At 73.9% G+C, this 45,135-nt stretch carries 39 protein-coding genes and 2 pseudogenes; 17 read left to right on the top strand and 24 right to left on the bottom strand.

Annotation, left to right across the window (positions count from 1 at the left end; genetic code table 11):
* Positions 1–153 precede the first annotated feature (153 nt).
* Both BAW75_RS22740 and BAW75_RS22735 read right to left on the bottom strand, forming a co-directional pair.
* Complete coding sequence (locus BAW75_RS22740) at positions 154–702, bottom strand: PIN domain-containing protein (RefSeq protein WP_043329330.1); 549 nt, start codon at positions 700–702, stop codon at positions 154–156.
* 11 nt (positions 703–713) lie between these two features.
* Positions 714–1,184, bottom strand: a complete 471-nt coding sequence (locus BAW75_RS22735) for a helix-turn-helix domain-containing protein (RefSeq protein ID WP_043331068.1) — start codon at positions 1,182–1,184, stop codon at positions 714–716.
* A 124-nt stretch (positions 1,185–1,308) separates the two neighbouring features.
* Between BAW75_RS22735 and BAW75_RS22730 the strand changes: the two genes are divergently transcribed.
* Positions 1,309–2,208, top strand: coding sequence for a TIGR01777 family oxidoreductase (locus tag BAW75_RS22730; protein ID WP_104114843.1), 900 nt, complete (start codon positions 1,309–1,311; stop codon positions 2,206–2,208).
* A gap of 28 nt (positions 2,209–2,236) precedes the next feature.
* Here the strand turns inward: BAW75_RS22730 and BAW75_RS22725 are convergent, their stop codons facing one another.
* Positions 2,237–3,472: an extracellular catalytic domain type 1 short-chain-length polyhydroxyalkanoate depolymerase gene (locus BAW75_RS22725; protein ID WP_104114842.1), complete on the bottom strand. Its 1,236-nt coding sequence runs from the start codon at positions 3,470–3,472 to the stop codon at positions 2,237–2,239.
* 174 nt (positions 3,473–3,646) lie between these two features.
* Between BAW75_RS22725 and BAW75_RS22720 the strand changes: the two genes are divergently transcribed.
* The 3 genes from BAW75_RS22720 to BAW75_RS22710 all read left to right on the top strand — a co-directional run bounded on the left by BAW75_RS22720 (position 3,647) and on the right by BAW75_RS22710 (position 6,567).
* Positions 3,647–5,458, top strand: coding sequence for a DUF6311 domain-containing protein (locus tag BAW75_RS22720; RefSeq protein ID WP_104114841.1), 1,812 nt, complete (start codon positions 3,647–3,649; stop codon positions 5,456–5,458).
* Between the two features lie 70 nt (positions 5,459–5,528).
* Positions 5,529–6,170, top strand: coding sequence for a lipoyl(octanoyl) transferase LipB (gene lipB / locus BAW75_RS22715; RefSeq protein ID WP_043329324.1), 642 nt, complete (start codon positions 5,529–5,531; stop codon positions 6,168–6,170).
* Positions 6,171–6,174: 4 nt separating this feature from the next.
* A complete protein-coding gene (locus BAW75_RS22710) occupies positions 6,175–6,567 on the top strand; it encodes a VOC family protein (RefSeq protein ID WP_104114840.1) in 393 nt (130 codons plus the stop codon).
* 501 nt (positions 6,568–7,068) lie between these two features.
* Here BAW75_RS22710 and aspS read toward each other — a convergent pair.
* The gene (gene aspS, locus BAW75_RS22705; RefSeq protein WP_104114849.1) at positions 7,069–8,355 is read right to left on the bottom strand and encodes an aspartate--tRNA(Asn) ligase; all 1,287 of its coding nucleotides are present in this window, start codon (positions 8,353–8,355) and stop codon (positions 7,069–7,071) included.
* Between the two features lie 357 nt (positions 8,356–8,712).
* Here aspS and lipA point away from each other — a divergent pair, with 357 nt between their 5' ends.
* Together lipA and BAW75_RS22695 are read left to right on the top strand one after the other, a co-directional pair.
* A complete protein-coding gene (gene lipA / locus BAW75_RS22700) occupies positions 8,713–9,759 on the top strand; it encodes a lipoyl synthase (protein ID WP_167435604.1) in 1,047 nt (348 codons plus the stop codon).
* Between the two features lie 60 nt (positions 9,760–9,819).
* Entirely contained in the window at positions 9,820–11,460 is a 1,641-nt protein-coding gene (locus BAW75_RS22695; RefSeq protein ID WP_244206223.1) for a DUF423 domain-containing protein, read from the top strand.
* Here BAW75_RS22695 and BAW75_RS22690 read toward each other — a convergent pair.
* Together BAW75_RS22690 and BAW75_RS32400 are read right to left on the bottom strand one after the other, a co-directional pair.
* Entirely contained in the window at positions 11,442–14,363 is a 2,922-nt protein-coding gene (locus BAW75_RS22690) for an ATP-binding protein (RefSeq protein WP_244206222.1), read from the bottom strand. The genes BAW75_RS22695 and BAW75_RS22690 overlap by 19 nt on opposite strands.
* A gap of 71 nt (positions 14,364–14,434) precedes the next feature.
* Positions 14,435–14,605, bottom strand: a complete 171-nt coding sequence (locus BAW75_RS32400) for a hypothetical protein (protein WP_166456627.1) — start codon at positions 14,603–14,605, stop codon at positions 14,435–14,437.
* 215 nt (positions 14,606–14,820) lie between these two features.
* Here BAW75_RS32400 and BAW75_RS22685 point away from each other — a divergent pair, with 215 nt between their 5' ends.
* Positions 14,821–15,510 (top strand): DUF4191 domain-containing protein, encoded by a 690-nt coding sequence (locus BAW75_RS22685; RefSeq protein WP_030500092.1) that lies wholly within the window; start codon positions 14,821–14,823, stop codon positions 15,508–15,510.
* Positions 15,511–15,570: 60 nt separating this feature from the next.
* Here BAW75_RS22685 and BAW75_RS22680 read toward each other — a convergent pair whose 3' ends face one another.
* Positions 15,571–15,972, bottom strand: a complete 402-nt coding sequence (locus BAW75_RS22680; protein ID WP_043329315.1) for an RDD family protein — start codon at positions 15,970–15,972, stop codon at positions 15,571–15,573.
* 183 nt (positions 15,973–16,155) lie between these two features.
* Between BAW75_RS22680 and glnA (BAW75_RS22675) the strand changes: the two genes are divergently transcribed.
* Complete coding sequence (gene glnA, locus BAW75_RS22675) at positions 16,156–17,580, top strand: type I glutamate--ammonia ligase (protein WP_043329312.1); 1,425 nt, start codon at positions 16,156–16,158, stop codon at positions 17,578–17,580.
* 58 nt (positions 17,581–17,638) lie between these two features.
* On the opposite strand, the gene mptB (BAW75_RS22670) is transcribed toward glnA (BAW75_RS22675), so the two are convergent.
* Both mptB (BAW75_RS22670) and mptB (BAW75_RS22665) read right to left on the bottom strand, forming a co-directional pair.
* On the bottom strand, positions 17,639–19,126 hold the full coding sequence (mptB, locus tag BAW75_RS22670; RefSeq protein WP_104114838.1) for a polyprenol phosphomannose-dependent alpha 1,6 mannosyltransferase MptB: 1,488 nt from the start codon (positions 19,124–19,126) through the stop codon (positions 17,639–17,641).
* An 11-nt stretch (positions 19,127–19,137) separates the two neighbouring features.
* Entirely contained in the window at positions 19,138–20,550 is a 1,413-nt protein-coding gene (gene mptB / locus BAW75_RS22665; RefSeq protein WP_104114847.1) for a polyprenol phosphomannose-dependent alpha 1,6 mannosyltransferase MptB, read from the bottom strand.
* 36 nt (positions 20,551–20,586) lie between these two features.
* Here mptB (BAW75_RS22665) and BAW75_RS33515 point away from each other — a divergent pair.
* Together BAW75_RS33515 and BAW75_RS33510 are read left to right on the top strand one after the other, a co-directional pair.
* Positions 20,587–21,532, top strand: a pseudogene (locus BAW75_RS33515) (hypothetical protein); the annotation flags it as partial.
* Positions 21,533–21,594: 62 nt separating this feature from the next.
* A pseudogene (locus BAW75_RS33510) lies at positions 21,595–22,299 on the top strand (hypothetical protein); the annotation flags it as partial.
* 366 nt (positions 22,300–22,665) lie between these two features.
* On the opposite strand, the gene BAW75_RS22655 reads toward BAW75_RS33510, so the two are convergent.
* Positions 22,666–25,689 (bottom strand): bifunctional [glutamine synthetase] adenylyltransferase/[glutamine synthetase]-adenylyl-L-tyrosine phosphorylase, encoded by a 3,024-nt coding sequence (locus BAW75_RS22655; RefSeq protein ID WP_104114836.1) that lies wholly within the window; start codon positions 25,687–25,689, stop codon positions 22,666–22,668.
* A gap of 2 nt (positions 25,690–25,691) precedes the next feature.
* On the bottom strand, positions 25,692–26,459 hold the full coding sequence (locus BAW75_RS22650) for a type 1 glutamine amidotransferase (RefSeq protein ID WP_030504183.1): 768 nt from the start codon (positions 26,457–26,459) through the stop codon (positions 25,692–25,694).
* Between the two features lie 113 nt (positions 26,460–26,572).
* On the opposite strand from BAW75_RS22650, the gene BAW75_RS22645 reads away from it, so the two are divergent.
* The gene (locus BAW75_RS22645; protein WP_420915043.1) at positions 26,573–27,448 is read left to right on the top strand and encodes a S66 peptidase family protein; all 876 of its coding nucleotides are present in this window, start codon (positions 26,573–26,575) and stop codon (positions 27,446–27,448) included.
* A gap of 109 nt (positions 27,449–27,557) precedes the next feature.
* Here BAW75_RS22645 and BAW75_RS22640 read toward each other — a convergent pair whose 3' ends face one another.
* Entirely contained in the window at positions 27,558–28,454 is an 897-nt protein-coding gene (locus BAW75_RS22640; protein WP_104114835.1) for a Vgb family protein, read from the bottom strand.
* A gap of 181 nt (positions 28,455–28,635) precedes the next feature.
* Here BAW75_RS22640 and BAW75_RS22635 point away from each other — a divergent pair, with 181 nt between their 5' ends.
* Entirely contained in the window at positions 28,636–29,127 is a 492-nt protein-coding gene (locus BAW75_RS22635; protein WP_104114834.1) for a hypothetical protein, read from the top strand.
* A 171-nt stretch (positions 29,128–29,298) separates the two neighbouring features.
* Here the strand turns inward: BAW75_RS22635 and BAW75_RS22630 are convergent, their stop codons facing one another.
* The 5 genes from BAW75_RS22630 to glnA (BAW75_RS22610) all read right to left on the bottom strand — a co-directional run bounded on the left by BAW75_RS22630 (position 29,299) and on the right by glnA (BAW75_RS22610) (position 33,951).
* Positions 29,299–30,657 (bottom strand): M28 family peptidase, encoded by a 1,359-nt coding sequence (locus BAW75_RS22630; protein WP_043329296.1) that lies wholly within the window; start codon positions 30,655–30,657, stop codon positions 29,299–29,301.
* 251 nt (positions 30,658–30,908) lie between these two features.
* A complete protein-coding gene (locus BAW75_RS22625) occupies positions 30,909–31,274 on the bottom strand; it encodes a VOC family protein (protein WP_104114833.1) in 366 nt (121 codons plus the stop codon).
* A 97-nt stretch (positions 31,275–31,371) separates the two neighbouring features.
* Positions 31,372–32,064, bottom strand: a complete 693-nt coding sequence (locus BAW75_RS22620; RefSeq protein WP_104114832.1) for a helix-turn-helix transcriptional regulator — start codon at positions 32,062–32,064, stop codon at positions 31,372–31,374.
* Between the two features lie 32 nt (positions 32,065–32,096).
* Entirely contained in the window at positions 32,097–32,522 is a 426-nt protein-coding gene (locus BAW75_RS22615; protein WP_043329290.1) for a DUF350 domain-containing protein, read from the bottom strand.
* A gap of 79 nt (positions 32,523–32,601) precedes the next feature.
* Positions 32,602–33,951, bottom strand: coding sequence for a type I glutamate--ammonia ligase (gene glnA / locus BAW75_RS22610; protein ID WP_036344036.1), 1,350 nt, complete (start codon positions 33,949–33,951; stop codon positions 32,602–32,604).
* A gap of 206 nt (positions 33,952–34,157) precedes the next feature.
* On the opposite strand from glnA (BAW75_RS22610), the gene BAW75_RS22605 reads away from it, so the two are divergent.
* Positions 34,158–35,918, top strand: a complete 1,761-nt coding sequence (locus tag BAW75_RS22605; protein WP_104114831.1) for an NAD+ synthase — start codon at positions 34,158–34,160, stop codon at positions 35,916–35,918.
* A 119-nt stretch (positions 35,919–36,037) separates the two neighbouring features.
* On the top strand, positions 36,038–36,883 hold the full coding sequence (panB, locus tag BAW75_RS22600; RefSeq protein WP_043329285.1) for a 3-methyl-2-oxobutanoate hydroxymethyltransferase: 846 nt from the start codon (positions 36,038–36,040) through the stop codon (positions 36,881–36,883).
* Between the two features lie 96 nt (positions 36,884–36,979).
* Here the strand turns inward: panB and npdG are convergent, their stop codons facing one another.
* From npdG to BAW75_RS22580, 4 genes are all read right to left on the bottom strand, one after another.
* Positions 36,980–37,678 carry an NADPH-dependent F420 reductase gene (gene npdG / locus BAW75_RS22595; protein ID WP_104114830.1) on the bottom strand — a complete coding sequence of 233 codons (699 nt, stop codon included), beginning with the start codon at positions 37,676–37,678 and terminating at the stop codon, positions 36,980–36,982.
* Between the two features lie 64 nt (positions 37,679–37,742).
* Positions 37,743–39,179 carry an RNB domain-containing ribonuclease gene (locus tag BAW75_RS22590; RefSeq protein ID WP_064448277.1) on the bottom strand — a complete coding sequence of 479 codons (1,437 nt, stop codon included), beginning with the start codon at positions 39,177–39,179 and terminating at the stop codon, positions 37,743–37,745.
* Positions 39,180–39,266: 87 nt separating this feature from the next.
* Positions 39,267–40,037 carry a histone gene (locus BAW75_RS22585; RefSeq protein ID WP_104114829.1) on the bottom strand — a complete coding sequence of 257 codons (771 nt, stop codon included), beginning with the start codon at positions 40,035–40,037 and terminating at the stop codon, positions 39,267–39,269.
* 78 nt (positions 40,038–40,115) lie between these two features.
* Complete coding sequence (locus tag BAW75_RS22580) at positions 40,116–40,319, bottom strand: hypothetical protein (RefSeq protein ID WP_018787041.1); 204 nt, start codon at positions 40,317–40,319, stop codon at positions 40,116–40,118.
* A 178-nt stretch (positions 40,320–40,497) separates the two neighbouring features.
* On the opposite strand from BAW75_RS22580, the gene BAW75_RS22575 reads away from it, so the two are divergent.
* Positions 40,498–41,763 carry a M48 family metallopeptidase gene (locus tag BAW75_RS22575; RefSeq protein ID WP_104114845.1) on the top strand — a complete coding sequence of 422 codons (1,266 nt, stop codon included), beginning with the start codon at positions 40,498–40,500 and terminating at the stop codon, positions 41,761–41,763.
* A 4-nt stretch (positions 41,764–41,767) separates the two neighbouring features.
* Here BAW75_RS22575 and BAW75_RS22570 read toward each other — a convergent pair whose 3' ends face one another.
* Entirely contained in the window at positions 41,768–42,514 is a 747-nt protein-coding gene (locus tag BAW75_RS22570; protein ID WP_244206221.1) for a hypothetical protein, read from the bottom strand.
* Entirely contained in the window at positions 42,508–42,819 is a 312-nt protein-coding gene (locus tag BAW75_RS22565; protein ID WP_104114828.1) for a PadR family transcriptional regulator, read from the bottom strand. Before BAW75_RS22565 ends, BAW75_RS22570 begins: the two co-directional genes overlap by 7 nt.
* A gap of 234 nt (positions 42,820–43,053) precedes the next feature.
* Here BAW75_RS22565 and BAW75_RS22560 point away from each other — a divergent pair, with 234 nt between their 5' ends.
* Both BAW75_RS22560 and BAW75_RS22555 read left to right on the top strand, forming a co-directional pair.
* Positions 43,054–43,425, top strand: a complete 372-nt coding sequence (locus BAW75_RS22560; protein WP_013287772.1) for a hypothetical protein — start codon at positions 43,054–43,056, stop codon at positions 43,423–43,425.
* Positions 43,422–43,907 (top strand): roadblock/LC7 domain-containing protein, encoded by a 486-nt coding sequence (locus BAW75_RS22555; protein WP_043329275.1) that lies wholly within the window; start codon positions 43,422–43,424, stop codon positions 43,905–43,907. Before BAW75_RS22560 ends, BAW75_RS22555 begins: the two co-directional genes overlap by 4 nt.
* A gap of 116 nt (positions 43,908–44,023) precedes the next feature.
* On the opposite strand, the gene BAW75_RS22550 is transcribed toward BAW75_RS22555, so the two are convergent.
* A complete protein-coding gene (locus tag BAW75_RS22550; RefSeq protein ID WP_104114844.1) occupies positions 44,024–44,980 on the bottom strand; it encodes a threonine/serine dehydratase family protein in 957 nt (318 codons plus the stop codon).
* Between the last annotated feature and the right edge of the window lie 155 nt (positions 44,981–45,135).

Raw genomic sequence — 45,135 nt, 5'->3', positions numbered from 1 at the left:
CAAACAAGGCCTCACCAAGAAAGAGATCATCCGCTGCCTCAAGCGCTACATCATCCGCGAGGTCCACACCGCCCTCCTCGCCGACTACACCGCCCTCAACACCCCTTGACATCCATAGGAGCATCCGCTCTGTCCCGCCGCGGGGGGGCCGCCTCAGAGGTGCCGGCGGACCTCCGCGGCGAACCGGGGCAGGCCGGTGCGTCCCAGCAGTACGAGCAGACCCGGTACGGTCGTCGGCTCCCTGCGGTAGGCGGCCGCCTGGCGGTGCAGGACGTCCAGTGTCTGCCCCGGGTAGAGGTCCAGCTGGTCGAGCAGGAAGTCGTCCGGGTGCATCGCCACGATGTCGAAGGACTTGAGCGACGCCTCGGGAAAATCACCGACGTTGAACGTGACCAGCACTTCCGCGTTCGCCCGGACGGCGGCAGCCAGCACGTGCCGGTCCTTGGGATCGTTGGACATGCCGTCGATGAGCGACTCGTACCCGCTGACCATGGCGTCCGGGAACGCCTCGGACATCTGGCCGATCCGGCGGTCGACCCGCTCCTCCGCGATGCCTCGTGCGATCAGGTTGCGTCGCAGCTCGTCAAGGACGTCCCTGGACCAGAGGGGCCGGTAGGCGGCGACCTCGGCCAGCCGCAGCAGGGTGTCGCAGAGATGCGCCGGGTAGAGGACGCAGGTGTCGAGAAAAGCCGGGAACGCCACTCAGGTCACGCTCATCTCGTCCTGCGCGGTGTGGCCGTCGCGTCGTACAGGCCGTCTTCCTCGGCTTCGGCGGTCATTCGGTCGAGCGTCCGGCGGCGTGCCTGCCGGGTCCGCTCCTGGTAGTCGAGAACGTCCCGGAGCATGACTCGCCGGTGACGGCCGCGCATCGTGTGCGGCATCTCGCCCTCGGACAGCAACCGGACCAGCGTGGGCCGGGAGATGTTGAGCAGGTCTGCCGCCTCCTGGGTCGTCAGCATCGTGTTGTGCGGTGCGATGGAGATCGCAAGCCCTTCGGACAGTGCCGTCACCACGTCCCGCAGCACTCCGTACAACTCGTCGGGGATCTCGATCTCGGACCCGTCCGGCCCGACCAGCCTGGCCCGCGCACGACCGCTGGCGCTCCGCAGTTCGTGCACGAACCGGGCCAGCTCAGCCGGGTCGTCCGGAGGAAGGACGGTACGTTCACGCAGCGCGCTGCTCATGACCACAAGGGTATCGCTATTCGAAAAAAACGCAACGCGTTCAGCGCGCGTGACGGGTGGGCGTGACGAGTGAGTGATTTCGCTCCACGCATCCGAATCGCGCCGCGTACTCGAAGATGTGAGCATGCGGATCCTCATGGCCGGCGTGTCCGGCTTCCTCGGCACCCGACTGGTCGACTGCCTCACCGCGGACGGCCACCAGGTCACCCGCCTGGTCCGCCGCCCACCACGCACACCCGCCGAGCGCCAGTGGAACCCGTCCGCCGCGCAACTGGACCCGCAGTGCGTCGCCGACGCGGACGCGGTGGTGAACCTGGCCGGGGCCGGGGTGGGCGACAAGCGCTGGAACGACGAGTACCGGAAGCTGATCCGGACCAGCCGCGTGGACAGCACCACCACGCTCGCCATCACGATCGCCGGTCTGCCCGCCGCGGACCGGCCCGCGGTGCTGCTGAACTCCTCGGCGGTCGGCTGGTACGGCAACACCGGTGACCGCGCGGTCACCGAGGAGGCGCCGGCCGGTGAGGGGTTCCTCGCCGACGTCTGCCGGGTGTGGGAGGCCGCGACCCGGCCGGCCGAGGACGCGGGCGTACGGGTGGTGCGCCTGCGTACCGGACTGCCGCTGCACCGCGACGGCGGCCTGCTCAAGCCGCAGCTGCTGCCGTTCCGGCTCGGCGTCGGCGGCAAGCTGGGCAACGGGCGGCAGTGGCTGCCGTGGATCTCGATGCGGGACTGGCTGAACGCGGCGAAGTTCCTGCTCGACCGCGACGACCTGGCGGGCCCGGTCAACGTGGTCGGCCCGGCGCCGGTCACCAACGCCGAGTTCACCCGGGAACTTGCCCGTCAGCTGCACCGCCCCGCGATCATGCCGATCCCGGCGGTGGCGCTGAAGGTGGTGCTCGGCGGCTTCTCGCAGGAGGCGCTCACCAGCACCCGGGTGCTGCCGGGCGTACTCGACAAGTCCGGCTTTCCCTGGACGCATCCGGACCTGCCGGGCGCGCTGCGCGCCGCCCTCACGGAGTGAGCCCGCGAGGGCGGCGCGGCGTGGCCGTTCAGCAGCCGATCACCCAGTACGCGGGCCCGGTCTGCTTGAGCGTGCTCGTGTAGAAGGTGTTGTAGAGGCCCATCCGCTGCCCGCTGCCCAGCGCGTAGGCGTACCCGCCGGACTGGTAGGCCCGCCCGGCCACCACGTGCGCGTAGTTGCTGGCGGTGACGCAGACCGGCGCGCCGGTCGGCGATGGCGTGGGCGAGGGTGACGCGGTGGGCGTGGGTGACGCGGTCGCCGTCGGGGTCGGGCTCGGCGAGGCGCCGCCACCGCCGAGCCCGAAGAAGAGCGCGTCCCGGTACGTCGAACAGATGGTGTCCAGGAAGTACGCCCCGGCGGTGCCGCACTGGTCCGCGCCGGTACCCGGGTCGACGGGGGTGCCGTGGCCCATGCCGGAGACCCGGTAGAGGCGGACCTGGTCGTTGCCGTAGACCTCCAGGCTCGTGCCGGACGGCAGCGTGGACGTGCTGGTCGGGGTGGTCGACAGGCCCAGCACGTTCGTCCACTGGTCCCGCGACTCGGCGGCGTTCGCGGTCGCCACAGTGGTGTCGCTGGTGCCGTGCCAGATCGCCACCCGGGGCCGCTTGCCGGTGTAGCCGGCGTACGCGCCGCGGACCAGGTCGCCCCACTGGGCCGGGGTCTTGTCCACACCCGGGTTCATGCAGCTGAACGCGGTGACGGTGCTGGTCGCGCAGCGGTACGGGATGCCGGCGATGATCGAGCCGCCGGCGAAGACGTCCGGGTAGGCGGCGAGCATGGCCGCGCTCATCGCGCCGCCGGCGGAGAGGCCGCTGACGTACACGCGGGCGCCGTCGGTGCCGTAGGTGGTCCTGGCGTAGTCGACCATCTGTTTGATCGACAGCGCCTCGCCCTGACCGCGGGCGGTGTCACCGGTCTCGAACCAGTTGAAGCAGGAGTTGGCGTTGTTGCCGCTGGGCTGCTGCGGCGCGATGAGCGTGAACTTCCACTGGTCGGCGTACTTCTGCCAGCCGGAGTTGGCGACGTAGGTCGAGGCGTTCTGCACGCACCCGTGCAGCAGCACCACGGCGGGCGCGCCGGCCGGCAGGCCGTCCGGGCGGTACGCGTACATGGTCAGGTTTCCGGGGTTGGAGCCGAAGCCGGTGACCTGGGTGAGCGAGGCGGCCTGGGCGGGAAGGGCGGCGACCAGCGCGGTGGCCGCGGCGAGCACGACCCCGGCCGCCGCCCCGGCGACGCGGACGTTGAGGGATGAGGAGCGGGGCACGGGAACCTCCCGATCGTGGAATGTGAACTGAGTCACCTCCGGGTTGCCGCGACGTTACGGCCGCGTTTCGTCACACCGGAATGGCCGCCGCTCACACATTCACGACCGCCGAAGTGTGCGGGCGAGTTTCGTGTCCGGGCGGTCTGCCCAGGTCCGGTTGGTAACGTCCGCTGCGTGCCGTCCTCCCCGTTCCTGGCCACCGGGCCGTCGACGACCCGCGTCCGTGACCGGCGGGCCGACCTGCTGGTGACGCTCGCCGCCCTGGCCCTGGCCTTCTGGGTCACCAGCGGCATGTGGCGTGATCCCAACAGCCGCGCCATCACCGTCAACTCCAGCGACCAGGCGCTGTTCGAGTGGCTGCTGGCGTTCGGCGGGCACGCGCTCACCCACGGGGAGAACCCGCTCTACACCACGCTGATCAACGTCCCGGACGGGGTGAACCTCGCGGTGAACACCTCGATCACCGTGTACGCGGCGGTCTTCGCGCCACTGACGTACCTGATCGGGCCGCCCGCGACGTTCCTGGTGATCCTCACGCTCAACCTCGCCGCCACCGCGGTGGCCTGGTACTGGCTGCTGAGCCGGTACCTGGTGCGCAGCCGGCTGGCCGCCGGTGTGGGGGCGCTGTTCATCGCCTTCTGCCCGGCGATGGTGTCGCACGCCAACGCGCACCTGAACTGGACCGCCGGCTGGCTGGTGCCGCTGCTGATCTGGGGCGTGTTCCGGCTGCGCCGCCCCGGCCGCGCGGTCACCGGCGGGATCGTGCTCGGGCTGCTGGTGGCGGCCGCGTTCTCGATCGCCGCCGAAGGGTTGTTCTTCACCGCGCTGGCGCTCGGCGTGTTCCTCGCCGTCTGGGCGCTGCACCCGGCCCGGTGGCCGGAGGTACGCGCCGCGCTGCCCCGGATGGCGGCCGGACTCGGAGTCACCGCGCTCGTCGCCGGAGTGCTGCTGGCGTACCCGCTCTGGCTGCACTTCCTCGGGCCGCAGCGGTTCCACGGCACCGGCTTCGACCCGCTGATCCACTCCGAGGACATCGCCGCGTACGGGTCGTACCCGCGCCGGTCGCTGGCCGGCTGGGCCGGGTGGGGCACCTCGCTGGCGCCCAACCCGACGGAGGAGAACTCGTTCTTCGGCGTACCGCTGCTCGTGCTCGGCCTGGCCTGCTTCGCGCTGCTGTGGTGGCGCGCGGACCGGGCGTTCCGGGCCACCCTCGCGGCGCTCGGGGTGACCGCGGTGGTCTTCGCGGTGCTGTCGTGGGGGCCGACGGTGAAGTGGAACGGCCGCCGTTTCGACCAGACGCTGCCGTTCGGGGTGCTGGACAACCTGCCGGTGATCAACGCGGCGCTGCCGTCCCGGCTGGCCCTTGTCGTCGCGCCGGTGATCGGCCTGCTGCTGGCGTACGCGATCGACTCGCTGCGGGCCCGGCCGCCCCGGCGCCGCGCCATCGGCGTGGCCTGGGCGCTCGGGTTCGTCGCCGCGCTGCTGCCGCTGGCGCCGACGCCGCTGTTGACCAGCGTCCGCGAACCGATCCCGGCGTTCATCACCAGTGGCGCCTGGCAGCGCTACGTCCCGCCCGACGGGGTGCTGACCCCGCTGCCGCTGACCGTCGACGTGTATCCGGACGGGCAGCGCTGGCAGGCGTACGCGCTGGCCCACCGGCAGGGTGAGTTCCGCATCCCGGCCGGGTTCTTCCTCGGGCCGGGCGGGCCGGAGGGCCGGGGCCGGATCGGGCCGGTGCCGCGCACCTTCGACTCACTGATGGACCAGGCCGGCCGGACCGGGCTGGTGCCGATCATCACCGACGGCAGCATCCGCGAGTCCCGGGCGGACCTGCGCCACTGGGGCGTGCGGGCGGTGGTGCTGCCGGACCGGGTGCACGGCGCGAAGTACGACGTCGACGAGGACGCGCTGCGGCGTACCGCCACCGCGCTGCTCGGCGAGCCGGAGCGGGTGGAGGACGTCTGGCTGTGGCGGGTGCCGGACTGACCGCCACCTCGGCCCGATGGCGACGAGGCTCACGGGTCCGGTTCCCGGGGGGCGGGACTAGGCTGGACGGGTGAGCGTGACGACTTCCGGGCTGACCGCCGTCCGCGCCGGCCTGCTCGACTACCAGGCCGCCTGGGACGAGCAGCGCCGGCTGCACGAGGCGGTGGTGGCCGGCGAGCAGGGCGACACGGTGCTGCTGCTGGAGCACCCCAGCGTCTACACCGCCGGCAAGCGCACCGAGCCGTGGGACCGCCCGATGGACGGCACCCCGGTGGTGGACGTGGACCGCGGCGGGAAGATCACCTGGCACGGTCCGGGGCAGCTCGTCGGCTACCCGATCGTCCGGCTGCCCGACCCGGTCGACGTGGTCGCGTACGTCCGCCGCACCGAGCAGCTGCTGATCGACGTGTGCGCCGAGTTCGGGCTGGCCGCCGGCCGGGTCGAGGGGCGCTCCGGCGTGTGGGTGCCGGAGGACGACAGGGGCCCGGCCCGCAAGGTGGCCGCCATCGGCATCCGGGTGGCCCGCGGCGTCACGCTGCACGGCTTCTCCGTCAACTGCGACTGCGACCTGGGCTTCTTCGACCGGATCGTGCCCTGCGGCATCCGCGACGCCGGGGTCACCTCGCTGACCGCCGAGCTGGGCCGGCCGATCACCGTCGCCGACGTGCTGCCGGTGGTCGAGCGGCACCTGCCGACGCTGACGCAGGTCTGAACCCGTGCGGCTCGACCTGGTCACGCTCGTCGTCGCCGAGTACGACCCGGCGATCGCGTTCTTCACCGAGGTGCTCGGGTTCGAGCTGGCCGAGGACAAGCCCTCGCTGACGAACGACGGCCGGCCCAAGCGCTGGGTGGTCGTACGCCCGCCGGGCGGTGGGACCGGCCTGCTGCTGGCCCGCGCCGACGGTGAGCACCAGGCCGGTGCGGTGGGCGACCAGACCCACGGCCGGGTGGGTTTCTTCCTCCAGGTCGACGACTTCGAGGCGGCGTACCGCCGGATGGCCGACGCGGGGGTCGAGTTCGTCCGGCCGCCCCGCACCGAGCCGTACGGCCGGGTCGCGGTCTTCCGCGACATCGCCGGCAACCCCTGGGACCTGCTCGGCCCGGCCTGACCGCCCGGTCCGGCCGACCGGTCCGGATCGCCGTGCGCCCAGAACCGCCGCTCGCCCAGCCCCCACCCCGCCATCGGTCACGGTGAGTGACAACGCCGCGTCCCGCGGCATGTGACCTCCCGCCTACTTTGCTCTGCAGCCAGATCCGCAACGATCACGCCCGGTCGACCGTTGCGCTCGTGGCTGCAGAGCAAAGGGCGCAGACACCCTTCCCTCCCTCCGGACGGCAGTCCGCCATAACCCCAGCTCAGCGCAATCCGCCGACGGCGAGGGCCTCTCGACCGCCCCGAAACAACCCTCACCGAGAGTGACCACTAGGCCGAGCGACCTCTCGTCACGCTCAGTGGCAGATCCGAACCGATTCCGGAGGTCGGCGGCGAGACCGCCGGCCCGATGCTGAGCCCGCGCCCGCCATCGGGGTCGGAACCGGGACCGGGACCGGCTAGGAGCGAGCCCGCCGCCGCGGACCGGCACGGAGCAAGCCGCGCGAGGGCGCAGCCGTCAGGGCGCGAGGCGGTGCAGGTCGCGCGGGAAGGCGGTCACCTCCCGGACGTTCGCCGCGCCCGTCAGCCGCGCGACGACCCGCTCCAGCCCGATCGCGAACCCGCCGTGCGGCGGCATGCCGTGCCGGAACGCGTCCACGTAACCGGCGTACGGCTCGACCGGCTCGCCGCGCGCCGCCAGCGCGGCCAGGTAGTCGGCGTGCCGGTGCAGCCGCTGCCCGCCGGTGACCAGCTCCACGCCGCGGAACAGCAGGTCGAAACCGTTCGAGTACGCGGGCCGCGCCGGGTCCGGATGGGTGTAGAAGGGGCGCTTCGCCATCGGATAGCCGGTGACGAAGAGAAAGTCGCTGCCGTGCTCCCGGAGCGCCCACTCCCCCAGCGCCCGCTCGTGCGCCGGGGCCAGATCGGGTTCGGAAGGCGGCGCGCCGGCGATCGTCAACGCCTCGGTGAAGTGCACCGCCGGGATCTCGGCCGGCACCTGCGGCGCCGTCACGCCGAGCGTGGCCAGCGCACCGTCCGCCCGGTCGGCGACTGTCGCCACCATCCCGGCCAGGGTGTCCCGCAGCACCGCCATCACGTCCCGGTGGTCGGCCACGAACCCCAGCTCGACGTCGAGCGACGTGTACTGGGCCAGGTGCCGCGCGGTGTCGTGCGGCTCGGCGCGGAACACCGGCCCGACCTCGTACACCCGCTCGAAGACGCCCACCATGAGCTGCTTGTAGAACTGCGGCGACTGGGCCAGGTAGGCGGGACGCCCGAACCAGTCCAGCGCGAACACGTTCGCCCCGCTCTCGGTGGACGAGGCGACCACCTTCGGCGTGTGCACCTCGACGAAGCCCTGCCCGTCGAGCGTGGCCCGGAAGCCGGACACGGCCGCCGCCGAGATCCGCAGCGCGGCGGATCGGCTCGGGTGCCGCAGCGCGACCGGCGCGTGGTCGAGCTGGGTGGACAGGCCGGCCGTGAGCACCGGCCGGTACAGGTCGAACGGGGGCGGGACGGCGGGCGGCCCGAGCGGACGTACCGTCGGCTCGACGACCTCGACCCCGGCGGGCGCGGCCGGGTTCGCGACCACCGTGCCGACCACCTCGACGACCGTCTCCTCGGTGAGCGCCTCGACCTGCGCGCGCACGGCGGCCGCGGTGACCACCACCTGGGCGAGCCCGCCGCCGTCGCGGAGGACCAGGAAGGCCACCGACTTGAGCAGCCGGCGGCGGTGGACCCAGCCGGCGAGCCGCACGGTGGCGCCCACATGGGCGGGGAGTTGAGAGGACAGGATGCGTTGCACGACGACTACCTCCTTGACCAATCGCAACGCGATCCCCAGGGAGGTGTGGGCGAGCGGGAACCTCGCGGTGCCACCACACCTTCGCCCCCGCCGGGGCGGGAGCCTCGTTCGTCGCCTTTTCACCGGGGCCGGCCGGGCGGGCTCTACTGGGCGCACAGGCGCTGTTCTTCCCGCAGCTCGGGAGGGTCTTCACGGCCCGGCGCCAGACCGCCTCGCAGCAACCGGCGGCTCTCTCGACTGGCGGATCGGTCCGTTACTCGGCTCCGTCACAGCTCTGCCCGGCACGCTAGCACCGGGCGCCTCGCGGTGTGACCGGGATTTTTGGCCCTTCGTGTCCGGTGTCACAGCGATTCCGGGGTGACGGCGGTCGCCCGCCGTTCATCGACCGGCGCCGACCGGCGTACGCTCGGTTTTGTGACGATCGAGCAATCCGCGCCGACGACTGAGCAGCCCGCGCGCCCCGCGACGGTCGCCCCGGAGGGGCGGCGCATGCTGCGGATCGAGGCACGCAACGCCGAGACGCCGATCGAGCGCAAGCCGCCGTGGATCAAGGTCAAGGCCAAGATGGGCCCGGAGTACACCCAGTTGCGCGGGCTCGTCTCGCGCGAGGGGCTGCACACCGTGTGCCAGGAGGCCGGCTGCCCCAACATCTACGAGTGCTGGGAGGACCGGGAGGCCACCTTCCTCATCGGTGGCGACCAGTGCACCCGGCGCTGCGACTTCTGTCAGATCGACACCGGAAAGCCGGCCGAGTTCGACGCCGACGAGCCGCGGCGCGTCGCCGAGTCGGTCGCCGCGATGGGTCTGCGTTACGCGACCATCACCGGTGTCGCCCGCGACGATCTGCCCGACGGCGGCGCCTGGCTCTACGCCGAGACGGTCCGGCAGATCCACGCGCTGCAGTCCGGCTGCGGTGTCGAACTGCTGATCCCCGACTTCAACGCCGTGCCCGAGCAGCTCGCCGAGGTGTTCGGCTCGCGGCCCGAGGTGCTGGCCCACAACGTGGAGACGGTGCCGCGCATCTTCAAGCGGATCCGCCCGGCGTTCCGCTACGAGCGTTCGCTCGACGTGATCCGCCAGGCCCGCGCCGACGGCCTGGTCACCAAGAGCAACCTGATCCTGGGCATGGGCGAGGAGCGCGCCGAGGTGTCCCAGGCGCTGCGCGACCTGCACGAAGCGGGCTGTGAGCTGATCACCATCACGCAGTACCTGCGCCCCTCCCCCCGGCACCACCCGGTCACCCGCTGGGTCAAGCCGGAGGAGTTCGTCGAGCTGCGCGAGGAGGCCGAGGAGATCGGCTTCGCGGGCGTGATGAGCGGCCCGCTGGTCCGTTCGTCGTACCGCGCGGGCCGCCTCTACCAGCAGGCGCTGGACGCCCGCCGGGAGGTCGCCGTCGCCGGCTGAGGCCGGCCGTCGACCGCGTCACCCGCCGCCGGCCACCCGCCGGATGCCATGATCACAGGCATGACCGCCGGGGTACGCGAGGAGCCACGCGAGACCGTGCGCTCCCGTACGCCCCGGCGGCTGCCGTTACCGACGCTGCTCGCCGTGCTCGTCGGGTTCGCCGCTGTGGGCTACCGGCTGGCGCTGCTGTTCGCCGACGTGCCGCCCACCAACAGCGACGAGGCGACGATGGGGCTGGCCGCCCTGCACATCGCCCGCGGCGACGGCTTCCCGGTGTGGTTCTACGGCCAGGCGTACATGGGCACGCTGGAGGCGTACCTGGCCGCGCCGCTGATCGCGCTGGCCGGACCGTCGGTGCTCGTGCTGCGGCTGCCCACGCTGGCGCTGTACGCGTTGTTCCTGCTGCTGTCCTGGCGGCTGACCCGGCGGCTCGGCGGTGACCGCTGGTACGCCCTGCTGGTCGTCGCCGTGCTGGCGCTCGGCGCGGACCGGGTGGTGAAGAACCAGCTCATCGCCGGTGGCGGCTATCCGGAGCTGAACCCGGCCGGCGCGGCGCTGGCGCTGCTCACCGTCGGGCTCTGCGTGACCGAGGCGGGCGCACGGCTGCCCCGCTGGGCGGCCTGGGGGCTGATCGCCGGGGTGCTGCTCTGGGTGGATCCGCTGATCCTGCCGTACGTGCTGACGCTCGGCGCGCTGCTCGTGGCGTGGCGGTGGCGGGAACTGGCCGGCCGGGCCGGCGTCGTGCTGGCCGGGGCGCTGCTGCTGGGTACGGCGCCGATGCTGGTGGACAGCCTCCGGCACGGCCGCAATCCGGTGGCCGCCGTGCTGGCGGCCGGTGGTACGGGCGCGTCGGCGGACTGGGCCGACCGGCTGTACGGCGGGCTGGTGCTCGGGCCGCCGCTGGCGATGGGCTTCTGCTCGCCCGGCCGGTGCGCCACCTGGCAGCTCTGGTGGGCCTTCGCGTTCCCGCTGCTGTTGCTGCTCGCCGCGTTCACCGCGTGGCACACCCTGCGACGAACCTGGGGCGGTCCACGCTCGGTGGAACGGGTGTCGGCCGGGGTGCGGCTGGCGCTGCTCGGCGGCGCGGCCGGGGTCCTCGCCGCCTACGCGGTCAGCAACGCGGCCGGGCGGACGCCGATCGAGAGCAGCCGGTACCTGTCGTGCCTGGCGGTGGCGGTGCCCGCCCTGCTCTGGCCACTGTGGCAGGCCGTCCGCCCACTCGCCGAGGTGGAGTCGATCAAGGCGGCCGGCGAACGGGCGGCCGGGGCTAGGGCCCGCGTGGCGGGTGTCGGGGCGGTGGCGGTACTCGCAGGTGTGCTCGGAACCGGCGCGGCGACCACAGTGGAGGTGATCCGGGCGGCCCCGGCCGTGCACGCCGAGGCCGACCGGCACCGCTCGCTCGTGGACACGCTCCGCGCGCTCGGCGTCCGGCACGTGCGCGGCGGCTACTGGACGTGCAACCGGCTCACCTACGCCACCGGCGAGAACGTGCTCTGCGCCGTGGTCGAGGACGACCTGCGCCCCGGATTCGACCGGCTGCCCGCGTACCGGCGGGAGGTGGCCGCCGACCCGGACGCCGCCTGGGTGGCGCTCGCCGGCTCGCCGCTGGCCGCCCGGCTGGACGCGCGCCTCGGCCCCGAACCGGGCGCGCTCGACGTCGTCACGGTCGCCGGCTGGCGGATCTACCTGCCACGCCGCTGACGCAGGCCCGGTGGCGGGTCGAGCAGACCGAGGCGGTGGGCCAGCGCGGCGGCCTCCACCCGGTTGGTCACGTCCAGCTTGGCGATGATCCGGGACACGTGCACGCTCGCCGTCTTCGGCGAGATGAACAGCCGCTCGGCGATGCGGCTGTTGCTGTGCCCCTCGGCCACCAGCCGCAGCACCTCCCGTTCCCGGCTGGTCAGCAGGTCCGGCCCGGGTCGCCCGGTGCCGCGCAGCCCGACCCGCCGGGCCAGCGTCGCCGCCTGCTCGCCCAGCGGGGTGGCGCCGAGCCGGGCGGCCACCTCGACCGTCTCCCGTACCGCGGCGGCCACGTCGTCCCGCTCGCCCGCCGCGGCGGCCGCCTCGGCCAGCCCGAGCAGCGCCCGGCCCAGCGGGTACGGCTGCCCGGCCGTCCGCCACGCCGCCACCGCCGCCCGCCACTGCGCGAGCGCCCCGGCGGGACCGGTGGGCGCGAGCCCGGCCAGGACGGCGGTGACGTGCGCCGCGTACGCCTGTTCGGCCGGATGCCGGGCGGGCAGCGCGGCGGCCCTGGTGGACACGTCGGCGGCGAGCGTCGCGTCACCGGCCAGCGCGGCGGTACGCGCCACCGCGCCGAGCACCGGCCAGCCCTCGCGCGGCAGGTCGGCCAGGTGCGGGTCGGCCAGGGCGGCGCGCGCCGCGCGTACCGCTTCCAGCTTGTCGTCGGCGGCGAGCGCGGCCTCCACGCGCAGCTCGTGCAGCGGCAGCCGGTGGTTGGGCCACAGGTAAGGGCGGCTGAGGAACGCCAGCGCCCGCCCGACGACCTCGTCGGCGGCGGGGTGGGCGCGGGCCAGGTGCAGCCCGGCGCGCAGTTGCAGCCAGTGCAGACCGGAGACGCCGGGCGGGTCGATGCGGGCCGCCTCGGCGCAGGTGGCGTCCGCCTCGTCCCAGCGGCCCAGCGCGATCAGCGCCTCGGCCCGGTTCGACAGCAGGTACGCCCCGATCGAGCGGCTGATGCCGACCCGGCGCGCCTCGGTCACCCCGGCCGCGGCCGCCTGTTCGGACTCGTCGTAGCGGCCCAGCTCGTAGAGCACGTCGGAAAGGAAGACCAGCGCGCTGACCAGGGCCCACGAGTCCCCGGCGGCGCGGGCCCGCGCCTCGACCCGGCGCAGCTCGGCCAGCCCGCGCTCCGGCGTGCCGTCGAGGCGGTGCAGCAGGGCGATCCGGGTGGGCAGCAGCACCAGGTCGGTGCCGACCTCGGACGCGCCGGCCGCGGCTTCGGCGGCCACCGTGGCGGCCTCGCGCGGGTCGACCTTCATCAGGTGCGACGCGATGTCGGCCAGCACGGCGAACCGTTCCGGGCCGTCGGGGGCGCGGGCCGCCAGCCGGTACGCCTCGCGCAGCTCGGCCGCGCCGTCGCTCTTGCCGAGCAGCGCGAACAGCCGGCCCCGGTGGTCGAGCAGGCGGGCGGCGCGCAGCGGTTCGGCGTCGGGGTCGACCTCGGCCAGCGCGGCCCGGGTGAGCGTGAGCGCCCGGCTGAGGTCACCGGCGGTGACCGCGGCGATGAGCGTGTCCTCCAGTACCCGCAGGTGGTCCATGCCGAGCCGGTCGGCGGCGTCGGGCACCTGCTCCCACAGTTCGAGGACGCGCTCCAGCAGCCGGCTCTGCTCGGCGTACGCGTACCGTTCGGCGGCTGCCTCGGCGGCGACCCGGGCGGCGGTGAGCGCGCGCGGGTGGTCGTGCGCCGCGTACCAGTGGTGGGCGATCTCGGCCGGCGCGCGACCGGCGGCGACCAGGTGGGGTTGGGCCTCGATCGCGGCGGCGTACCGGGCGTGCAGCCGGGCGTGCTCGCCGGGCAGCAGGTCGTCGTGCACCGCCTCGCGGACCAGCGCGTGCCGGAACTCGTAGTCGCCGTCCGGGTCGGCCACCACGAGCTGACCGGCGACGGCGGCGCGCAGCGCGTCCTCCAGTTCGGCCTCGGGTAGGCCGGCCACCTCGGCGAGCAGCTGGTGGGCGAAGCGGGTGCCGCCGGCGGCGGCGATCCGCAGCACCCGCTGGGCCGGCTCGGGCAGCCGGTCGACGCGGGCCAGCAGCAGGTCGCGCAGCGTCTCCGGGATGGTGGCGCAGCCGACCGGGCCACCGGCGGCGGCCAGCTCCTCGATGAAGAACGGGTTGCCCTGGGTGCGTTCGTGCACGTCGTCCACGGTCCGGGCGAACTGCTCGACACCGAGCAGGTCGGCGAGCACGGCGGCGGTGCCGTCGCGGTCGAGGCGGCCCAGCTCGATCCGGTCCACGCCGCGGACCCGGTCCAGCTCGGCGAGGAACGGCCGCAGCGGGTGCCCGCGGTGCAGCTCGTCGGTGCGGTACGTGCAGACCACCAGCAGGCGGGTGGCGCGGGCGGCCCGCACCAGGAAGCCGATCAGGTCGCGGGTGGAGCGGTCGGCCCAGTGCAGGTCCTCGATCACCAGCACCAGCGGGCGTTCCTCGGCGATGCGCCGGAACAGGTCGGCGACCAGGTCGAACAGGTAGCCGCGCGGGGTGTCGGCGAGGGCCGGCCCGGCGGGCGCGGCGGCCCCGGCGGGCATCCGGGCCAGCTCGGGCAGCAGCCGGGCGAACTCCGCCTCGTAGCCGGCGAAGGCGGCCGGCCCGTCGTGGCGCAGCACGTCGCGCAGCGCGGCCGCGAACGGGGCGAACGGCAGGCCGGCCTCGCCCAGTTCCAGGCACTGGCCGACCAGCAGCCGCGCCCCGGCGGTGTGGACGTGCGTGCCGAACTCCTCCAGCAGCCGGGTCTTGCCGACCCCGGCCTCGCCGCCGACGAGCACGGTCGTCGGGTCGCCGGACCGCGCCCGGGCCAGCGCGTCGCCGAGCACTGTCAGCTCGGGCCGGCGGCCGACGAGAACGGTGCTGGCGGCGCGTACTGTCACGCCGTCGAGCATGCCACGGCCCCCCGACGGCCCGGCCCGGCCGATCGGGGGGTGGACGGCCGCCGGCGCGGTCACCGGCGGGCGTCGGTGATGCGGGCGTGGTGCTGTCGGCGGCTCAGCCAGCCGCGCGGGTGCCGTCGGGGCAGCGACCGGGCCAGCCGGTCCTGCGCCGCGTCGGCCTGCAGTTCGGAGGCGTGGCTGCGGTGGATGCTGAGGATGAACTCCGCGTCGTTGCCGAACATGTCGGATCTCCCTGTCGTGGGTCTGTCGTCGCTGTCGAGATCCACTTTTCGCGCGAAGGTGCCCCCGGCACATGGGTACGCCGCCTGATCTTTGCCCCCGCCGCCTCCTTACCTGAGGGCCGACGAGGGGCCGCGCGGCCGTAAGGTACTCAGCCCGCTCCGGAAGAGGCGGCCACGGATCAACGTGACGTGCGCCGACCACTAGACTCTGCGGCATGGCAAAGCCCCAGGAGAAGGTCTCGTTCGGCCAGCGGCTGAAGCAGATCGGGATGGTGTTCCGGTTCACCGCCAAGCAGGACAAGTGGTTCGCGCCGCTGACGGCGGCGGCGGTGCTGATCCCGCTCGCGCTCACCGTGGTCGCGGTGATCGCCTGGGGCTGGATCTGGCTTCCGATCGGCATCCTGCTGGCCATGCTGGCCGTGCTGATCGTGCTCAACCTGCGCTCCAACAAGGCGATGATGAACGCCGCGGAGGGGCAGCCGGGCGCGGCGGCGCAGATCATGGAGAGCATGCGTGGCGACTGGCGGGTCACCCCGGCGGTCAGTTCCACCACGCAGATGGACATGGTGCACCTGGTGGTGGGCCGGCAGGGCGTGATCCTGCTGGCCGAGGGGAACCCGCAGCGTGTGCGTGGCCTGCTCGGCCAGGAGAAGCGCCGGCTGGCGAAGGTGATCGGCACGGCGCCGCTGCACGACTACGTGATCGGGCAGGGCGAGGGTGAGCTGCCGGTCCGCAAGCTGCGGATGACGCTGATGCGGCTGCCCCGCGCCCTGTCCCCGAAGGACGTCAACGCGCTCGACAAGCGGCTCAAGGCGCTGACGGCGCGGCCGCAGATGCCCAAGGGCGCGGTCCCGAAGAACATGCGGCCGCCGCGTGGCGCGTTCCGGCAGACCCGGGGTCGCTGACCTTCGGCGTACGCGAGAAGGAGCCGGTCCCGTGCGGGGCCGGCTCCTTTCTTGTGCGGGTCAGCGGCGGGGCGCGTCGGTGACGACGGCGCCGGCGAGCCGGTCGTGCAGGCCGCGCTTGTGCTCGTCCATGAGCAGGGCCGGCACGACGAGGGCCAGCAGGAGTCCGCGCAGCAGCCCGCGGAGCAGCCCGATCCGGCCGCCGTCGGCCCAGGCGACGCAGCGCAGCCGGGTCAGGTACATGCCGGGGGTCTGGGCGAACAGGCCGATGAAGAAGCCGTACTCCAGGATCAGCACCAGGACCGGCGGCCAGCCGTCGCGGACCGGGTCGGAGAAGGCCCGGGCGACCATCAGGCACAGCACCCAGTCGATGATCAGGGCGCCGAATCGGCGGCCGAGGCTGGGCGGGGTGAAGGCGGGGTCGGCGGCGGGCGGCACCGGTGTGGCGGCGGTATCGGTCACAGCGGCCAGGGTAGCGCCGCCGCAACCCCTGACGAAAAATCCGACATTCGCCACCAGAGCGTGCCGGAGTGACGCTCCGCAAGCGACGTAACACGGCGGAAACAGACGAGACACGGCCGGGCAACCCCCCGGCCATAGCGTCGCCAGTAGTTAGCTACCGGAGTGGACCTGCCAGGAGGACGTGTGTTCGCCAATTCCGAGGAACTCCTGCGATACCTCGCCAACGAGGACGTGAAGTTCGTCGACGTACGTTTCTGTGACCTGCCCGGCGTGATGCAGCACTTCAACCTGCCGGTCGAGTCGTTCGACGACAGCGTGTTCACCGACGGCCTCGCCTTCGACGGCTCCTCGATCCGCGGGTTCCAGGCCATCCACGAGTCCGACATGCTCCTGCTGCCGGACGTCGCCACCGCCTTCATCGACCCGTTCCGCACGCAGAAGACCCTCGCGCTGAACTTCTTCATCCACGACCCGTTCACCCGCGAGGCCTACTCCCGCGACCCCCGCAACGTCGCCAAGAAGGCCGAGGCCTACCTCGCCGCCAGCGGCATCGCCGACACCGCCTACTTCGGCGCCGAAGCCGAGTTCTACATCTTCGACTCCATCCGCCACGAAACCTCCGCCCACCAGTCGTTCTACTACATCGACTCGATCGAGGGCGCCTGGAACAGCGGCCGGATCGAAGAGGGCGGCAACCGCGGCTACAAGACCGCCTACAAGGGCGGCTACTTCCCGGTGCCCCCGGTGGACCACTACGCCGACCTGCGTGACCGGATCGTGCGGCGCCTCGTCGACGGTGGCTTCACCGTCGAGCGGTCGCACCACGAGGTCGGCACCGCCGGCCAGTCGGAGATCAACTACAAGTTCTCCACGCTGCTGCACGCCGCCGACCAGCTCCAGCTGTTCAAGTACATCGTCAAGAACGAGACCTGGGCCGCGGGCAAGACCGCCACGTTCATGCCCAAGCCGCTGTTCGGCGACAACGGCTCCGGCATGCACACCCACCAGAGCCTGTGGCGCGGCGGCGAACCCCTGTTCTACGACGAGACCGGCTACGCCGGCCTGTCCGACACCGCCCGCTGGTACATCGGCGGCCTCCTGCACCACGCCCCCTCGCTGCTGGCCTTCACCAACCCGACGGTGAACTCCTACCGTCGTCTGGTGCCCGGCTTCGAGGCCCCGGTGAACCTGGTCTACTCGCAGCGCAACCGCTCCGCGTGCACCCGCATCCCGGTCACCGGCAGCAACCCGAAGGCCAAGCGCGTCGAGTTCCGGGTGCCGGACCCGTCCAGCAACCCGTACCTGGCGTTCTCGGCGATGATGATGGCCGGCCTCGACGGCATCAAGAACAAGATCGAGCCGCCGGCGCCGATCGACAAGGACCTCTACGACCTGCCCCCGGAGGAGTGGGGCGACGTCAAGCAGGTCCCGGGCTCGCTGCCGGAGGTGCTCACCGCGCTCGAGGCCGACCACGACTACCTGCTCGACGGCGGCGTGTTCACGCCGGACCTGATCTCGACCTGGGTCGAGTGGAAGCGGGCCAACGAGGTCGACCCGGTGCGCCTGCGCCCGACCCCGCACGAGTTCGCGATGTACTTCGACTGCTGAGCACGCTCGTCAGCACCGGCCGGGCCGGCTCCGCGATGGCGGAGCCGGCCCGGCCGTTTCACGCGGCTCGGCGGCGCAGTGCCGCCCGGACGCCGGCCACCGCGACGACCACCACCAGCACCGTCATCAGCACCGCGCCGGGCGCCTTCGTGAACCGGGCCAGGTTGGTGCCGTCGGGCAGCGTGAGCAGCGAGACCGCCGCGCAGGGGGCCACGAACCACACCTCCCGGGCCAGCGGCACCGCCGCCACCGCGAGCAGCGTCAGCGGCCAGATCGCGTACCAGGGGTGGAAGACCGGTGCGAGCAGCACGGTGGCGGCGAGCGCCAGTCCCGCGCCGAGCAGCGCCACCCGGGGCCGGGCCAGCGTCAGCCGGGCGACCCGCTGCCGGGCGTCGTTGAGCCGCCGCAGCGTCGTCCACGCCCGCCACCAGAGCGCGACGAGGGTCCCGGCCAGCAACGCCAGCGCGACGGCGCGCACCACCGGGACCGCCCGGGGCCGCTGCCCGGCCAGTTCGCCGGCGTAGTCGATGACGAACCCGATCGCGGTGGGCGGTGAGGTCCACTGCTGCGAGTCGCCGCTGTGGCCGAGTCCGCCGATCCAGCCCAGCCCGAGGCCGGTGGCGAGCGAGACGACGAGCAGCGTGCCGAGCACCGACGCGGCCAGTTGCCCGCCGTCGCGCAGCAGCGCCCGCCAGGTGTAGCGGCCGAGCACGGCGGCGAGCGCCGCGAACGGCAGCGCCACCACCGCCACCGCCTTCACCGCCACGGCCAGGCCGAGCAGCACCCCGGCGACCAGCAGCGCGCGCGGTTTGCCCGGCAGGCGGACCAGCACCAGCAGGCCGAGCAGGAGCAGGCCGAGCGCGAGCGCGTCGTTGTGCGCGCCGGCCACCAGGTGTACGCCGACCAGGGGGCAGGCGAGCACCAGCCAGGCGGCCCGGCGGATGGGCACCCCGGCGGCCCGGGCCAGCCCGGGCAGGCACAGCGCGGCCAGAAGCACCCCGGCCACCGCTATCAGCCGCAGCGCCACGACGGTCCCGATCAGGCCGCCGCCGGCGAGGACGGCGAGCCCGGCCAGCAGCACGAAGAACGGCCCGTACGGCGCCGGGGTGTCCCGCCAGATCGGCGACACCGAGTCGGTCCACGGGCAGCCAGCCGCCGCGACCCCCACCCGGTACGGGCTGAGGCCCTGCGTCCACGTCCAGCCCTGGCAGGCGTACGAGTAGACGTCGCGGCTGCCGATCGGCGGCGCGGCGAGCAGCGGCAGCGACCAGAGCCCGGCGGTCACGTACGCCCATCGGCCGGACGGCGCGCCCCACCGCAGCGACCACCAGGCGCCGACCAGCAGCAGCGTCCCGGCCAGCCAGCAGCCGAGCGTCAGCGGCCCGTTCGGGGCCGCCCAGATCGCGGCGAGCGTGCTGCGCGGGGGCGGGCCGGGCAGCGCGCCGCCGAGCCACCCGGCGACGGTGAGCAGCACCGCCCCGGCGAGACCGGCGTAGCGGGCGACGGCGGCGGCGATCGGCCGGACCGGTCCGTCGACCTCGCTCACCGGCACACTCCTCAGTCCGCGGGAACCGGCTGCCGGCCCTTGCGAGCCGACCGTACCAACCAGACGACCACGCCGATCACGAACAGCGTCATCAGCGGCGCACCGGGCATCTTGCTGTACCGGGCCAGCCCGGTTCCGTCGGCGAGCACCAGGAACGACGACACCACGGTGACGATCGAGAACCAGAGCGTGCGGTGCGCGGTGGCAGCCAGCATCGCCAGCGGCCACAGCCAGTACCAGGGGTGGAACAGCGGGGACAGCGCGACGGTGGCGGTGAGCGCCAGCGCGGCGTGCCAGAACGGCTCACCGCGACGCAACGAGCGGAACCACAGCCAGATCAGCACCCCGACCAGCACGACCATGCCGATCGCCCGGGTCACCGGCAGCGCGTCGACGTGCACCCCGAACGGCGCCAGCAGATAGCCGACGGTCTGCCCCACCGCTGTCGGCGGCGACGTCCAGGCCACCACCAGGCTGCCCTGCTCCAGCCCGCTGATGAACCCCAGCCCCAGGCCGGAGACGAGCGTCACCCCGGCCAGCGCCACGAGCGATCCGCCGACCACCCACCCACCGTCGCGGACCAGCGACCTGATCCGGTACGCCCCGACGATGGCGGCGAGCGCGGCGAACGGCATCACGACCAGCGCGGTGACCTTGACGGCGGCCGCGAGTCCGAGCAGCGCCCCACCGGCGAGCAGCGGCCAGGGCCGCCCCGGCCGGGCCGCCACCACTGCCAGCCCGGCCACGAGCAGGCCGATCATCAGCGCGTCGTTGTGCGCGCCGGATATCAGGTGCACGGGCACCAGCGGGCTGGCCAGCGCCAGCCACAGCGCCCGCCGCGGCGGCACCCCGCAGCGGCGGGCCAGCACCGGCAGCGCCCACGCGGTGAGCGCCACCCCGGCCACGGCGAGCAGCCGGAACAGCGCGACCGCGCCGAGCAGCGACCCGGTCGCCTCCACCACCGCACCGGCGAGCAGCACGAACAGCGGCCCGTACGGCGCCGGGGTGTCCCGCCAGATGTAGGAGATGGTGTCCAGCCAGGGGCAGGGCAGCGCCGACACGCCCTGCTCGTAGGGGTTGATCCCGGCCGAGAAACTGGCGCCCTGGCAGGCGTACGCGTACACGTCCCGGCTGCCCAGCGGCGGCGCGACGAGCATCGGCAGCAGCCACAGCGCGACTGTGACCAGCACCCAGCGCGACGACGGCACCCGGTCCCGCAACGACCACCACGCCCACGCCAGCAGCCCGGTGCCGACCAGCCACAACGCGATGATCAGCGGCCCGTTCGGGCCCTGCCAGATGCTGACCGGGGTGGGACGCAACTCGCCGTCGGGCAGGGCGCCGCCGAGGAACGCGGCCACGGCGAGCAGCACCGAACCCGCCAGGCCGATCCAACGCGAGAGGTGGTGAGGCACGCCCGACATGCTGCCAGTACGGTGGTTCGCGATCAGGAGGTGGGCATGCGGGGTGGTCGGGTAGTGGCGGTGTCCGCCGCGTTCGCGCTCGTCCTCGCCGTGCTCCACCTCACGCTGCCGGTCACCGGCTCGGACCTGTCCGCCCAGGTCGCCCGCGCCGACTTCTTCGCCGCGCACCCGTCCGCCCTGGTCGACCTGCGCTGGTACGGCGGCGTGCACCCGTGGGGCTACAGCCTCGTCTCGCCGCCGCTGATGGCGCTGCTCGGCGTACGCGTCACCGGCGCGCTGGCCCTGCTCGCCTCCGCCGCCGCGTTCGCCGCCCTGCTGGTGCGGACCCGGGTGCCCCGACCGCTGCTCGGCAGCCTGGTCGGCGTGGTCACGATCGCCGGCAACCTGGTCTCCGGCCGGGTCACGTACGCCCTCGGCGTCGCGTTCGGCCTGGCCGCGCTGCTCGCGCTCACCGTGCCCGCCCGACGTGCTGCCGCCGTCGACGCCTCCGGCACCGGTGCCGTTGCGGCCGGTGCCGCTGCTGGTCCGGCCGGCCCCGGCGCGCCGGCCTCCCCCGTCGGCATCTGGGCGGGCCGGAGCGTCTGGGCGGCCGTCGCCGCCGTTGTCGCCGCGCTGCTCGCCTCCGCGGCCAGCCCGGTGGCCGGGCTGTTCGTCGGGCTCGCCGGCGTCGCGCTGCTCCTGAGCCGCCGGTACGCCGACGGCCTGCTGCTCGCCGTACCCGCGGCCGGACCGCTCACCGTGACCGGGCTGCTGTTCGGCGAGGGCGGCTGGATGAACATCAGCCGCACCGACACCGTGCACGCCGTGGTGACGAGCCTGCTGGTCGCGGCGCTCGTGACGTACCGGCCGGTGCGGGTGGGCGCGCTGCTGTCCGCGGCCGGGGTGCTGGCGTCGGCGTTGCTGCCCACCCCGGTCGGGCTGAACGCCACCCGCCTGGTGGTGATGTTCGCGCTGCCGCTGCTGGCCGCCGCGGCGACGCCACCGGCACGGTTCACCGCGAGCCGACTCGGCGGCCGGCTCGACGCGGGCCGGCTCGGCGCGGGCCGGGCCCGCCGGGCGGTCGGAGCGGCCGGGCTGGCCGGCCTGCTCGCCGTCGTCTGCTGGTGGCAGCCGCCGGTGGTCACCGCCGACCTGCGCAGCGCCGACGACCCGACGGCCGACCCGGCGTACTACGCGCCGTTGCGCGCTGAACTGGCCCGGCGCGGGCTCACCGGACGGGTGGAGGTACCGCCGACCCGCAACTACTGGGAGGCGGCCCGGATGGGCGAGGTGCCGCTGGCCCGGGGCTGGCTACGCCAGGCCGACATCGACCGCAATCCGCTGTTCTTCACCACGGTGCCCGGCGCGGACGGCACCGGCATTCCGCTGACCCCCGTCACCTACCGGGACTGGCTGGCCGACAACGCGGTGCAGTACGTGGCAGTGCCCGACGCCGAGTTCTCCTGGGTGGGGCGATCCGAGGCGGAGCTGGTGGAGACGGGCCTGCCGTACCTGACCGAGGTCTGGTCGGACCGGCACTGGAAGCTGTACGCGGTGGCCGAGCCCACCCCGATCGTCGGCGCGCCGGGTGAGCTGATCAGCCAGGACGGCGCCTCGATCACGTTCCGCGCCCCCGCCCCCGGCCCGATCCCGATCCGGGTCCGCCACGATCGCTGGCTGACCGCCTCAGGCGGCGCCGAAGTCACCCAAGACGGCAAGTGGACAACGGTGACGGTCCCCCGAGAGGGCACCTACACCCTCACAAGCTGATCCCGGCGGAGATCTTGGTACGAAATGGCCCCCATAGGGGCCATTCCCTACCAAGATCTCTCGGCTTTCCTGAGATTCGGAAAGCATTTCTCGCGTGTCGGGACCAGCAGCGGCAGCGGAGGCGAGGGCGGCCATCGAGGTCCCGGCATCCCGTGGCACCGGGCTGGACCGCCTCGCCCTCTGACCGCCTCCCCGCTGCCGACGACAGGCGACGCAGCTAGGCATTACAGCTAGGGCCGCAAGTGCAAGATCGACGTTGGGACCGGGCGGGGCGAGGTCGAGGGCGGGACGGGGCACGGCCGACGTGAACAAGGCCGAGGGCCGGGCAGGCGCAGCCTAACCAAGAGGCGTGGGCGGGCGCAGGGCCTAGAGGGGGGACTCGAGGATCCGCTGGACGACTGTGCGGGAGTGGCGGCCGGTGCGCAGGTACTCGTCGAGGAACTCGCCCTGGTCCTCGCGCCCCAGCAGCCGCACCACCCCGGCCAGCTCCACCCCGTGCCGGGGCAACTGGTCACCGGCCCGGCCGCGTACCAGCATCAGCGCGTCGCGCACCTCGGCGGCGAGCGTCCAGCCGGCAGCCAGCTCGGCGGCGTCGGTGGCGTCGAGCAGGCCGGCGTCGCGGGCGGCGGTCAGGGCGTCGAGCGTACGGGTGCCGCGCAGCTCGGGGATCCGGCCGGCGTACCGGAGCTGGAGCAGCTGCACGGCCCACTCGACGTCGGCGAGCCCGCCCCGGCCCAGCTTGGTGTGGGTGGCCGGGTCGGCGCCCCGGGGCAGCCGCTCGGTTTCCACCCGCGCCTTGATCCGGCGGATCTCGATGACCTGCTCGCGGGTCAGCCCGTCGGCCGGGTAGCGCACCGGCTCGATCATCGCCTCGAACTCGGCGCCCAGGTCGGCGTCGCCGCAGACGAACCGGGCCCGCAGCAGCGCCTGCGCCTCCCACACCCGCGACCAGCGCGCGTAGTACTGGGCGTACGCGGCGAGGCTGCGTACCAGCGGGCCCTGCCGGCCCTCGGGGCGCAGGTCGGCGTCCACACCGAGCGGCGGGTCGGGGGCGGGCGCGGACAGCAGCCGGCGCAACTCCTCGGCGATGGCCTGTGCCGCCGCGCTCGCGGTGCTCTCGTCCACGCCGGGCGGCGGGTCGTAGACGAACAGCACGTCGGCGTCGGAGAGGTAGTTGGACTCGTACCCCCCGAGCCGGCCCATGCCGATCACCGCGAAGCGCAGGCCGGGCGGTCCGGGGTGGACGGTACGGGCGGCGCGCAGCGCGGCGGCCAGCGTGGCGTCGGCGACGTGGGACAGCGCGGTGCCCACCGCCGTCACGTCGACCACTGTGGGCCGCCGCTCGCCGCCGCCGACCGGGCGCGGGGTGAGCGGCGCGAGTGAGCCGGCGCGGCTGAGCACGTCGGCGGCGGCGATGCGGACCAGTTCCCGGCGGCGCAGCGCACGGACCGCCCGGATCGCCTCGACCGGGTCGTCGTGCCGGGCAGCGGCCGCGGCGAACCCGTCGACGAGCGTCTCGCGCGGGCGCGGGGTCAGTTCGCTGTCCTCGGCGAGCAGCCGCAGCGCCTCCGGCTCGCGGGACAGCATGTCGGCCGCGTACCGGGACGAGGAGAGCACCCGGGCCAGGCGGCGCGCCACCGGGCCGGAGTCGCGCAGCAGGCGCAGGTACCACGGTGTGCTGCCGAGCTTGTCGGACACCTGCCGGTAGTTGAGCAGGCCGCGGTCCGGCTCGGGGGCGTCGGCGAACTCGTCCAGCAGCACCGGCAGCAGCGTGCGCTGGATCGCGGCGGTACGGCTGACGCCGCCGGTGAGCGCCTGCAGGTGCCGCAGCGCCCCGGCCGGGTCGGCGAAGCCGAGGACCTCCAGCCGGTGCCGGGCCGCCTCGGGCGTGAGCCGCAGCCCTTCGGCCGGGACCCGGGCGACCGATTCCAGCAGCGGCCGGTAGAGCAGTTTGGCGTGCAGCCGGCGTACCTCGGTGGCGTGGGTGACCCACTCGGCGCGGAACTCCTCGACGGCGCTGCGGCCCGGCGTGGCCACGTAGCCGAGCGCGGCGGCGAGCCAGCGCAGCGCGGCCGGTTCGGTCGGCACGGTGTGGGTGCGGCGCAGGGCCTGGAGCTGGAGCCGGTGCTCGACGGCGCGCAGGAAGCGGTAGCCGCGCAGCAGCGCCTCCCCGTCGGCGCGGCCCACGTAGCCGCCGGCCACGAGCGCGCGCAGCGCCGGCACGGTGCCCGGCACCCGCAGCGACTCGTCGCCCCGGCCGTGTACGAGCTGGAGCAGCTGGACGGCGAACTCGATGTCGCGCAGCCCGCCCGGACCGCGCTTGATCTCGCGTTCCAGCTCCTTCGGCGGCACGTTGTCGAGGATCTTGCGGCGCATGGACCGGACGTCCTCGACCGCCTCGGGCCGTTCGGCGGCGGTCCACACGAGCGGGGCGAGCGCCTCGATCCACTCCCGGGCCAGCTCCAGGTCACCGGCGGCCGGGCGGGCCTTGAGCAGCGCCTGGAACTCCCAGGTGCGGGCCCAGCGCTTGTAGTAGGCGAGGTGGCTGGCGAGCGTGCGGACCAGCGGGCCCCGGTTGCCCTCGGGGCGCAGCGCCGCGTCGACCGGCCAGGCCACCAGCCCGCAGATCTGGATCAGCCGGGTGGCGATCTGGGTGGCGGGTGGCAGGTCGTCGTCGGTGGCGGAGACGAAGATGACGTCGACGTCGGAGACGTAGTTCAGCTCGTCGCCACCGCACTTGCCCATCGCCACCACGGCCAGGCGGGGACGCGGCGTGCCCTCCGGCAGCTCGTCGGCGGCGATGTCGTAGGCGGCGGCCAGCGTGGCGTCGGCCAGCCCGGACAGCGCCGCCATGGTCTGCTCCAGGCCGCGCCCGCCGGTCAGGTCGGCCGCCGCGATCCGCAGCAGCGCCAGACGGTACGCCTGCCGCAGCAGCGGGACCGCGCCGGTCATGGTGGTGAGCCGGGCGGCCACGCTCAGGTCGAGCCGACCGTCCGCGGTGGGGGCGAGCCCGTCCGGCTCGGTCGCCAGCACCGCCCACTGCCCGGGGTTGGCGACCAGGTGGTCGCCGAGCGCGGAGGAGGCGCCGAGCACCGCGATCAGGCGGCGGCGCAGCCCGGGGTCGGCGGCCAGCGCGTCGCGTACGGCCACCTCGTCGCCGGAGCGCCGCTCGGACTCGACCAGCCGGTGCAGCTGACGCAGCGCCAGGTCCGGGTCGGCGGCGCGGGACAGCGCGGCGAGCAGTTCGGCGGCGCGTTCGTCGGCCGGCTCCTGCGTCTCGGGCCGCCACAGGTCGAGCCCGTCCGGGCCGAGCAGGTCGGCGGCGCGCGTGGCGCCGTCCCCCTCGGCGAATCCGTAGCGGGCCAGGCGCCCGCGGGCCGGCCGGGTCACCGTCAGGCCCCGAGCAGCGGCAGGCTGCGGCGCGGGTTGTCGTCGCCGAGTTCGCCGAGCGCGAGCGCGGCGAACCGGATCGCGAACGGCTGCCACGCCTCCTCGACGTCGGCCATCACCCGGTCGCAGGCGGCCACCACCAGCTCCGGGTCGTAGTCCAGCTCGGCCAGCACCGCCGAGTCGCGGGACCACTCGGCGATCATGGCGGTGTCGCACTCGATGTGGAACTGCAGGCCCCAGGCCCGGTCACCGAGCCGGAACGCCTGGTGCGGGTAGCGGGTGGACGCGGCCAGCAGCGTCGCGCCGTGCGGCAGCTCGGTGATCTCGTCGGCGTGCCACTGGAGCACGTCGGGCATCAGCGGCACGTACCGGAACAGCGGATCGTCCTCGGCGGCGTCGCGCCGGCCCACCAGCGCCGGGCCGATCTCCGGCCCGGACGGGCTGCGCTCGACCAGGCCGGCGTGCGCGGTGGCGAGCAGTTGCGCGCCGAGGCAGATCGCGAGCGTGGGCACCCGCTGGCGGACCGCCTTGCGCAGCAGCCCCTCCAGCGCCGGGAACCAGGGCGCGCCGGGGGCGCCGTCGGACCCCGGGTACGCCTGCTGGTCGCCGCCGAGCACCACCAGCGCGGCGTATCCCTCCAGGTCGGCGGGGAGCGCGTCACCGGCGTGCGGACGCAGCACGCGCAGTTCCAGGCCCCCTTCGGTGAGCCACTCCCCCAGGCGGCGGAGGTCGTCGGTCGGGTCGTTCTCGATCACCAGCGCGGTCGCCACGACGTCGAGGCTAACCGGTGCGGCCGACAGGGCACGGTCCGGCAGGCCCTAGGCTCGCGATCGTGCCCGACGACTGCCTGCGCCCACCGGCCCTGCGTCCCGGCGACGCGGTGATGCTGGTGTCCCCGTCCGGACCGACCCGTCCCGAGCGGGTGGCCCGTGGCATCGAACTGCTCACCGGCTGGGGGCTGCGTCCGGTGCCCGCGCCGAACGCGTACGCCCGGCGGGGTTACCTGGCCGGCGACGACGCGCTGCGGGCCGCGGACCTGAACGCGGCGTTCGCCGACCCGGAGATCCGTGGGGTGATCTGCACGCGGGGCGGCTACGGCGCGCAGCGGGTGGTGGACCTGATCGACATGGCGGCGGTACGCCGGGACCCGAAGGTGGTGGCCGGGTTCTCCGACATCACCGCGTTGCAGTTCGCGCTCTGGCGGGGCGCCCGCCTGGCCGGGGTGCACGGGCCGGGCGCCGCGTGGCGGGACGAACGCACTCCGCTGCGCTCGGCGGAGTCGCTGCAGGCCGCGCTGACCAGCGCCGAGCCGGTGACGGTGGCGGCGGTCGAGGCGGAGGAGACGTACCCGGTGCGGGTGCCCGGCCGGGCCGAGGGCCGGCTGATCGGCGGCAACCTGTGCCTGATCACCGCGTCGATCGGCACGCCGGACATGCCGGACCTGACCGGTGCGATCCTGCTGGTCGAGGAGGTGCAGGAGCCGCCGTACAAGATCGACCGGATGCTCACCCACCTGCGCCGCTGCGGCGCGCTGGACGGGATCGCCGGGGTGGCGGTGGGCCAGTTCACCGAGTGCGCGGACGGCTGGGACACCACTGTCGTGGACGTGCTCACCGACCGCCTGGGCGACCTGGGCGTGCCGGTGCTCGGCGGCCTGCCGATCGGCCACGGCCCCGACCAGCTCACCGTCCCGGTGAACACCCCCGCGGTCCTGGACGCCACCACAGGCACCCTGACGGTGACCTCCGCCGTCCGCTGAAGCCGAGCCCCGGCGCCGGCCCCGGCCCCGGCCCCGGCCCCGGCCCCGGCCCCGGCGATCATGAAGTTAGCGGCAGTTCAGAGATCCACAACTGCCGCCAACCTCATGATCAACGCGGCGCAGGCGGGGTGAGGTGGGCTACCGCGCCGATCTCCAGGGCTGCCCAGACCGTGCCGTCGGGGGTGACCGTGAGGCCGTGGGGTTCCGAGGCCGGCGTGGGCAGGGTGTGGGCGGTGATGTGGCCGTCGGGGTCGAGGTGGGCGATGCGGTTGGCGCCCCACTCGGTGAACCAGCAGCCGCCGGCCGGGTCGGCGACGATCGCGTGCGGGCGCGCCGCGCGGTCCGGCAACGGGAACTCGTCGATCCGCCCGTCCGGCGTGATCCGGCCGACCTGCCCGGCCGCGATCTCGACGAACCAGAGCGCGCCGTCGACACCCCGGGTGATGCCGACCGGCCCGGCCGCCTCGGTGGGCAGCGGATGCAGCGTCACCGATCCGTCCAGGTCGATCCGGGCGATCGCGTTCGCCTGGTTGAGCGTGAGCCAGAGCGCGTCGTCCGGGCCGGCCGCGAGCATCGACGGGAAGCCCTTCTCGACCGGCAGCGGGACGGACGTCACCTCCCCGTCGACGCTCACCCGGCCGACCGTGTCGTCGCTCATGCCGGCGTACCAGAGCGCGCCGTCCGCGCCCACCGCCAGCCCGCACGGGCCGCAGCCGGGCGGCAGCGCCACCGAGCCGGTCTCACCGTCGACGGTGATCCGGCCGAGCCGGTCGTCGCCCGAGCGGGTGTACCAGAGCGCGCCGTCGGGGCCGCCGACGATGATCAGCGGGCGGCTGCCGGGTGGGTCGTCGCGGTAGGTCCGCACCTCCCCGTCGGGGCCGAGCCGGGCGACGCCGCCGGAGCCGGCCAGCGCCAGCCAGAGCGCGCCGTCGGACCCGACCGTGATCGAGTACGGGCCGGAGCCCGGCCCGGTGAGCGGGATCTCGCGGATGGCGGGCTGTGTCATGGCGTGGCCTTTCGTCGGGTTTCGCCCAGCCTCGCGGGCGCTCCGGCACACCGGCAACACGAATAAAACGGGCCTTCCGGACGGGATTGCCAGCCTGCTGACAGGTTCGCCACGGGTTGCCCTCAGTTCCGGGGCTCACTGTCGGTGACGTCATCGCACCACCACCGAACAGGAGAATCGCATGATCCGCACGATGTCGAAGAAGCACCTGCTGGCCGGCCTGGCCGCTGCCGGCGTGCTCGGCGTCGGGATCGCCGCCCCGACGGTGGCGCTCGCCGACGACAGGAACCCGAAGCCGTCCTCGAGCGCCAGCAGCACCGACCAGGGTGACGAACGCCGCCAGAAGCACGCCGACCGGCAGGCCGAGTTCGCCGAGGCGCTCGCCAAGGAGCTGGGCGTGTCGACCGACAAGGTCACCGCGGCGCTGGAGAAGCTGCACGAGCAGCGGCAGGGCGACCGCCCGGAGCGGCCGGAGCGGCCGTCGACCGAGGACCGGCAGGCCGCGCTGAAGGAGCGCCTGGACCAGGCCGTCACCGACGGCAAGCTCACCCAGGAGCAGGCCGACGCGGTGCTCAAGGCCGCCGAGGCGGGCGTGTTCCCGGGTGGCCCCGGCCACGACGGCAAGGGCGGCCCGCACGGCGAGCGCGGCAAGGGCGGCCCGGACGGCAAGTGACCGCACGGCCACGCCGTTTCCCGCCGGCCGGCCCTCCTCGTGACCGGCGCCGGCGAGGCCACCGCCTGACACCAGGCGGGCGAGACAGAGGCGCCGCACCAGGACTCCCCGGTGCGGCGCCGGTCGCCGTCCCCGTGACACCGCGGCCGGCGGCACGGGGACGGCAGTAAATCAGCGAGCTGTCGCGTACGCGGCGCAGCCGATCAGTTCGAGGGAGACCTGGAGTCGCTCGAGGCTGATGTTCTTGGCGATGGTGTCCTCCGGGGTGTGGTACGGCGGCTCCAGCAGCGCCGGGCTCGTCTCACCCCGCCAGGAGAAGTTGGCGCTGGCGATGCCGACCTCCTGGAAGGACTGGTGGTCGCTGGAGCCGCGCTGCGTCACCGGCGACATCCGCGGGTCGTAGCCGAGGCGTACACCGGCGGCGGCCACCTCGTCGGTGGCCCGGTTGGACTGGCCGGTGAAGGACAGCAGCCAGTAGAGGGTGGCCGGGTCCCAGCTCGTGGCGACCATGTCGTTCTGGTACACCGCCAGGAAGCGGTCCCGCTCGGCCTGCGGGAGCTGCCGGACGTGGTGACGCGAGCCGAGCAGGCCCTGCTCCTCCGAGCCCCACAGCGCGAACCGCAGGGTGGCGTCGACCGGGATCGCCTTCATCACCCGGGCCAGTTCGAGGCAGAGCACCGTGCCGGAACCGTCGTCGTTGGCGCCGGGGGCGCCGATGACAGTGTCGTAGTGGGCGCTGACCATGACGACCGGCCCGTTCGCGCCGGACCGCCCGACCCGCTCCGCGATGACGTTGTGGGACGTCAGGTTGCGGTGCGCGACGGTGGAGATCGTGAGCGTGAGCCGCCCGGCCGCGAGCAGGGCACGCAGCCGCTCCTTCTGCGCCTGCGCGACGCCGACCACCGGGATCGGCACCGGCGTGCCCGCCGAGCCCGGCAGGGTCGGCGAGAACGCGCTGCTGCGCCGGGGCGGCACCCCGTCGGCGGCGAGGAACACCACGGCGGCCGCGCCGCGCGCCACAGCGGTGGCGACCAACTGCTCGCGCCGGGCCGCCACGTAGTCGACGAGCACGATCTGGCCGGTGACGCTCGCCGGGTAGTTCTCTTCAGCACCCGCGCCCACGTCCACCACGTCACCCTGGACTGTGGTGTCCAGCGCGGCCTGCGGGGAGGCGCCGGCCTGCCAGTTCAGGTCGGTGGGCAGCCCGGCCGGCGAGGCGAGCTGGGCGAGGAACTTGTCCGCCACCGCGAACGGCTCCAGCCGAACCTGGTAGCCGAGGCGGTCGAGCTGCTTGGCGATGTAGTCGGCGGCACGCCGCTCCGAGGCGGTCCCGCCGATACGCGGCCCGATCTCCTCGCTGAGGACGCGCAGGTGCGCCAGCGCCCGCTCGGCCGAGACCTGGGCGATGATCTTGCGATCGTCCGACGTGAGCGCCGGCTTCCGGCTCGATCCGGGGCGCTTGTCGTCGGCCGCCCAGGCCGGCGCGGGCAGGGCCACGGTGGCGGCGCCACCGAGAGCGATGGTCAGCATGCGGCGTCGGTTCACAGTGGATCCGGTGATGTCCGTGGCGGGGGAAGAGGGGTGGCCGTCGTTGGTCATACGCTTCTCCTGACTGTGCGAGCCGGCCGGTGTTGGCCGTCCGACTCGGAGGATCTTGAACATAACCCGAGGTAGGGGGCGCATCCAAGATCCTCTCCGGCGATCACCGGACCCGACATCGACCGGTCTCTCGCCCGCCGTCGCTCCACCGTGGCCGGCCGCCACGGGTGGACGGACCGGGGTCAGCCGCCGGCCGGCGGGGTGAAGACGCCGAGCAGATTGCCCGACGGGTCGCGCAACAGAGCCCGCACCAGACCGGCCGGCGTGGTCACCGGCCCCGTCACCACGACGCCGCCGGTCGCCTCGGCCCGGCGGCAGGTCTCCGCGACGTCCGCCACCTCGGCGTAGAAGATCGCGTAGTTGCCGGCGTCGGTGCCCCGGATCGCGCCGCCGATCCCCCGCTCACCGCCGGCGGTCGTCTGCCGGTACGACCCGGCCGGGCCGCCCTGCTCCTCGAAACTCCAGCCGAACAGGTCGGCGTAGAACCGCTGCGCCTCGTCCGGGCGGTCGGAGCTGATCTCGAACCAGGTCACGGGCGTGCTGGACATGCTTCCTCCTGAGGTTCGCGCCGGCGGTCGGCCGGCGTCGTCAGGAATCAGCGTGGTACCGGGACACGACAGCGTCCTGTCGGTGTTTCCACAGGGATCAGACCAGCGTGAGCGGGCGCACCCGGTCGACCGGCACGTCGAGGTCGTCAGCACGCCACTCCCGGGTCACCGGCTCGGCGAGCGGGCGCACCGAGCGGATCCGGTCGGTGCGGAAGCAGCGCACACCGTCGCGCAGCCGGCACCAGGCGACCAGATACCAGTGCACCGAGTTGCCCAGGTAGGCCAGCGGCTCCACGTCGCGTGCCGAGTCGGCGCCGTCGCGGTCGGCGTACCGCAGGCGCAGCACCCGCCCGGCGGCGACCGCGTCGGCGACGACGGCCGGGACGGGCGTGCCCGGCCCGTCGCCCACCAGGTGCACCCGGCCGGCGAGCCGGTGCGCCTCGGCCACCGCGGCCGGCGGCATCACCGCGACCAGCTTGCGCAGCGCGGCGCCGGCCGCCGCGGCGAACGGGGAGCCGCCGAGCCGGTGCAGCGCGACGGCCATCGCCACGGCCTCGGCCGCCGTCAGGTTGACCGGCGGGAGCGTGCGCGCCCGGTCGACGACGTAGCCGCCGGTGCGGCCCGGCTCGGCCCAGATCGGCACGCCCGCGCCCTGCAACGCGGAGATGTCCCGCTCGACGGTGCGGGTGCTGACCTCGAAGCGGCGGGCCAGCCAGCTCGAGCTGCGCGGGCGCGGCGACACCGCCCGCAGCTCCTCGACCAGGGCGTAGAGGCGATCGGTGCGGTTCACCCCCGGACGCTAACCCGGGGGTGCGACACCGCTCACGCGATGCAGGCGCAGACGATCAGCGCGGCGCCGAAGTGGGTGGCGGCGCTGACCTTGGCGGCCGGGTGCGGCTCCTCGGCGGCGATGACGTCGCCCAGCCGACCTGGGGTGAGCAGGTCCAGCACCAGGAACGCCAGCGCCATCACCAGCAGGCCGACCAGCCCGAAGACCACAGTGGAGGCGAGCCCCTTGGTGAACGAGCTGTAGCTGGTCAGCACGGCGGTGAAGACGATGCCGGCGATGCCGAGCTGGTTCGCGGCGAGCAGCAGCGCGGCGTTGCCGTTGCGGCGTACCCAGATCAGCTCCCGCAGCTTGCCCGGGGTGAGCACATCCACGAGCAGGAATCCGGCGGCCATCAGCGCCACCCCGACGATCCCGAACACGATGCTCTGCCACGCCCCGTCGAGCAGGTCTCCCAGCACCCAACGCCTCCCCGGCTCACCCGCCCGGCCAGGTGCCGGGACGGTGCCGCAGACGATAGCGGCACCGCGCCAGGATGATCTAGAGAGACAGGTAGCGCTGCCGCTCGTACGGGGTGACCTCGCGGCGGTACTGCTCCCACTCGGCCCGCTTGTTGCGCAGGAAGAAGTCGAAGACGTGCTCGCCGAGCACCTCGGCGACCAGTTCGGAGCCGGCCATCACGTCGATCGCCTCGGCCAGGTTCTCCGGCAGCGCCTCGTAGCCCATGGCGCGGCGCTCCGCGCTGCTCAGCGACCAGACGTCGTCCTCGGCGCCCGGCGGCAGCTCGTACCCCTCCTCGATGCCCTTGAGGCCGGCGCCGAGCATCACCGCGAACGCCAGGTAGGGGTTGGTCGCGGAGTCCAGCGAGCGGACCTCGACCCGGGCCGAGTTCGGCTTGCCGTACGCGGGCACCCGCACCAGCGCCGACCGGTTCAGGTGACCCCAGCAGACGTACGCGGGGCTCTCGGTGATCCGGTCCGGCAGCGCCTGCGGGAACAGCCGCTTGTACGAGTTGACCCACTGGTTCGTCACCGCGGTGTACTCCCGCGCGTGGGTGAGCAGCCCGGCGATGAACGACTTGGCGACCTTCGACAGCTTCATCGGGTCACCGGCGTCGTGGAACGCGTTGCGCTCCCCCTCGAACAGCGACAGGTGGGTGTGCATGCCGTTGCCGGGCTGGTCGGTGAACGGCTTCGGCATGAAGCTGGCCTGCACGCCGGTGGAGAGCGCGACCTCCTTCACCACGTGCCGGAAGGTCATGATGTTGTCGGCGGTGGTGAGCGCGTCGGCGTAGCGCAGGTCGATCTCCTGCTGGCCGGGGGCGACCTCGTGGTGGCTGTACTCCACCGAGATGCCGATCCGCTCCAGCGCCAGCACCGCCTGGCGGCGGAAGTCCCGCGCGACGGCGTGCGTGGTGTGCTCGAAGTAGCCGCCGGTGTCCACCGGGATCGGCACCGAGCCGTCCTGCGGGCCGTTCTCCAGCAGGAAGAACTCGATCTCCGGGTGGGTGTAGAACGTGAAGCCCTTGTCGGCGGCGCGGGAGAGCATGCGGCGCAGCACGTGCCTCGGGTCGGCCCAGGACGGGCTGCCGTCGGGCAGCGAGATGTCGCAGAACATCCGGGCGCTCTCGCCGCTGACGCCGCCCTCGAACGGGAAGACCTGGAACGTCGTCGGGTCCGGCATGGCGACCATGTCCGACTCGAAGACCCGGGCGAAGCCCTCGATCGCGGAGCCGTCGAAACCGATGCCCTCGTCGAAGGCCGCCTCCAGCTCCGCCGGGGCCACCGAGACGCTCTTGAGCGTGCCGAGCACATCGGTGAACCACAGCCGGACGAAACGGATGTCCCGCTCTTCCAGCGTACGGAGGACGAACTCCTGCTGACGGTCCACTTCCACCCCTCGTTACACGTACGTCCGCACCGGCGCCGGGCCGGCTCGGCCTGACCGCCCAGTCTCCACCGGGCTCGTTACGCCGACGTTACGCCCTCCCCGGCCGGCCGTCCCGCCGTGTCCGCCGCGCTGGGACGCGCGGGCCGGCACGCCTGTCTGCCCCAACCGGTCGGATTCGGCCGGGAGGGCTGGGGGAAGATGAGGACATGCCCACCCTGCGTCTCGCTCTGTGCCAGGTCAACCCGACGGTAGGCGACCTCGCCGGCAACGCCGGCCTGGTCCGCGAGTGGACCCGCCAGGCGGCCGGCTCCGGCGCCCAGCTCGTCCTGTTCCCCGAGCTGATGCTGACCGGCTACCCGGTCGAGGACCTGGTCTTCCGCCGCTCGTTCGTGGCCGCGTCCCGGGCCGCGCTGCACCGGCTCGCCGCCGACCTCGCCGCCGACGGCCACGGTGACCTGCCGGTCCTGGTCGGCTACCTGGACGCCGACGGCCCGCCGCAGGTCAGCTCCGACGCGGAGCCGGGCAGGGGCGCCCGCAACGCGGCGGCGCTGCTGCACCGGGGCGAGGTCGTCGCCACCTACTTCAAGCACCACCTGCCCAACTACGGCGTGTTCGACGAGGACCGCTACTTCGTCCCCGGTGACACGCTCACCGTGGTGCGCGTCGGCGGGGTGGACGTGGCGCTGACCATCTGCGAGGACCTGTGGCAGGCCGGTGGGCCCTTCGCGGCGGCGCGGCAGGCCGGCGTCGGGCTGGTGCTGAGCATCAACGGCTCGCCGTACGAGCTGAACAAGGACGACGTGCGGCTGCCGCTGGTGCGCCGGCGCGCCGCCGAGGCCGGGGCCGCGATCGCGTACGTGAACATGGTCGGCGGCCAGGACGAACTGGTCTACGACGGCGACTCGATGATCGTCGCCGCGGACGGCACGCTGCTGGCCCGGGCGCCGCAGTTCGTCGAGCACCTCCTGGTGCACGACCTGGAGCTGCCGGCGGCGGCCGGGACGCCCGGCGAGGCCGGTGGGCTCAGTGACGGCATGCGGGTGGTCCGGGGCGAGGTGGCGACGATCCCGGCCACGCCGCCCGGACCGGCTGCGGACGGCGGGATCATCGAGCCGGTCGCCGACGAGGCCGAGGTGTGGCACGCGCTGGTGCTGGGCCTGCGCGACTACGTCGACAAGAACCGCTTCCCGTCGGTGGTGCTCGGCCTGTCCGGCGGCATCGACTCGGCGGTGGCGGCGGCCATCGCCGTGGACGCGGTCGGCCCGGAGCGGGTCGTCGGCGTCTCGATGCCCAGCCAGCACTCCTCCGAGCACTCCCGCACCGACGCGGAGGACCTGGCCAAGCGCACCGGCCTGGACTACCGGGTCGAGCCGATCCAGCCGATGGTGGACACGTTCCTGGCGAACATGTCGCTGTCCGGGGTGGCGGTGGAGAACCTCCAGGCCCGGGTACGCGGCGTGATCCTCATGGCGCTGTCGAACCAGGAGGGCCACCTGGTGCTCACCACCGGCAACAAGAGCGAGCTGGCGGTGGGCTACTCGACGCTCTACGGCGACTCGGTGGGCGGCTACAACCCGGTCAAGGACGTCTGGAAGACGCTGGTGTGGCGGCTGGCGAAGTGGCGCAACGCCGACGCGGCACGGCGCGGGCAGACGCCGCCGATCCCGGAGAACTCGATCGGCAAGCCGCCGTCGGCCGAGCTGAGCCCCGGCCAGCTCGACAGCGACACGCTGCCCGACTACGACGTGCTCGACCCGATCCTCATCGGCTACGTCGACGGCGACCTGGGCCGCGACGGCCTGGTCGAGTCCGGCCACGACCCGGCCGTGGTGGACAAGGTGCTGCGGATGGTGGATACCGCCGAGTACAAGCGACGGCAGTCCGCGCCCGGCACCAAGATCTCCATGAAGGCGTTCGGGCGGGACCGGCGGCTGCCGATCACCAACCGGTGGCGCGAGGACGGCTGACCGCTCCCCCGGCCGGGGAGTGACATCCTCCACTCCGATCTGCCCGCGGGCCGTCGCCCGGTGCGACGATCGCGGGGAACCCGGGGACCGCGTGCGCGGCCTCGAGGAAGGAGATTGTCATGGTGGAGTCCACCCCGGCCGAGGTGACGGCGCTCTACGGCGGCCCGGCAACCCGGCGGGTACGCACCCGCGACCTGATCGCCGCCAAGGAGCGCGGCGAGCGCTGGGCGATGCTCACCTCGTACGACCAGTACACCGCCTCGATCTTCGACCAGGCGGGCATCCCGGTGCTGCTGGTCGGCGACTCGGCGGCGAACAACGTGTTCGGCTACGAGACCACGCTGCCGGTGACCGCCGAGGAGCTGCTGCCGCTGGTCCGCGCCGTGGTACGCGCCACGAAGCAGTCGCTGATCGTCGGCGACCTGCCGTTCGGCTCGTACGAGGAGGGCCCGGCGCAGGCGCTGCGCACCGCGGTGCGGTTCATGAAGGAGGGCGGCTGCCACGCGGTGAAGCTGGAGGGCGGACGGCGCTGCGCGGCCCAGATCGAGGCCATCACCGGCGCCGGCATCCCGGTGATGGCACACATCGGCTTCACCCCGCAGAGCGAGCACACGCTCGGCGGCTACCGGGTGCAGGGCCGGGGCGAGGCGGCCGAGGAGGTGCTCGCCGACGCGCGGGCGGTGGCCGAGGCGGGCGCGTTCGCGGTGGTGCTGGAGATGGTGCCGGGCGAGGTCGCCAAGCGGGTCACCGCCGAGCTGGCCATCCCCACCGTCGGCATCGGGGCCGGCCCGGACACCGACGGGCAGGTGCTGGTGTGGCAGGACATGGCCGGGCTGCGGACCGGCCGGGCGCCCCGTTTCGTCAAGCGCTACGCCGACCTGGCGGGCGCGCTCACCGACGCCACCCGCCGGTTCGCCGACGAGGTACGCGGCGGCGATTTCCCCGCGGCCGAGCACACCTTCTGAGGGTGTAAGGAAGGGCCCCTTCTTAACGCCTGGCGTAGAGGAGGGGCCCCTTCTTAACACGCGCCGCGCGCCGCGCGGCGCGCGGCGGGCGGCAGTTCAGAGGTCGGTGACGCGGATGCCGGCGTGCGCCTTGTAGCGCTTGTTGATCGCGATCAGGTTGGCGGTGAACGCCTCGATCTGGTGGGCGTTGCGCAGCCGGCCGGCGTAGATGCCCCGCATCCCGGGGATCCGCGCGGCCAGCGCGGCCACCACGCCGGCCACCTCCCGGTCCTCGGTGCAGATCAGCACGTCGAGGTCGATCCGGTCGATCTGCGGGTCGGCCAGCAGCGGCGCGCTGACGTGGTTGAACGCGGCGCACACCCGGGACTCGGGCAGCAGCCCGGCGGCCTGCTGCACCGCGCTGCCCTCTGGTACGTCGAGTGCGTACGGGCCCTGCTTGTCGAAGCCGAGCGGGTTGACGCAGTCCACCACGATCTTGCCGGCCAGCGGCTCGGCGAGCGCGGCGACGGTGGCCGCGTGCCCGTCCCACGGCACCGCGACGATCACCACGTCGCTGCGCCGGGCCACGTCCTCGTTGTCGCCGCCGGAGACGACGGCGCCCTCGGGCACTCCGGGCAGGGCGGCGATCTCGGCGGCGGCCTGGGAGGCCCGCTCCGCGGTGCGGGAGCCGATCAGCACGCTCTGCCCGGCGCGGGCCAACCGGTAGGCGAGACCTCGTCCCTGGTCGCCGGTGCCACCGATGATGCCGACGGTCAGCCCGGAGACGTCGGGCAGCGTGGTCGCGTCGTAAGCCATGGGCTCATCCTCGCAAAGCGGGGCGGCGTGCGGTGCATCCCGGTGCTGTGACAATGGCCGCTGGTCAGGCCCGTTCGAAGGCGACCCGGCGCTGGGCCGGGTCGGCGACGGTGAGGCGTACCCGGACGCGCTCGCCCAGCGGCAGCTCGCCGGTGCAGCGGGCGCGGACCGGCGGCTCGTCCAGCGCGATCGTGCCGCCGGGCGGTCGGCCGGGCCGGCCGTTGCCCGCCGGGCGCGGCTCGTCGACGTCGAGCACGGCCGCCTCGAACGTCTCCCCCACCCGGTGCGCGAGCAGCACCGCCTCGGCCAGTTCCACGGCGCCGCGGCTGGCCGCGCCGGCGGTCCGGTCGGTCGTGGCCATCACCTCGGGCAGCTTCGGCAGCGCGGCCCGGACCTGCTCGGGCACCTCCCGGCCCTCGTGCAGCGCCAGGCAGACCTCGGTGGCGTAGCGGTCGGCCAGCCGCCGCAGCGGCGCCGTGACGTGCGCGTACGCGGCCGCCACCCCGCCGTGCTCGGGCTGCTCGGGCAGCTCACCGTCGAACGCGGTGTACGCGGCGCCGCGCATCAGCTCGGCGGCCTGGTCGACGAAGGCGGCCACCCGGGGCTGGGAGGTGTCCAGCCCGTCGAGCACCTGACCGACGGGGGTGCCGTCCGGCCAGGGCACGCCGAGCGGTCCGGCGGCCAGCCGCAGCCGCTCGACCGCCTCCGCGCGGGGACTGGGCATGGTGCGCAGCAGCCCGATCCGCCCGGCCAGCATGATGTCGGCCGCCGCCATCCCGGTCAGCAGCGAGATCTGGGCGTTGTGCTCCTCCATCGGGCCGGGGCCGCGCAGCACCAGCCGCCACCCGTCGCCGTCGGGCTCGACGTCCTGCTCCGGCAGCGGCAGGTTGATCGCGCCCCGGCTCAGGCCACGGGCGGTGAGCAGCGCCCCGATCTCGGGCAGCAGGGCGATCGGCTCGGGCAGCCGGCCGGCGTCGGCGTCGCGCTGCACGCCGCCGTAGTCGAGCTTGGCCCGGCTGCGCACCAGCGCCCGCTCCAGCGTGACCGCGACGGTGGCGCCGTCGGCGTCCAGGTCGACGGTCCAGAGCACCGCGGCCCGGTCGGCGTCGGGCAGCAGGCTGGCCGCTCCTTCGCTGAGCGTGTGCGGGTGCAGCGGCACGTTGCCGTCGGGCAGGTAGACCGTCTGCCCCCGGCGCCACGTCTCGGCCTCCAGGTCACCGCCGAGGCGTACGTGGGTCAGCACGTCCGCGATCGCGTACCGGACGCGGTAGCCGCCGCCGGGACGGCGGGCGAGGTGCATGGCCTGGTCGAGGTCGCGCGAGGTCGCCGGGTCGACGGTGACGAACGGGACGTCGGTCCGGTCTGCGACGGCCGGTGGCGGCGCGGCGGCGGCCGCGTCGGCCTCGCGCTGCGCCGCGGCCGGGAAGCTCTCGGGCAGTCCCAGCTCGCGGCGCAGCGCGCCGAAGTCGATACGGGGCGCCAGTACGCGTCGGATCACCACGTGGTCAATCCTGACAGCGCCCCGCTCGTTCCGCCCTTCGGGGCGAGCGCCGTGTCCGTGCGGCGCCCCGCGGGAGGGCGGCGGGGGTCAGGCGCGGCGGGCCGGCGCCTTCCGGGCGGTGCTCTTGGCGGTGGTGGTCTTGCGGGCGGGCGCCTTCTTGGCCGCTGTGGTCTTCTTCGCCGTGGTGGTGGTCTTGCGCGCGGTGGTGGTCTTGCGCGCGGGCGCCTTCTTCGCCGCCGCCTTGCGCGCCGTGGGGCGGGTCGAGGCGGTGGCCTTCTTCGCCGGAGCCTTCTTCGCCGCTGTGGTCTTCTTGGCGGCGGTGGTCTTCTTCGCCGCGGCGGTGACCTTCCGCGCTCCGGTCGCCTTCGTCGCCGCCGCCGTCTTCTTCGCGGTCGTCTTGCGGGCCGGCGCCTTCTTCGCGGTGGTGCTCTTGCGCGCGGTGACAGTCGACTTCGCCGCCGTGGTCTTCCGGGCGGCGGTGGTCTTCTTCGCGGCCGTCGTCTTCTTCGCCGCGGTGGTCTTCTTCGCCGTCGTCTTCTTCGCGGTGGCCTTCTTGGCGGGCGCGCTCTTGGCGGTGGCCCGGCCGGCCGGCGCCGTCCGGGTACCAGCCTTCTTCGCGGCCGTCTTCTTGGCGGTCGTCCTGGTGGTGGCCTTCGTGGCCGGCGCCCCGCGGACCGCCGACACGACCTTCTTGGCGGCCGCCTTCTTCGCCACCGCCTTCTTCGCCGGCGTCCGTCCGGCGCCGGCGCCCGAGGCGTTCGGCGACGCCTTGGTGACCGTCGTCGACCTGCCCGCGGCGGTCCTCTTCGCGGTCGTCCGTTTCGCGGCCGGGCGGGTGGCCTGCTGTGCTTCGGCCATCTCGGTTCCCTTTCCTGGGGACGTGCTCCCGCCCTCGCGGGAGCACGGATCACCTCGACGCGGGCCCTCCCGCGCCGTCTAGCGGCCCTCCCCGGCCCAACGGGCGTCCTCGGCGTCCCACGCGTCGTTCCGCTCCCGCACCGTCTGCAGGGCGTTGTCCGCGTCGGCGGCTGAGGCGTACGGTCCGAGAACGTGCCGTGCGGGACACACGTCGGCATCGGTCTCGACCCGGTGGTGTCGCGTGCACCAGTAGTAGTGCCCACCACTTCCGTCGTCGCTCATGCGATCACTGTGCACTGGTAACCGCCCGTCCGCCACCGGAACGGCCCAAATAGTCACGCTTCTCCACATTAGACCTGGTCGGGACGGTTGCGGTGGGGAACCGCGCAAGCCCGTCCTCGTCCGAACGGTGGGTACCGCCAGTGGTGCGAACCGGACAGGATCGGCGCTCGTGATCACCATGACGACGGGCACGGGGGCCTGTCCGCGCTGCGGCACGACGCCGGTGTCGCTGGACGGGGCGTTGCCGTGGTGCCCCGGATGCGACTGGAACCTCGACACCTACGACGCGCGCCGCCAGGCGCCCGAGTTCGGCTGGTCGCCTGTCGACCGGCGGACCCACCGGCTCGCCGCGCGGCTCACCCGTCAGCAGTACGCCGCCCTGGTCGCCCGGTCGCTGAAGTCGACCGGGCCGGGGTTTGCCGGCCTCCTCGTCACCGGCATCTCGGTGCTGCTCCTGCTCGGTGTGGCCGGGCTCGCGGTGGCCGGCGTGTGGCTGCTGTTCGCGTACCCCTTCCCGAACCTCGCCGTGGTCGGCGGCGTGGCGCTGATCGCGCTGGCGGTGGCGCTGCGCCCGCGCTTCGGCCGGATCGACGGCGACCTGGACGTGCTCACCGCGCAGGAGGCGCCGGAGCTGCACGCCCTGGTCCGCGAGGTGGCGTCCGCGGTGGGCGCGCCGATGCCGCACGTGATCGGCGTCGACGGCGGCATCAACGCGTACGCGACAGCGGTCGGGCTGCGCCGGCGGCGCGTGCTCGGCCTCGGGCTGCCGTTGTGGGGCGCCCTGGACGGGCCCGCGCGGGTGGCGCTGTTGGGGCACGAGCTGGGCCATTTCGTCAACGGCGACGTACGGCGCGGGCCGGTCACCCAGCCGGCGCTGACCATGCTCGGCAACGCCGCCGACCTGTTCCGGCCCCGGGGCGGCTCCGACGGCGGCGGGCTGCTGGTGATGGTCGGCGAGTGGCTCGGGCGCCTGGCGTCCTGGACGCTGTCCCGGCTGCTGTTCGCCGGGCACGTCGTGCTGGTCGCCACCGCGCTGCGGGAGAGCCAGCGGGCCGAGTACCTGGCCGACGAGATGGCCGCCCGCGCCGGTGGCACCGCTGGCGCGACCCGCCTGATGGACACGCTGCTGCGTACCGACACGGTGGCCACCGTGGTGCGCAACGCGGTACGCGGCGGACACGGGCCGGACACCTGGCGGGTGGAGACGGGGCGCGCACTGGACGCCGCTACCGAACGGCTGTCGCTGGAACGCCAGCTCACCGTCCGGGAGGAAACCTCGCTGTTCGCCACCCACCCGCCGAACGGCCTGCGGCACCGGATGCTCGGCGCGCGGCCCTGGCAGGATCCGGCCGTGACGCTCACCGAGGAACGGGCCGCGCGGATCGACGCCGAGCTGGCACGGCACTACGAGCGGGCGGGCCGGGCGCTGAGCTGGAACTCCTGACCCTTCAGGCGAGAGCCGGGACGGGCGCGGCGGCCGCCGCCGGCCGGGCCGCCGCGATCGCGTACGCCAGGACGTAGGGCGTGCACGCCAGGTAGAACATCGGCTCGACGAGCACCCGGTCGGTGATGAGGAACCGTTCCCAGCCGGTCGGCCGGGGCAGCCCGAACGACGAGTCGGTCCAGCAGGTGAACAGCCACAGCGGCGCGGAGATCCGGTCCACCGAGTCCGGCGGCAGGCCGTCCGCCACGGGCGCGCCGGCCGGGATCGAGGTGACCACCGCGAGCACCACCGCCGCGTCGGCCGCCACCAGCGCGCCGAGCAGCCCGGCCAGCCACGCGGCCCGGACCCGGCCCCGGCGTGCCAGCCCCCCGGCGGCCCACAGCGCCGCGACCAGCAGCGCCAGCCAGAGCAGCACCCCGGGCGCCTTCTCCCCCACCCGGCTCTCGCCCCGGGCGGCGAGCAGCGCCGACGTGGCGGTCACCGTCGCGGCGATCGGCAGCACCACGCCGAGCGCGGTGGGCAGCGCCCCCACGCGTACGGTCCGGCGCGCGGCCCGGGCGACGACGAGCGCGAGCGCCACGCCGAGCAGCGCGGTGAGCGCCGACCAGGCCGGCAGTTGCGCGGCGGCGCGCATCTCCAGCCACCCGTGCGCCAGGGCCATCGCCGCGGCCGCGGCCACGAGGACCGCGAGGCAGGCCGGCGGCGCGAACAGCAACACCCCGGCGGTACGCGCCACCCGCCGGGTCACCACGCCGAGTCCGCGCCGGCACGTTCGGCGGGTACGAGGGCACGCAGCTCGGCCAGCGCCAGCCGGGCCGAGCGGATGCCCTCCCCGGTGAGGCGGTAGTAGCGGCGGGCCGGGCGGCCGGCGGCGACCGGGTCGACGGCCTCCCAGTCGGCGGTGAGCCAGCCGGCCGCCTGGAGGCGGTGCAGCACCGGGTAGAGCGTCCCGCTGGGCAGGCCGGTGAGCCGCATCAGGTCGAGGCCGTAGCGCGGCGTCTCGGGTTCGGCGAGCAGCGCCGAGAGCACCTTCGCCACCGGGATGGTCAGTCGCACAGCAGCACTCTATCGGAACTCTACATAGCATGGATGCACCGTCTTGCCGGGACGGACGGCGATCGGCGATGGACGGCATGGTCCCTCCCGCGGGACCGGTGGCCCGTCCGGAGGGCCCGCTCAGGTGGATCACCGGTGGTCCGTGTGCACCTCGCGCCTCCATATGCGAGCCTCGACGGACGAATCCGCTGTCGCGCTTCCAGCGGACAGCGGCCCGAGTTGGGGAGAGAAATCGTGGGCAACCTTGACATCGCGCTGAAGAACGCGATGAACATCGACGGCGCGATCGGCGCCGCGCTCGTCGACTACACCAGTGGCATGACCCTCGGCGTCGCCGGTGGCACCGGCGAGATCGACCTGACCGTCGCCGCCGCCGGCAACACCGACGTCGTACGCGCCAAGCTGCGCACCATCGAGATGCTCAAGCTCGACGACGAGATCGAGGACATCCTGATCACGCTCGGCAGCCAGTACCACCTGATCCGCCCGCTGAGCAACCGCACCGGCAAGGGCCTGTTCCTCTACCTGATGGTCAGCAAGAGCCGGGCCAACCTCGCGATGGCGCGGCACCAACTGCGCACGATCGAGGAGAGCCTGGAACTGTGAGCCGGGTGGACGACCTCCCCCGCCGTACGCGCCCCCAGACCGGCACCCTGCCGCCACCACGCGCGCTTCCGCCCTCGCTGGCCGGCAACCCGACCCTGCCGTACCCGGCCATCGCCCAGGAACTGTCCGCGCTGCGGTTGCAGATCCCCGGCGTGCACGGGTGCGTCCTCGGCGGCGTCGACGGCCTGCTCGTCACGCACAACCTGCAGAACGGCGCCGACCCGGACGACCTGGCCGCGCTCGCCGCCACCACGTACGGGCTCGGCCGCCAGGTCGGGCTCCGGCTCGGACAGGGCGACTTCCAGCAGTCCACGGTCCGCAACGCGGGCGGCTACCTCAGCGTGTACGCGATCAACGGCCAGGCCCTGCTCGCCGTGGTCGGTACGGACAGCATCAACGTGGCGCGCCTGCACCTGCACGCCCCGACCACCGCGGCCAAGCTCGCCGAGCTGCTCGACGGGGTCAGTCCGACCACGTCCTGACGTACGCCGGCCGCTCGGTCCCACCCGTCCGAACCGAGCCGGCCGGCGTACCCCAGGTTCGGTGGCTCGTGCGCGGCGGTCGCCCGCTCCGGCGCGGCGGTCCCGTGCTCGGCGGGTCAGACGCCGAAGCGGCCGGCCCACGTGGTCACGTCGGCCACCGTGGCGTTGCCGCCGCAGACCACCAGGCCCAGCCGGGCGTCACCGCCCACCCGCTCGACCACCCGGCGGGCGGCAGGAAGCAGACAACCGGCGGCCGGCTCGGCCCACACCTTGGCATGCTCGGCCAACTCCAGCGTGCCCCGCACCGCCTCGGCGTCGGAGACCACGAGGACGTCGCTGACCAGCGCGGTCACGTGATCGTAGGTGAGCTGCGAGACGCTGGGCGCGCTGAGCGTCGTGACGATCGACGACAACGGCACCTCGACCGGGCCACCCTTCGCGATCGCCTGCGACATCGCCTGCGCGCCCTCGGTCTCCACGCCCCAGACGCGTACCCCCGGCCGGCGCGCCCGCAGCGCCGCCGCCACGCCCGAGATCAGCGCGCCGCCGCCGATGCTGACCAGCACGTCGGTCAGCTCACCGGCATCCTCGGCCAGCTCCAGCCCGACAGTGCCCTGCCCGGCCAGCACGATCGGGTCGTCGAACGGGTGCAGCAGCGTCACGCCCTCGTCCCGCAGCCGGTTCATCAGCGCGAACGCGCCGGCCATGTCCTCGGTCAGACGCACGTCCGCCCCGGCCCCGCGGGCAACCTCGACCGCGCGGGCGGGCGCGCTGCGCGGCATCACCACTGTCGCCGCCACCCCGAGGGCGCCGGCCATCACCGCGACCGCGATGCCGTGGTTGCCGCCGCTGACCGCCACCACCCCGGCCGCCCGTTCGGCGTCGTCGAGCGCGAGCAGCTTCACCGCCGCGCCCCGGGCCTTGAACGATCCGGTACGTTGCAGCAGCTCCAGCTTGGCGGTCACAGGTACGCCGAGCAGCTCGGTCAGTCCCGGGCTGGGCAGGGTCGGCGTGTGCACCACGACGTCGGCGATCCGGTCGGCAGCCGCCTGGATGTCCGCAAGCTCGATCACCACCGCAGCGTGCCACAAGCAACCCGCCGGCTTTCCCCCCGCCCTTGCCCGCTCTCCCCCCCCCCCCCGTCCCCCCACCTCTCGCTCTCCCCGTCGATCTTCGAGTTGTGGTGCCTGCCGAACTTCGCGAAACCGGGCGTCGTGGGCGCCACCAC

The sequence above is a fragment of the Micromonospora chalcea genome (genome assembly GCF_002926165.1).
Lineage (GTDB): Bacteria > Actinomycetota > Actinomycetes > Mycobacteriales > Micromonosporaceae > Micromonospora > Micromonospora chalcea.
The sequence above is the reverse complement of the archived record's forward strand: the minus strand, read 5'-3'. Positions and strand labels throughout refer to the sequence as shown.

Excerpts from the sequence above, each read along its gene's own strand:
- BAW75_RS22735 (WP_043331068.1), bottom strand. The coding sequence starts at position 1,184 with ATGAGCAGCGCGCTGCGTGAACGTACCGTCCTTCCTCCGGACGACCCG.
- BAW75_RS22730 (WP_104114843.1), top strand. The coding sequence starts at position 1,309 with ATGCGGATCCTCATGGCCGGCGTGTCCGGCTTCCTCGGCACCCGACTG.
- BAW75_RS22695 (WP_244206223.1), top strand. The coding sequence starts at position 9,820 with ATGACCGCCGGGGTACGCGAGGAGCCACGCGAGACCGTGCGCTCCCGT.
- BAW75_RS32400 (WP_166456627.1), bottom strand. The coding sequence starts at position 14,605 with ATGTTCGGCAACGACGCGGAGTTCATCCTCAGCATCCACCGCAGCCAC.
- BAW75_RS22685 (WP_030500092.1), top strand. The coding sequence starts at position 14,821 with ATGGCAAAGCCCCAGGAGAAGGTCTCGTTCGGCCAGCGGCTGAAGCAG.
- mptB (WP_104114847.1), bottom strand. The coding sequence starts at position 20,550 with ATGTCGGGCGTGCCTCACCACCTCTCGCGTTGGATCGGCCTGGCGGGT.
- BAW75_RS22645 (WP_420915043.1), top strand. The coding sequence starts at position 26,573 with ATGCTGGTGTCCCCGTCCGGACCGACCCGTCCCGAGCGGGTGGCCCGT.
- BAW75_RS22640 (WP_104114835.1), bottom strand. The coding sequence starts at position 28,454 with ATGACACAGCCCGCCATCCGCGAGATCCCGCTCACCGGGCCGGGCTCC.
- BAW75_RS22635 (WP_104114834.1), top strand. The coding sequence starts at position 28,636 with ATGATCCGCACGATGTCGAAGAAGCACCTGCTGGCCGGCCTGGCCGCT.
- BAW75_RS22630 (WP_043329296.1), bottom strand. The coding sequence starts at position 30,657 with ATGCTGACCATCGCTCTCGGTGGCGCCGCCACCGTGGCCCTGCCCGCG.
- BAW75_RS22625 (WP_104114833.1), bottom strand. The coding sequence starts at position 31,274 with ATGTCCAGCACGCCCGTGACCTGGTTCGAGATCAGCTCCGACCGCCCG.
- BAW75_RS22605 (WP_104114831.1), top strand. The coding sequence starts at position 34,158 with ATGCCCACCCTGCGTCTCGCTCTGTGCCAGGTCAACCCGACGGTAGGC.
- panB (WP_043329285.1), top strand. The coding sequence starts at position 36,038 with ATGGTGGAGTCCACCCCGGCCGAGGTGACGGCGCTCTACGGCGGCCCG.
- npdG (WP_104114830.1), bottom strand. The coding sequence starts at position 37,678 with ATGGCTTACGACGCGACCACGCTGCCCGACGTCTCCGGGCTGACCGTC.
- BAW75_RS22585 (WP_104114829.1), bottom strand. The coding sequence starts at position 40,037 with ATGGCCGAAGCACAGCAGGCCACCCGCCCGGCCGCGAAACGGACGACC.
- BAW75_RS22580 (WP_018787041.1), bottom strand. The coding sequence starts at position 40,319 with ATGAGCGACGACGGAAGTGGTGGGCACTACTACTGGTGCACGCGACAC.
- BAW75_RS22575 (WP_104114845.1), top strand. The coding sequence starts at position 40,498 with ATGACGACGGGCACGGGGGCCTGTCCGCGCTGCGGCACGACGCCGGTG.